This window comes from Psychrobacter piscatorii (assembly GCF_001444505.1).
GTDB lineage: Bacteria > Pseudomonadota > Gammaproteobacteria > Pseudomonadales > Moraxellaceae > Psychrobacter > Psychrobacter piscatorii_B.
Map to the genome: position 1 here is coordinate 1 of NZ_LNDJ01000056.1, position 47,940 is coordinate 47,940.

At 42.0% G+C, this 47,940-nt stretch carries 41 protein-coding genes; 32 read left to right on the forward strand and 9 right to left on the reverse strand.

Annotated features, from left to right (window positions below):
• Window positions 1–26 precede the first annotated feature (26 nt).
• On the reverse strand, window positions 27–1,112 hold the full coding sequence (locus AS194_RS04775; RefSeq protein WP_058024365.1) for a PhoH family protein: 1,086 nt from the start codon (window positions 1,110–1,112) through the stop codon (window positions 27–29).
• 603 nt (window positions 1,113–1,715) lie between these two features.
• Between AS194_RS04775 and AS194_RS04780 the strand changes: the two genes are divergently transcribed.
• From AS194_RS04780 to AS194_RS04795, 4 genes are all read left to right on the forward strand, one after another.
• A complete protein-coding gene (locus AS194_RS04780; protein WP_083499600.1) occupies window positions 1,716–3,023 on the forward strand; it encodes a UbiH/UbiF/VisC/COQ6 family ubiquinone biosynthesis hydroxylase in 1,308 nt (435 codons plus the stop codon).
• 108 nt (window positions 3,024–3,131) lie between these two features.
• Window positions 3,132–4,391 carry an FAD-dependent oxidoreductase gene (locus AS194_RS04785; protein ID WP_058024333.1) on the forward strand — a complete coding sequence of 420 codons (1,260 nt, stop codon included), beginning with the start codon at window positions 3,132–3,134 and terminating at the stop codon, window positions 4,389–4,391.
• Between the two features lie 173 nt (window positions 4,392–4,564).
• Window positions 4,565–5,104, forward strand: a complete 540-nt coding sequence (locus AS194_RS04790) for an OmpA family protein (RefSeq protein WP_161808412.1) — start codon at window positions 4,565–4,567, stop codon at window positions 5,102–5,104.
• Between the two features lie 12 nt (window positions 5,105–5,116).
• Window positions 5,117–5,710 (forward strand): OmpA family protein, encoded by a 594-nt coding sequence (locus tag AS194_RS04795; protein ID WP_058024335.1) that lies wholly within the window; start codon window positions 5,117–5,119, stop codon window positions 5,708–5,710.
• A 116-nt stretch (window positions 5,711–5,826) separates the two neighbouring features.
• Here the strand turns inward: AS194_RS04795 and AS194_RS04800 are convergent, their stop codons facing one another.
• The 3 genes from AS194_RS04800 to nadA form a co-directional block, all read right to left on the reverse strand.
• A complete protein-coding gene (locus AS194_RS04800; RefSeq protein WP_058024336.1) occupies window positions 5,827–6,738 on the reverse strand; it encodes a lysine exporter LysO family protein in 912 nt (303 codons plus the stop codon).
• Between the two features lie 207 nt (window positions 6,739–6,945).
• Entirely contained in the window at window positions 6,946–8,841 is a 1,896-nt protein-coding gene (gene nadB, locus AS194_RS04805; RefSeq protein WP_083499601.1) for an L-aspartate oxidase, read from the reverse strand.
• 82 nt (window positions 8,842–8,923) lie between these two features.
• On the reverse strand, window positions 8,924–10,063 hold the full coding sequence (nadA, locus tag AS194_RS04810; RefSeq protein ID WP_058024337.1) for a quinolinate synthase NadA: 1,140 nt from the start codon (window positions 10,061–10,063) through the stop codon (window positions 8,924–8,926).
• Window positions 10,064–10,431: 368 nt separating this feature from the next.
• Here nadA and AS194_RS04815 point away from each other — a divergent pair, with 368 nt between their 5' ends.
• The 3 genes from AS194_RS04815 (at window position 10,432) to AS194_RS04825 (ending at window position 13,355) form a co-directional block, all read left to right on the forward strand.
• On the forward strand, window positions 10,432–11,463 hold the full coding sequence (locus AS194_RS04815; protein WP_058024338.1) for an NUDIX hydrolase: 1,032 nt from the start codon (window positions 10,432–10,434) through the stop codon (window positions 11,461–11,463).
• A 170-nt stretch (window positions 11,464–11,633) separates the two neighbouring features.
• A complete protein-coding gene (gene nadC / locus AS194_RS04820; protein ID WP_058024339.1) occupies window positions 11,634–12,494 on the forward strand; it encodes a carboxylating nicotinate-nucleotide diphosphorylase in 861 nt (286 codons plus the stop codon).
• Window positions 12,495–12,713: 219 nt separating this feature from the next.
• Complete coding sequence (locus AS194_RS04825) at window positions 12,714–13,355, forward strand: MarC family protein (protein WP_083499602.1); 642 nt, start codon at window positions 12,714–12,716, stop codon at window positions 13,353–13,355.
• Window positions 13,356–13,430: 75 nt separating this feature from the next.
• On the opposite strand, the gene AS194_RS04830 is transcribed toward AS194_RS04825, so the two are convergent.
• Complete coding sequence (locus tag AS194_RS04830; RefSeq protein WP_058024340.1) at window positions 13,431–14,033, reverse strand: LysE/ArgO family amino acid transporter; 603 nt, start codon at window positions 14,031–14,033, stop codon at window positions 13,431–13,433.
• A 128-nt stretch (window positions 14,034–14,161) separates the two neighbouring features.
• On the opposite strand from AS194_RS04830, the gene AS194_RS04835 reads away from it, so the two are divergent.
• The 3 genes from AS194_RS04835 (at window position 14,162) to AS194_RS04845 (ending at window position 16,446) form a co-directional block, all read left to right on the forward strand.
• Entirely contained in the window at window positions 14,162–14,959 is a 798-nt protein-coding gene (locus AS194_RS04835) for a hypothetical protein (protein WP_227511578.1), read from the forward strand.
• Window positions 14,960–15,165: 206 nt separating this feature from the next.
• Window positions 15,166–15,834, forward strand: coding sequence for a hypothetical protein (locus AS194_RS04840; protein ID WP_058024342.1), 669 nt, complete (start codon window positions 15,166–15,168; stop codon window positions 15,832–15,834).
• A gap of 60 nt (window positions 15,835–15,894) precedes the next feature.
• Complete coding sequence (locus AS194_RS04845) at window positions 15,895–16,446, forward strand: hypothetical protein (RefSeq protein WP_058024343.1); 552 nt, start codon at window positions 15,895–15,897, stop codon at window positions 16,444–16,446.
• 140 nt (window positions 16,447–16,586) lie between these two features.
• On the opposite strand, the gene rluB is transcribed toward AS194_RS04845, so the two are convergent.
• Complete coding sequence (rluB, locus tag AS194_RS04850) at window positions 16,587–17,513, reverse strand: 23S rRNA pseudouridine(2605) synthase RluB (RefSeq protein ID WP_058024344.1); 927 nt, start codon at window positions 17,511–17,513, stop codon at window positions 16,587–16,589.
• Between the two features lie 552 nt (window positions 17,514–18,065).
• Between rluB and AS194_RS04855 the strand changes: the two genes are divergently transcribed.
• The 20 genes from AS194_RS04855 (at window position 18,066) to AS194_RS04950 (ending at window position 41,525) form a co-directional block, all read left to right on the forward strand.
• Window positions 18,066–19,151, forward strand: a complete 1,086-nt coding sequence (locus AS194_RS04855; RefSeq protein ID WP_058024345.1) for a polysaccharide biosynthesis/export family protein — start codon at window positions 18,066–18,068, stop codon at window positions 19,149–19,151.
• A 12-nt stretch (window positions 19,152–19,163) separates the two neighbouring features.
• The gene (locus AS194_RS04860; RefSeq protein WP_058024346.1) at window positions 19,164–19,595 is read left to right on the forward strand and encodes a low molecular weight protein-tyrosine-phosphatase; all 432 of its coding nucleotides are present in this window, start codon (window positions 19,164–19,166) and stop codon (window positions 19,593–19,595) included.
• A gap of 45 nt (window positions 19,596–19,640) precedes the next feature.
• Complete coding sequence (locus AS194_RS04865; RefSeq protein WP_058024347.1) at window positions 19,641–21,920, forward strand: GNVR domain-containing protein; 2,280 nt, start codon at window positions 19,641–19,643, stop codon at window positions 21,918–21,920.
• Window positions 21,921–21,976: 56 nt separating this feature from the next.
• On the forward strand, window positions 21,977–23,953 hold the full coding sequence (locus AS194_RS04870; protein ID WP_058024348.1) for a polysaccharide biosynthesis protein: 1,977 nt from the start codon (window positions 21,977–21,979) through the stop codon (window positions 23,951–23,953).
• A 40-nt stretch (window positions 23,954–23,993) separates the two neighbouring features.
• Entirely contained in the window at window positions 23,994–25,271 is a 1,278-nt protein-coding gene (gene tviB / locus AS194_RS04875; protein WP_058024349.1) for a Vi polysaccharide biosynthesis UDP-N-acetylglucosamine C-6 dehydrogenase TviB, read from the forward strand.
• Between the two features lie 23 nt (window positions 25,272–25,294).
• A complete protein-coding gene (locus tag AS194_RS04880; protein ID WP_058024350.1) occupies window positions 25,295–26,329 on the forward strand; it encodes an NAD-dependent epimerase/dehydratase family protein in 1,035 nt (344 codons plus the stop codon).
• Window positions 26,326–27,678: a lipopolysaccharide biosynthesis protein gene (locus AS194_RS04885; RefSeq protein ID WP_200960322.1), complete on the forward strand. Its 1,353-nt coding sequence runs from the start codon at window positions 26,326–26,328 to the stop codon at window positions 27,676–27,678. Before AS194_RS04880 ends, AS194_RS04885 begins: the two co-directional genes overlap by 4 nt.
• Window positions 27,679–27,705: 27 nt before the next feature.
• Entirely contained in the window at window positions 27,706–28,947 is a 1,242-nt protein-coding gene (locus tag AS194_RS04890; protein ID WP_058024369.1) for a UDP-N-acetylglucosamine 1-carboxyvinyltransferase, read from the forward strand.
• A 192-nt stretch (window positions 28,948–29,139) separates the two neighbouring features.
• Complete coding sequence (gene murB, locus AS194_RS04895; RefSeq protein WP_058024370.1) at window positions 29,140–30,000, forward strand: UDP-N-acetylmuramate dehydrogenase; 861 nt, start codon at window positions 29,140–29,142, stop codon at window positions 29,998–30,000.
• Window positions 30,000–31,169, forward strand: coding sequence for a hypothetical protein (locus AS194_RS04900; protein WP_058024351.1), 1,170 nt, complete (start codon window positions 30,000–30,002; stop codon window positions 31,167–31,169). The genes murB and AS194_RS04900 overlap by 1 nt, the downstream gene beginning before the upstream one ends.
• Before the next feature lie 45 nt (window positions 31,170–31,214).
• A complete protein-coding gene (locus AS194_RS04905) occupies window positions 31,215–32,192 on the forward strand; it encodes an ATP-grasp domain-containing protein (protein ID WP_058024352.1) in 978 nt (325 codons plus the stop codon).
• Entirely contained in the window at window positions 32,185–33,312 is a 1,128-nt protein-coding gene (locus AS194_RS04910; RefSeq protein ID WP_058024353.1) for a glycosyltransferase family 4 protein, read from the forward strand. The genes AS194_RS04905 and AS194_RS04910 overlap by 8 nt, the downstream gene beginning before the upstream one ends.
• Before the next feature lie 139 nt (window positions 33,313–33,451).
• Window positions 33,452–34,591 carry a hypothetical protein gene (locus AS194_RS04915; RefSeq protein WP_058024354.1) on the forward strand — a complete coding sequence of 380 codons (1,140 nt, stop codon included), beginning with the start codon at window positions 33,452–33,454 and terminating at the stop codon, window positions 34,589–34,591.
• Complete coding sequence (locus tag AS194_RS04920; RefSeq protein WP_058024355.1) at window positions 34,588–35,730, forward strand: glycosyltransferase family 4 protein; 1,143 nt, start codon at window positions 34,588–34,590, stop codon at window positions 35,728–35,730. The genes AS194_RS04915 and AS194_RS04920 overlap by 4 nt, the downstream gene beginning before the upstream one ends.
• Complete coding sequence (locus tag AS194_RS04925) at window positions 35,727–36,341, forward strand: sugar transferase (RefSeq protein WP_058024356.1); 615 nt, start codon at window positions 35,727–35,729, stop codon at window positions 36,339–36,341. The genes AS194_RS04920 and AS194_RS04925 overlap by 4 nt, the downstream gene beginning before the upstream one ends.
• Window positions 36,334–36,984 (forward strand): acetyltransferase, encoded by a 651-nt coding sequence (locus AS194_RS04930; RefSeq protein WP_058024357.1) that lies wholly within the window; start codon window positions 36,334–36,336, stop codon window positions 36,982–36,984. The genes AS194_RS04925 and AS194_RS04930 overlap by 8 nt, the downstream gene beginning before the upstream one ends.
• A 66-nt stretch (window positions 36,985–37,050) precedes the next feature.
• Window positions 37,051–38,259 (forward strand): DegT/DnrJ/EryC1/StrS family aminotransferase, encoded by a 1,209-nt coding sequence (locus AS194_RS04935; protein ID WP_058024358.1) that lies wholly within the window; start codon window positions 37,051–37,053, stop codon window positions 38,257–38,259.
• A gap of 61 nt (window positions 38,260–38,320) precedes the next feature.
• A complete protein-coding gene (locus AS194_RS04940) occupies window positions 38,321–39,799 on the forward strand; it encodes a capsule assembly Wzi family protein (RefSeq protein ID WP_058024359.1) in 1,479 nt (492 codons plus the stop codon).
• Between the two features lie 229 nt (window positions 39,800–40,028).
• On the forward strand, window positions 40,029–40,907 hold the full coding sequence (gene folD / locus AS194_RS04945) for a bifunctional methylenetetrahydrofolate dehydrogenase/methenyltetrahydrofolate cyclohydrolase FolD (protein WP_058024360.1): 879 nt from the start codon (window positions 40,029–40,031) through the stop codon (window positions 40,905–40,907).
• 99 nt (window positions 40,908–41,006) lie between these two features.
• The gene (locus AS194_RS04950; RefSeq protein WP_058024361.1) at window positions 41,007–41,525 is read left to right on the forward strand and encodes a phosphate-starvation-inducible protein PsiE; all 519 of its coding nucleotides are present in this window, start codon (window positions 41,007–41,009) and stop codon (window positions 41,523–41,525) included.
• 64 nt (window positions 41,526–41,589) lie between these two features.
• On the opposite strand, the gene corA is transcribed toward AS194_RS04950, so the two are convergent.
• Window positions 41,590–42,744, reverse strand: a complete 1,155-nt coding sequence (corA, locus tag AS194_RS04955) for a magnesium/cobalt transporter CorA (protein WP_413771705.1) — start codon at window positions 42,742–42,744, stop codon at window positions 41,590–41,592.
• Between the two features lie 154 nt (window positions 42,745–42,898).
• Window positions 42,899–43,288, reverse strand: coding sequence for a DUF2237 family protein (locus AS194_RS04960; RefSeq protein WP_058024362.1), 390 nt, complete (start codon window positions 43,286–43,288; stop codon window positions 42,899–42,901).
• 487 nt (window positions 43,289–43,775) lie between these two features.
• Here AS194_RS04960 and AS194_RS04965 point away from each other — a divergent pair, with 487 nt between their 5' ends.
• Both AS194_RS04965 and AS194_RS04970 read left to right on the forward strand, forming a co-directional pair.
• A complete protein-coding gene (locus AS194_RS04965) occupies window positions 43,776–45,071 on the forward strand; it encodes an ATP phosphoribosyltransferase regulatory subunit (RefSeq protein ID WP_058024363.1) in 1,296 nt (431 codons plus the stop codon).
• Between the two features lie 147 nt (window positions 45,072–45,218).
• On the forward strand, window positions 45,219–46,508 hold the full coding sequence (locus AS194_RS04970; protein ID WP_058024364.1) for an adenylosuccinate synthase: 1,290 nt from the start codon (window positions 45,219–45,221) through the stop codon (window positions 46,506–46,508).
• A gap of 228 nt (window positions 46,509–46,736) precedes the next feature.
• On the opposite strand, the gene AS194_RS04975 is transcribed toward AS194_RS04970, so the two are convergent.
• Window positions 46,737–47,940, reverse strand: a 1,204-nt coding sequence (locus tag AS194_RS04975; RefSeq protein ID WP_058024372.1) for an RNA-guided endonuclease InsQ/TnpB family protein, incomplete at its 5' end; no start/stop codon positions are given.

Here is a 47,940-nt window from a genome sequence, read left to right on the forward strand (position 1 = left end):
AACGCTTTTATAGTGGATTGACTATATTATAGTTTGGCAGCAGCATTAGCCACAGCTTGTCTACGTTCTTGTTCTTTGATACGTTCAAACTTACGTTTTTCTTCTAGAGCCATTTGCTCTTCATCGTATACGTCATACGCTTCAACGATTTGTTGTACCAACTGATGGCGTACCACGTCTTTTGAATCAAATTTGGTGATATGAATCTCTTCGATGTCTTTTAAGATCTCCATCGCCTGCGCGAGACCTGACTTATGACCGCGCGGCAAATCGACCTGCGTGATGTCACCAGTAATCACTGCACGTGAGCCAAAGCCCAAACGTGTCAAAAACATTTTCATCTGTTCAGGCGTGGTGTTCTGTGCTTCATCCAAAATGACAAATGAGTTATTGAGCGTACGACCACGCATATACGCAAGCGGGGCGATTTCGATGATTTGTTTTTCGATCATCTTGCCAACTTTCTCAAAACCTATCATCTCATAGAGCGCGTCATACAATGGACGCAAGTAAGGATCAATTTTTTGCGTCAAATCACCTGGCAAGAAGCCTAGTTTTTCGCCAGCTTCTACGGCTGGACGCACGAGCAAGATACGCTCAATCTCGTTACGCTCTAGCATATCGACTGCACAAGCCACCGCAAGATAGGTTTTACCAGTACCAGCAGGGCCAATACCGAACGACACATCAGAGCTTAAGACGTTTTTTACATAGCGCTGCTGGTTACCACCGCGCGGTATGATGCGACCTTTGCGCGTACGCAGACTGACGGGCGTAAACTCATTAGCCTCATCTGATTCTGCATCCTCGATATCATCATCCTGCTCGTCGTCGTCCATATCCTCATCACGCGAGATGCTAGATTGGATAATCAGATGCAGCTCTTCTGCGCTGATATCCTTGGTGTTTTGGGCTTCATCGACCATCTTATAGATGATACGTTCACCGCGCTCGACAGCGGTCACATCGCCACTTAAGCAAAAATCGCCTTGGCGCTGCATGATTTTGATATCGAGGCGTTCTTGGATGTATTTCATGTGATTGTTATATTCGCCAAGCACGGTTTTGAGCTGTGCTGGCGTTAGGGATTCAAACTTTATACGGCGGCTCATGGTATCAGTCAAGCGATTATCCTTGTATTGTGTGCCCGGCGCTGTGATTTCATTTTGATAGCGTCACGGGTTTCAGAGATAAAGTAGTTAGTAGCGTTATATGGGTGTTGAGTAGTTATAGTAAATACTAAAAATGACGGTAATATTATTGTTGGTTTTGTGGAAGATAATAAATAAAAGTCTTGCCTTCATTATGGTAGAGAATTTTTAAAATTCAAGCGATACATTGAGCAGATAGCGTTGTTTTTGTATGTCGATTGCAATCAACACACTACTCTAAATCGAGTCAGCAGCATGTCTATTAAGTTCATTTATCGGTTAGATAACATCATTAGTGAAAAGTAACGCTCGCATTGAAATATTGATAAGTTAAGTTTTTACTGATTTTACCAATATAAACCTTGCTTGCAATGAGAGTAGACGAACGATTTGTCTACGGTTAAGAGCGCAGCATGATAGGCAATTTGTGGTAATCTATGAGCGATATTACAGCACTTTACGATTGAGTCAGAAGCGGCCTTTACCAGATAAAGGCTATCCAATAAAACACCTATCAATCGCTAAAGACGTGTCTGCCCAACAATTATAATAGGAACAACAACGATGCAAGAGACAGGTTCACCTTTATCCAATTCTAAAAGCCTACCTGAAAGAAGAGAAGCAATCACCGACCAGCAAGTGCTTATCGTCGGTGGCGGTCATGTCGGTTTGTCTTTTGCCTTACTACTGGCGCATCACGGCATTGCTAGCACGTTATTAGAAAAAAACCGTTATCCAACCATCAGTCCGACCGATGACCGTACGCGCAGTCATTATTTGGACAGTCGTAATACGGCATTATCGCGGCGCACAGTACAGATCTATCAAGAGATTGGATTGTGGGATGAATTGCAAAGCCATGCGTGCCGTATCGATAGCGTGCAAATTAGTGAGCAAGGTAGCTTTGGGCGCGCGCAGCTGAATAAAGTCGAAGAGAAAGTAGAATCCTTTGGACAAGTCATTGAAAACGCGTGGCTAGGGCGTAAGCTCTTATTAGCCGCACAGCAGTCGCCACTCGTCACTTTGGTCGATAATGCCAGTGTCAACGCCGTTGCCCAACAAGCGGACGGCGTGACGCTGAGCTTTAGCAACGATGACGCAGCAGAAAACGAGCAACAGCTGCAAGCCAGCGTATTGGTTGCCTGTGATGGACGCGATTCTACGGTACGTCAGTTGTTAAATATCGGCACCACCACCTACGACTATCAGCAAACGGCTATCGTTGGCGTGGTAGAGACCAATAGACGGCATGAGCATGTGGCGATTGAGCGCTTTAGCCCAGCAGGTCCACTGGCGGTGCTACCGCTGACGGATCCAGAGGGCGATGGCAATGATGAATATCAACAAGGATATAGACGATCTGTGGTTTGGGTCTGTCCAACAGGTGAAGAAACCAAATACCTAGAAGACGACGCCCAGTTCTTGCAGACGCTACAGCAAGCATTTGGGCAGCGCGCGGGCACGTTTGTCGCTGCTGGTCGCCGCGGCGCGTATCCGTTGTCTCGTGTGCTGGCAGACAAGCAGGTCGAGGGTCGCTGCGTCATCATGGGCAATGCCGCTCATACGTTGCACCCTGTCGCGGGTCAAGGCTTTAATCTTTGTATGCGAGATGCTCATGTATTGGCGCAAATGATGAGCGCACAAGTGCTCAAAGGCGAAGACATCGGTAATGCACAATTACTAAAGCGCTATGAGAAAGCACGTCAAACGGATCAAAAACGGGTGATTCGCTTTTGTGATGCGGTGGTACATGGCTTTACCCATCCTAATCCCGCCATTAAGTTTGTACGTAATATGGCATTACTGGCCTTTGATAAATTGCCAAACATTAAGCCATTGGTGGCAACCTACGCGATGGGTCTAAAGTCATAACAGCGTATCAAAATACGATTTTCTCAAAATATACAATAAATAAGAGGGGAGTCGTCCGTGCATCATTTATAGGATGATGGATGGACAATGCTCCAAAAAGGATAGTTTATGAAAAACAATCATACGCTGATTATCGGTGGCGGTATCGTTGGCGCGACGCTCGCGCTAAAGCTTGCGCAGAACAAAATGCCCGTGACCTTAATCGATGCGCGTCCTGCGCGTGACGAGTCAGCGTGGCAAGCGGTGCTGGGCAAACGTGACGCGCGTGTTTATGCGCTCAGTTTGGCGAGTATTAACTTGCTTACAGAGGTTGGCGCGTGGCAACACATTACCGCATCCAAGCGTAAAGCCGACTACTCGCAAATGCAGGTTTGGCAGTTGAACGGCATGGGCGAGCTATTATTTGGTGATAGTCATGACCAGAGCGCTGCGCCTGAGATACTCGGTAGTATGGTGGAGCCAGCCGTTATTGAGCACGCCTTATGGCAGCGTCTGTCTGAGGATGATGTCAGCGACTATCTGACCGTTATCGCTGGGCATAAAGTGGTCAATATGGACTGGCTAGGTGCGCAGCAAGGCTACCGTGTGACCTTAGATAATGGAACAGCGATTGATGCGCGTCTGTTGGTTGGTGCTGATGGTCGTGGCTCGTTTGTCCGTCAACAAGCAGGGATTGGGGTCGATACGCTTGATTACAATCAAACCGCGATTTGCTGTGCGATTCAGACCGAGAAACCACATCAAGCGACTGCTCGTCAAGCCATGTTGCCAACGGGCACGCTAGCGCTCTTGCCGCTAGCGGATATTACTGATGACGATAAGGTAAATCCACAACATTGGCAATCTATCGTATGGACCTTGCCGCGCAATCAGGCATTGGCATTGATAGAGGAAGACGACCGCTTTATCGCAGATAAACTCGCAGCGGCGAGTCATTACGAGCTGGGTGCTATCAAGCAGATTGAGTCCATCGCCAGTTTTCCTTTAGCAGCACAACAAGCAAAAAACTACGTCGCTGATAACTTGGTACTCATCGGTGATGCCGCCCATGGCGTGCATCCGCTAGCAGGCCAAGGGTTGAACCTCGGTATGCTCGATGTAAAAGTGTTGTGTGAGCAGTTGATGCATGACTTTACCCGTAGTGGTGGCACAATGTGGGGCAGTAATCAAACGCTGCGTCATTATGAGCGTTCGCGTCGTCCGCATAATAGCATCATGATGCATAGCTTCTCGGCACTGAACTGGTTGTTTGCAGGATCGCTTGCCCAAGCGCGCCCCGTGCAGCAAATCCGTAATGAAGGCATGTACCGAGTCAGTAAAATCAAGCCACTCATGCGATTGTTTGCGAAGCAGGCGAGTGGGGTTTAGTTTGCTTGTTCTTAGTGACACAGAGTTAGTGACACAGAGTTAGGGACATAGCATGAGTATAAGTATGACCTATCATAACCAGTAAGGCATTCACTATGACAAAGTTTAAGACAACAAAATTCTCTACTGTCTTATGGATGATAGGAGCTGTGGTAATAGCAGGCTGCCAATCAGTGACTCCAGCCACAAATAACATGGCACAAGAGGTTTTAAAGCCCTCCACTTGCGTGGTTGAACCGCCACCTGTTGATGAAAATGGCAAACCTATGCCAGTGGATTTGGACGATAGATTGTCTATGGAGTTACGAGTGTTTTTCGATAAATATAGTGCCGAAATAAAGGAACAATATACTCCGGAATTGAATAAGATCATAGCGTTCGCGGATCGCTGTTCTAACCTGACTTTTTTTGTCCAAGGGCATACCTCCACAATTGAACAGCAAGCCATTGACGAGAAAGCTCTACATCTCAAAGGCTCGTCTCAGCCACTGGACTTTATCTCATTAGCGAGTGCTCGTGCACAAAGTATCAAAAACTACTTGGTTAATTTGGACCTGCCAGCGCATAGAATTCGCACCTTTGATTGTAGCGCTGATAATCCTATTGCTCCTAATGATACCGAGGAGGGAGCTATTATGAATCAGCGAGCGTTCGGTTGGATATCAGCGCGAGATAGGTATGATCAAATGCTACTAGAATGCAGAGAATTTTAAAGGCAAAATATTATGAAAACCAAATTGAGAAATACATTTTTAATTTTGGTAAGTGCTTTGGCGTTATCAGCCTGCCAAACATCTGTTTCACAAAATCAAGCAACTCAAAATATTAATGCCCCAGTTGCTAAAGTTATTTTAGATAGCGATGGGGATGGTGTGCCTGATGAGCTGGATCAATGCCCAAGCACTCCGTATAACGTGGTAATAGATGAAAGAGGCTGTCCTATTGCAGGTATTGGTGTCGGTCTCAAAATGGAGTATCGTGCTTTTTTTGCCAAGGGTAGTAGTGAGTTATCAAAGGAGTACCAGCTTGAGCTTGATAAAGTAGCAAAAAAATTGCAAGAGTACGACACAGCAACTATGCGTATTGAGGGGCACGCTTCAACAGATGAAGTATCAGCTGTTGATGCAGTTTTGCAACCAAATGCTCTATCAAGAAATAGGGCGCTTATTGTCAAAAACTATCTAATAATGCAGCATCAAATTGATCCTGATCGCTTGAGCATCGCTAGTTATGGTGCTGAACAACCTATCGCGCCCTCTGACACTGAAGAAGGTAAGTCTATGAACCGCCGTGTTTATGGGTTAGCTCAAGAGCCTTAAAGCAACTTGTTTTATATCTCGATAAACGATTTATGTACAGATTAATACGTTGAGTTTTAAGTAAATTTGCTATCGGTCTTAGCTATCAGCTGAATTAGCGACTATTAAATCTATACTTACCCCAAAGCCGAAAAGAACACCATTAGCACGGGTGAGACAATATTAATCAAAAAGCCAAAACTAATCGCCAGTGGCACAACTTTTAGACCACCTGACTGTTGAATAATCGGTAAGGTAAAATCGAGACTCGTCGCGCCGCCAAGGCCAACTGAGGCAGACGGATATTTACGCATAAATACAGGAATGAATAGCAGCGCAAAAAATTCCCGTATCAAGTCATTAAACAGCGCGACACTGCCCCAAATCGCGCCGTAAGCATCGGTCATGACAATCGCTGATAACGAATACCAACCAAACCCTGATGCCATTGCCAAGCCTTTCGTCCATGACACATCTGAGAACAGCAAAGCAAAAACAAGCCCACCAACCAACACCGACAGCGTAAAGATAACACTCATCTCAACGCCGCGCTTATTAAGCATGACTTCTTTTAAGGTAATGCCTGAGCCTTTGAGACCGATGCCTACGAGCAAAATCAAAATCATAAGCATGACGGTCATAGAGTTTTCAGGCGGCATATAATCAGCAGGCAAGAAGTAACCAATTACCATGCCAATCGCCACACAAACGACCTGTGCTAAGCTACCTCGAATACTGACACGATGCTCTTTGGATTTGACGCTTGGTTTTTTGGCATGCCATGGTCGGACACGGTCAAACACCATCAGTGCAAACAATCCTGTGCCAATCGTCAATATAGATAAGACAGTCACGTATAGGGCAATTTCGCCAACTTGATTACCCAGCCCTTCTACCTTTGATAGCTCAATCCCGATCAGTGCCAAGATAAGATAGACCAAATAAGACAAGCCCGTATCGGCAAGTTTAGTCATGGTTGGGTTAGACGGAATGGCAAAGCCAATAAACATTGGCATCAAGACCAAAACGAGGGTAATTAGGCTTTGCATGGTGGTCAGCTCGCAGCATTTTTAACAAGACATTTTAGGAAGCTTGCGATTGTACCATAACCCTGACCGAATACTAAAAACCCACTAGGTAGCCTGCATTGATTGATATTTTGTGAGCTGATAGGACTTGCGGCAAGTTAATCACTCTCTGCTATTGGCTGACTTTTGGCTGACTTTTTCTAGGACGTTGATGTGCACACTGCTCCGTCAAGCAATCAACGTTTTCCACATATTGTTTAGCGTTTTCGATATATTTATAGATTGAGCAGCAGAGATATGTTGCTGATATGGCTCACGCTGCGGCTCAATCACACTCGTCCGAGGAGTAGCCGCTAGATTTGGATAATCAAGGCGATAATGTCCGCCGCGACTCTCCATACGCTGATAAGCAGACTGAATAATTAAAGTCGCTAATTCAAGCTGTCTGGTTAATTGAAAGCATGCAAGTTCGCTAGCAGTAGTAGGGCTGCGTCTATTACTTGCATCGGATTGATCAGACTCAGCATCTGTGAACCAGTCTTGCCACTTTTGTATTTGGGTTAGTGCTTGCTCTAATTGACTGGCGCTACGGGTGATACCCATGTTGGCCGTCATGAGTGCTTTTAGTTCTGTGGCTATGGTTGCGACATCAGTTTTTGCGAGACTAGTATCAGTGCGGAATCTTTTAACGGCATGACCACATTGTTGTGTGACAAGCCCAGAGGTAGACAAGATCACATGCTGCGTATCTGTAAGAATTGGCGCTGACCAAAACTCAATGGTTGATTGATCGACCTCGCGATAAACGTCAGTATCGATTTCTTCTAAGCTTTCTAAGCGCTCTAAATACTGAGGCAAGTGGGCTGCAATATGGCGACCAACCACCACGCACTCCAACAGCGAGTTACTTGCTAAGCGGTTGGCACCGTGTAGCCCCGTATAAGCCACTTCACCAGCCGCATAAAGTCCTGGTACATCCGTCAATCCATTGGCATCAGTCACCACGCCGCCACAGCTATAATGCGCCGTCGGGGCAACTGGAATAGGATCTGTCGTGATATCAATCCCAAGCGTTAAGAGCGTTTGGTAAATCTGCGGGAAATGCGCTTTTACGAAGTCAGCAGGCAAGTGACTGACATCAAGATGCACGTAGCCAAGCCCATTGTTATCAATCTGCGCGGCTATCGCCCGAGCGACGATATCGCGCGGTGCCAATTCAGCACGTGCGTCCACGTCCAACATAAAGCGGACCCCAGTTTGCGGACAATATAATCGTCCCCCTTCACCGCGCAGTGCTTCAGATATCAAAAAGCTGCTGTCATCTAGCGCTAAGCCTGTTGGGTGAAACTGAATGAACTCCAAGTTTGCCAAGCGGCAGCCTGCTTGCCATGCCATCATCACGCCATCACCGACGCAGACGTTAGGCGCGCTGGCACGCTTGAATAATTGACCTAAGCCGCCACTAGCCAGTACCACTGCACGACTATGAAAGGTGAGCGGGCGCCCATTGATATGATCAAAAACAAGCGCCCCTCGGCAATGCTTAGCATCGCTATTATCTGTAAAAAAAGGCTTGTCGCTCGCTATAGGCAGTGTCAATAACTCAAGCGCTTCGTGATAGGGCAAGATAGTGATATTGGTTGCCGCTTGTGCTTTGATGATCAATGCATCCATCACGTGTCGACCTGTTGCATCGTCCGCATGAGCCACGCGTCTACAGCCGTGACCGCCTTCTTTTGTTAAATGCAAATCGCTGGTCTGTAACTGAGAGAAGTCCTGTGCGCTTGTATTATCCAAAGCGTTAGGTGAGTTCTGCGTAAAAGGGACACCTTGCGCACATAGCCACTGAACCGCTTGCTGTCCTGCACCCAAGATACGGGCAGTATTATCAGGTGTGCAAAGCCCTGCACCAGCCACTAAGGTATCAGCAACATGGTCTGACACAGAGTCATCTTTGTCTAGACTAGCGGCAATGCCGCCTTGAGCATAGTGACTTGAGCAAACATCAAGTGCCGCTTTACTCAAAACCGTGATATTTAGTGACTTCGGTAGCGATAACGCTGTACTCAAGCCTGCCAGTCCAGCACCAATGATAAGGACGTCAGTGTTGACAATATGGCTCATGTGACTACTCCTATAGTTATCAGGAATACAGTTATCAGGGATGGTGGTACGGGTTTGATTGGCTGAGTGCGGCTGACTCATGCTAGGCTGCCCCAACATTGGCAAACAATGCACGGTCTTGGACGATATCGCCACTGGCCGCCACGCGTTGCTTTTGTGATTCAGCAAAATCAAGCATACGTTGTAAGGGTTTTCTAGCGGCGGCGGCAAGCTCAGGCGTCATTAGTACCTCACCGCTGTTATTGGTCAAGCATTGCTCGATACCTTTTAGGCCATTCATTGCCATCCAAGGACAAAAGGCACAGCTCTTACAGCTCGCGCTTTCACCAGCGGTAGGCGCGGCTAAAAAGCGTTTGTTCGGTGAGTGTTTTTGCATTTCATGCAATATGCCTAGGTCAGTTGCAACGATAAAGGTGTCAGCATCCATCTCATACGTTGATTGCAACAGTTTACTGGTTGAGCCAACAACATCAGCAAGTGCCACCACGCTATCGGGCGACTCAGGATGTACCAAGACCTTGGCTTCTGGATGTTCGGCTTTTAATTGCAGCAATTCAGTGGCTTTAAACTCATTATGCACGAGGCAAGACCCTTGCCAAAGCAGCATATCTGCACCCGTCTCACGAGCGATGTATTTGCCCAAATGACGGTCAGGTCCCCAAATGATCGGCTCACCTTGCGCATGCAAATGACGGACGATATCGATACCGACCGATGATGTCACAACCCAGTCAGCGCGAGCTTTCACTGCGGCGCTGGTATTGGCATAAACGACCACGGTACGTTCAGGGTGGGCATCACAAAATGCGGAAAACTCATCAGCAGGACAACCCAAATCGAGCGAACATTCCGCCTCCAAATCTGGCATAAGCACGGTTTTTTCCATACTTAAAATCTTTGCTGATTCGCCCATAAATCGTACACCAGCGACAACTAGGGTCTGGGCGCTATGGGCTTGTCCAAACCGAGCCATTTCGAGTGAATCACCGACACAGCCACCTGTCACAAGTGCTAAGTCTTGAATAAAAGGATCAACGTAGTAATGTGCCACTAGTACGGCGTTATTATCTTTCAATAATTTTTTGATGTTTTCTTCAACCACGAGTCTTTCAGCACGAGGCAAGTCTGCTGGCATTTTTGCTCTGGCATAGTCGATGTTCATCTGAGTGGCGATGCGATTGTCGGTACTCATGATGGGTGCGTCGTAAGGATAACTTTTCATAATGGCAACCTCTGTTGGCGCTATAGTGATAAATGGGTGTGCTAAAACAAGATGTTTGGTTAAATAAAATTAATCCGTTGTTTTAATTATGCTCATTTTGAGCATAAATACAAGTGTTTTTTGTATATCTGTTGATTAAGTACATTTATTTTCATTACTTGTGAGTTAGCCAAATGGTCTTTATTTTTAGTTTACCTTTATGTAGAAGCTGACGTTTAGCAACTGATTTTGATGTTTTATGATTACAACGCCAGACTATGATATTTCAAGATTCACGTTATACTGTTTTAGATTTGAGGCGTACCATCACTATCAGCCTTGAGAACCCTTTTATGCCATTTTAAAGAGACAGGATAATCCCCAAAACTATGACGTTGTCTTATTCACATGCGCACCAGCAAGGTAGCGGCACAACTGAAGTGGTCGCTGTATTGGTCGCGATTACCGATCATATCGCTCGTGTCCTAACCGTTGACCAAGGCAAACTGTTGCCAAATGGGCCGCTTATGCCATTACATCGCTCGCTACAGGCAGGCGTGCGTCAATGGGTAGAAGAGCAGACGCAGCAGCCGCTCGGATATTTGGAGCAGCTATATACCTTTGTTGATACCAACAGACGTAACGTTGATGGTCATGCATTGGTGTACGTCAGCTACCTTGGTTTGGTACAAGAAACTCAAATGCAGGCATTGCAAAGCCAAGCGCTATGGCGAAATTGGTATGATTATTTCCCATGGGAGAACCATCTAGATGGTATGCCTAGTATCATTATGGACTTTATCATCCCTATGCTATTGGAGTGGGCGAGTAGCGCTGAAGACTCAGTTGCCCGGCAGCGCAGGCGTCAACGTATTGGTTTGTGCTGGGGACTTAGCGAAGGGTTTTTGGCAGATAGCGAGTTCATAAAAACTGAACCAGTTGGCGATAAGGCTGATGAAAGCAGAGAATGGATCGCAGAGCATGTATTGCTACGCTACGAGATGCTTTATGAGGCAGGACTGGTACCAGAAGCGCCCAATTATCCGCCCAATTACCAAACGGTTGAGCTGCCAAGCGACTGGTCTCAGCGTATCGGCATACCGATGTATTACGATCATCGCCGCGTGATTGCCACCGCTATCTCCAGACTACGCGCCAAGATTGAGTATCGACCGCTTATCTTTGGGTTGATGCCAGATGTGTTTACTTTATCCCAATTGCAGCAAAGTGTTGAGGCCTTATCAGGCATACGCTTGCACAAACAAAACTTTCGCCGTTTGCTGGAATCTCAGAATCTTGTGATGGAGACAGGAGAGAGTAGTAGTGCTCAGCGTGGTCGCCCCGCCAAACTCTATCGTTTTCGCCATGATATCGAGCTACAAAGCTTATTGATGGACAGCAAACTTCCTAAGCGTAAATAATTGCTACTAACAAATACAGCTAGGTCAATTTCATATAGAAATCGACTTGCTCAATAAAAACTTTTTCACCTTCCCTTGCAGGAGTGTTAACTTTACGCTATATTTATGCTCATTTTGAGTTTAAATATTTAGACGTTTTTATTCATATTACGCCTACATGAGGGTCAAACATGACAATTGAAAAAGAGCCAGCATTGGATGACGTATTGCTTAAACCCTTGGTAGAATATGCGCTAGCGGAAGATTTGGGCAGGCGTGGTGATGTCACCTCGCAAGCCACTATCCCAGCAGATATGCAAGCCCAGCTACAAATCAAGGCGCGACAATCAGGTGTGATATGCGGTATGGATTTGGCGCGGTTGTCTTTTGCCTTAGTTGATGCAAGCATTGAGTTTGGGGCTCAAGTGCAGGATGGCGAAGCAGTCGCCGCTGGTACCGTATTGGCTACTGTAAAAGGTAATGCACGCCATCTGCTAACAGCAGAACGTACAGCATTAAACTTCATGACGCATCTTAGCGGTATTGCGACTGCGACCCGCCAGATCGTCGATAGCGTGGCGCAATATCCAGCGCAGATTACTTGTACGCGTAAAACCATCCCAGGTCTGCGTATTGTACAAAAATACGCGGTACGCTGCGGTGGCGGTCGCAATCATCGTTTGGGACTGGATGATGCGATTTTAATCAAAGACAATCATATCGCCATTGCTGGTGACATAAAGACGGCTATCGAGCAAGCACAACATTTTGCTGGGCATCTGATTCCTATTGAGGTTGAAGTAGATACGCTAGAGCAATTAGAGCAGGCGCTAGAGGCGGGTGTGAGTTTGGTATTGCTAGACAATATGTCGCCAGAAACGCTATCGCAAGCGGTGGCTATGTGTAAAGGTCGCGCAAAGACTGAAGCATCCGGTGGTATTACGCCTGAAACGGTACGAGCCGCCGCCAGTACAGGGGTTGATTTTATCGCGATGGGCTACCTAACGCACAGTACTACCGCTTTGGATATTGGCTTAGATTTTAGTGCATAGGCCATCAATTATTTCAGCTTAACCTGAGTCATAGCTTTTATATTCGCTGGATTTCTCGCCAAGATGACATAGAAGGGTAACCGAGCAAAGTTAATGATTTAACTCGCTTATCTGCCTATGTTACAATGCTATTATGAATTGCCTATTGGGTCATCGTCGCACTCGCACGATGGCCTTATCTTTTTGCACCAGTGGTATCAATAGACAAGCGAGCGCTCAGTGAATACTGAAATTATCAAGATAATCCTAGCCTTTATGGTATTGATCAATCCATTTAGCGCATTGACGTTGTTCTTGGATTTGACTCGCGGCTATTCGATGAACAATCGACGCAAAGTTGCGCGTGTTGCTTGTCTGACCATTTTTATCACCATCAGTTTTTTTACGGTGGCGGGTGAGACCTTACTAAAAGCACTAGGTATTTCTATTGGCTCGTTTCAGCTGGCTGGTGGTATATTGGTGTTCTTGATTTCACTAAATATGATGAACGGTGAAGGCAACCCTGTTAAGCCTGATCAAGAGAACTTCGATGTCGACCACGTGCAAGATGCACTGCCGACGATGGCCTCAGCAGTGGTCCCCATTGCGATACCGATGATGATTGGACCAGGTGGTATTTCTACCGTTATTATTTATTCATCGCAAGTCTCAGGCATTTTGCAGGTATCTGCCATCATCATTGCTGGTCTCTTCATTAGTCTATTTTGCTACCTGGCATTGATGGCTGCTGGTCGTATCAGCCGCTTGCTCGGTGATACTGGTCTGAATATTATGAGCCGGATCATGGGTATGCTATTGGCTGCGGTCTCGATTGAGATTATCGTTAGCGGTCTGCGCACACTGTTTCCTGCTTTAATCTAAGCTATTTATTCTGTGTCTAATATTGAGCACTTAAAATCCTCTTAATTTATCTAGATTTAATGCCTAATGTTGTATTTAGCTTTGGTATAAATGCCAAGCCAGATATAACATCAGCAGTCCTACCAACGCATCCAGTATGTTCCACGCTTTTGGCTTTTCAAATAACGGCCTCAGTAAGCGTGCGCCATAACCGAGCGCAAAAAAGAAAAAGAATGAGGCGCTAATTGCCCCAACGGCAAAGGTAAGTTTGCTAGCCGCGCCAGTTGAAACCATCCCAACGAGTACCAATGTATCTAAGTAGACGTGCGGGTTTAGCCACGTAAAGCCAAAGCAGAGCAGCAGCGCTTTTTTTAAGCTGGTCACTACTTGTCCCTCGACCGTCAGCGCATGAGATACGCGCACACTGGCATACAAACTCTGTAAGCCATAACCCAACAAAAATAAAACCCCTGCTATTTTTGCAATATCGATCACATGCGGATAGCGTGCGGTGACCGCACCAAATCCACCAACGCCTGCTGATATCAACAGCGCGTCGCTCACCGCGCAAAACAGGCAAACAAAAAATATGTGCTCACGTTTGAGACCTTGTTTAAGTACAAAGGCATTTTGTGAGCCGATGGCGATGATGAGTGATAATCCAAGCAGGAAACCAGAAATATAATCGGGAGCATTCATAACAAGGCGCTTAGCATTTAGGAAGTGAGCGTAGAGAGTAGGAATGTTGACACTTTGCGTACTGGCAGGTCAGCGAAAACCTGTTAAGATACGCTATTGAATGAACGTATGCAATACGAGCACAATGTGTGTGTACTGGACGAGGGGCAGAGCAAGTCATGGTAGTCAGTTTGACAAGAATGCTAAAGTCATTTGGGCAAGCTCAAGATGACCTACCAACGTTAGCTGCCAACAATGCGCAGGAGATGGGTGTTAATCGTAATTTAAATGACAATAGTGATAATGTCGATATCCATCATAATAATGACGGCACTCAATCAAATCACGAGCGTGCTGCATTAACGCCACCTGAGCGGGTAGACCGTATACGTGATGCATTGGCGCAAGTGAACGATATTCACTCATCAACCCCGCTGACTGATCGCTATTTGTCCAATCGTGCGCACATGCGCCCGACCAATAGACCACCTTTTGATCCAGATACCTTGTGGTATCTCAAACATGGACGTTGTCCGATTATGACTGAGCTTGTTGATGTGGTCGATGAGGCCACCCTAAACGCTATGCCCATCGAAGCCGTTGCGATATTAGATCGTATCAATGGTAAGCTAAAACGCTATCGTGAGTGGAGTAGTGAGCTAAACGAGCAACAGCAGCAACATAATGAGCGACAGTTTGTCATTGATAAGCTGGTGTCCGAGAGCATCCCTGAAGCGCTACATCATTATGAGCAGCTACAGCGCTTTAGTCCGCATCGCACCAAAAACAATATGGTACAGGGTAAAATGACGGCAGGTGATATGTTGACCGATTTGTTTTTAGAAGTTGATTATGAGCTTGATGAGCTATTGGATGAGCTGCATCAAACCGTTCTAAATCGTCTTGCCTCAACCCATCGTTACGTCAAGAGCCGCACGCAAAGCTAGCGTATTTTATAAAATAAAAGATTATCCAAAAACAGTGCAGACTCAATGTATAACAATATAAGGCTTTAACAGAGCCTTATTTTTTTGTTTAATAAAAGCAGTGCTAAGCAATAAAGTTGATGACACTAAAACCGCCTAGCTTAAAATACTGATTAAAATAACAAGAAATTTGCCAAACTATTCTGTCAAATAATAAGGAAAACCCGATGACCCAAGTGACTGCTATGTTAGTGATGTTTGTATTATACGGAGTACTGCCGGCCGCTGGGTTATATCTGGGGTATCGTGGTATTAAGAAAGTTACCGCGCCCAAAATGCTGGAATATACTGCCATGCCGCAACTGGGCTATATACCAGAGAAAAGCCTACCTGTTGAAGTCAAAACAGCACTTGAGCAAATCAATCGAAAAGGCAAAAAACTCCGCTTGATTTATGGTGATACCAATAATGACGGTAAAATTGATGATAAAGACACCATCAATGAAACTTATATTATGATCCAAAATCTGATGGACCGACACATCCCGCAAGCAGTAGCCGATTATCGCCGCTTATATGACTTAGATGTGACAGATGGGGCGCGTGCCGATACCACCAAAATTAAGCATTCAGATGTCACTGGTAAACAAGCATTGTTAGAAGTGCTTAAGACGATCAATACCCAGTTTGACGATTTACTCAATGCCTCATACCATCAAGATGGGCAAAAGCTGCTCGCGACCAATCGCTATCTGCAAATGCGTTTTGATCAACCAAATATGGATTCAACAATGCAGCCGCTGAGTAATCTCAGTAAGGAAACAGAGGCTATTGAGTCACCTACTTTGAGTAGCACGGATGTGAAAAATCCAGTAGCAGAAGATATTAAACGCTAAATGCTAAGTGCCAACGATAAGTAGTCATACACAGAATTAAGCGATAAGTAGCGAGCAGTTATGAGTATATTAATAGGCATCGGTATTGTAACGACCGTCACGACTTTTTATCTAGGTAGAAAAGGCTGGCATGCATTGCACAAAGCGGTCGGTATTACTCCAGGTGTGCTTATATATCAAGATGATCATGCGCCATTGTCACTGGTTATGTTAAGTTGGGAACAGCTTAACTTGAATAAAAAGCACTTAAAAAGCTTGTCAGATCAACAGCTACGGCAATTAAAGCGTATCGATAACAAAGTGAGTAGCTATCAAGCTTATCAGGCAGCATTACAAGCTCAACATAAAACGCCTGCTATCACAGAAGCGCAGTTTGTTTTGAACAAAATGCTGCAAACTCGGTTACCCGAAATGCTAGCCACTCACTATCAATTAACAAATATGCATGTCACTAATGAGAATAGTGAAAAGAGGTTAGAGGCTAGTGCGTTATTGCAAAGTGTTTTAGATAGTATCGAACAGCGTTTGGATAGACTACTGGCACAAATGAACGAGGAGCAGCTAAAAGAGCTGCGAGTCATGACGCATTATATTAATAGCCACGACAGCTGAGCCGTTATTTTTATACTGAGTAACTGTGAGGCCTGTAAAAAAGACATAAAAAAAGCGGTCAATGATGCATAGTCATTGACCGCTTTTTTATGTTTATTCTAAATCTATCAAAAACTTAGAATAATGTTAAATAAACTGAATTAGCGCTTATCATTGCGGTCACGACTATTACGCGTGCCGCGGCTGGCAGGGCTAGCACTGCTTTTAGGCTTCGCGCTGCTGTTGCGATTGTCATTACGAGTGTCCGTGCGACGCGCTTTAAGCGGCTTGTTTCTGATACGCTCTTGCTTTTCTTTAGCCGCACCATGTAGACCTGTGCCATAACGTGGACGTAAGCTCACCAAATCGGTCAATGTATTGATCTCTTTTTTATCGAGCTCTAAGAAACGACCTGTACGTAACTCTTTTGGCAAGGCAATCGTACCGTAACGTGTACGCAATAGGCGGCTAACTTTCAGACCTTGTGACTCAAACAAGCGGCGTACTTCACGGTTACGACCTTCTTTGAGTTGGACGTGATACCATTTATTAACGCCTTCACCGCCGCCTTCTTTGATGTCGTCAAACTGCGCCATGCCGTCTTCTAACATGACACCAGCAGTCAAGGTGCGGGCGATATCAGGAGTGACTTCACCCAACACACGAACGGCATATTCACGCGTCACTTCGCTAGAGGGATGCATCAGGCGATGCGCCATCTCACCATCATTGGTAAATAATAGTAAGCCAGTTGAATTGATATCCAAACGTCCCACCATGACCCAACGATCATGAGTGAGCTTTGGCAAGCGCTCAAATACAGTCGGACGACCTTCTGGATCCTTGGCTGAGCAGACTTCGCCTTCTGGCTTGTAATAAGCGATCACTCGGCGACGCTTCTCATTTTCGGCGGTATATTTGACCTGACGACCATCCACACGAATCTCATCGCCTGGTGTGACACGGTCACCAATCGTTGCTGGACCGTTATTAACAGATACGCGACCTGCTTTAATCACTTCTTCCATTTGACGGCGTGAGCCAAGGCCCATACGGGCGAGCGCTTTTTGTAATTTTTCATCTTTCATCTTAATGTCCTTGAGTCGGTGGGTTTACATTTCTCAATGTATAATGGATCACAATTGTTTATACTAGATTATAAATGATAATAGGTAAGAAAATGCATTGTTTGCTGTGAGCAGCATTATACTAGTAAAAGACTGCTTATACTGTATTTTTTGACTTATTTCTTTGACTTATATACCTTGCAACTGTACTCAAGCCAATTTGAACAAAATCTTGCATATTTTTACTAAGAATGTTTAACAGCTTTTAGATAACCGTACATATGCAGCAACACAGAAGTGCAAGAATTTAGTATAAATTCAATCAATTATTAATATACGTAATATATTTAGTTGTAATTGATAAAAAGAATTTATATGCTACATGGAGTAATTAGTTTAAAGATAGCTTTTTGTATCAATCAATAAGAACATTACTGTATAACAGATAACTTATGTTATGATGCCGATTATTTTTGTGAAAGATGTAAAAAAATAACATCGATACAAATTTATTAATACAAAACTGTTTTTAGTCGTTTTATGTGATTGCAGTAATAGAAGAGGCTTTTTGATATGAGACAGACAACTAAGTTGTTGAGTGCAGCGTGTTTGTTAGCTAGTAGTATGCTCTATGGATGTGCTACTACAACCATCAATTCTGGGCTTCAAGCTGGTCAGTTACCGCCCAGTGGATCTTTTACTGCAGAGAATGGTATTAATTTCAATGTACTGCCATTGACTCTTGCCACATTGCCACCTAAACAAATCGCTCGCTCACAAATGAGTGCCAACCTATCTGACCTAGTACGATCGTCTAATAGGATGAATTACCGTATTGCATCCTCTGATGTATTAAGTATTATTTTGGTAGATTATCCTGATATTAATGCTGCAGGAGCATCTGGTTATCCTGTTGATCAGCAGGGGTTTATACAGTTTCCGTTGATAGGTCGTATACAAGCTGGCGGGCTAAGTGTTCCACAGTTCACTGCAAACCTAAGTTCAAGATTGCAACGCTACCTAAAGTATGCAGATCCGCAAGTGAAAGTTGCTGAGTATCGAGGCAATAAGTTTTTTATCGATGGTGAGGTTAACAAGCCTGGTCAATTCAATATTGCTGACGAACCTGTGTCATTATACAGTGCAATATCTATGGCTGGTGGTACGACGAGAGAAGGTAACTCAAACAGTATTGTATTGAGAAGAAATGGTATTGATTATCGTATGGGATTACAGTCTCTGCAGCAGGCGGGATTATCAGCCAATCAAATTTATGTACAAGATGGTGACTCTATTCGTGTCAGTAGCGAAGACATCAATAAAGTGTATGTTTTGGGAGAGTTTGGCAAAGTTGCACCTGTACCTATTATTGACCAGGGGTTGAGCTTAGCGCAGGTGATTGGGGAGTCAGCTGGTCTGAATTCTAATACGGCTAATGCGGCTAAGATCTACGTAGTACGTGATCAACCTGAATATCAGCGTACAAATATATACTATGTAGATATGCAGGCGCTCACTAGCTTTCCACTGACTAGCCGGTTTGAGATGTTGCCTAATGATATTGTCTATGTCGACCCAACTGGTCTGACGCGCTGGAACCGTGTTATCAGTGCTTTGTTACCATCAACTTCAGCAATCAGAAGTTTTTCAACTTTATAGGAAGTGATAAGCATGGCGTTTGATAATATTTTGGTTGTTTGTGTAGGTAATATTTGCCGTAGTCCAATGGCAGAAGCTTTATTAAAAGAGCGTTATCCTAACAAAGTAATTGACTCTGCAGGTGTTGGAGCTTTAATTGGACATCCCGCAGATTCATCTGCTCTCAAAATTATGTCTGAACAGCAGATAGATATTACAGACCATATAGCCAAACAAATCGACGAAAAATTAGCAAAAAAAGCTGACCTTATTTTTACCATGTCAGATAGTCAGACTAAATGGATTGAGGAACGTTGGCCATTTTGCCGTGGTAAAACCTTCAAGCTTGGTCACTGGCAAAATAAGGATATTGCTGACCCATATAAACATGAAATGAGCGCTTTTGAGACAGCATATCAAGATATTGTTGATGGTCTCGATCAGTGGGCCGATAAAATTAACTAAGTAATGCTTATCCGATGAACAAGCTGAAGTGGTAGACCTATAGTTATGAGTACAGATTCGAAAAATTTATCAAACCCTGTTTCGAAAGAAGATAATGATGACATTGATCTTATGGCGCTGCTATTTGCCATTTTGCGTGGCTGGAAAACTGTATTGTTTTTCGCATTAATTGGCTTATTGATTGGTGTGCTGTACGGGCGCTATGTGAACCCCACTTTCAAATCCGATGCTTTAATACAAATAGAGGAAAACTCTCAAGGTATATCAGCATTAGGTACAAATGCATCAGAGCTCATCGCTCCACAATCGAGCAAAGCTCAGACAGAGTCCGAGCTGATAAGATCTCGTATGATACTTGAGCCTGTAGTAGATAAGTTAAACTTGCGTATACGTCTAACGGATCCTTCTATCGGCTATATTGATCGGATCAAAAGTGATCGCGTCGCTACCCAAGTTAACACTCCTGATGGTGTATCGTTACAAACAGAAGACGGCGATGCTCAGATTAGCCAGTTCAATGTATCGCAAGCTTATCTTAATCAAACATTTACTCTGACCAAATCCGAAACAGGTTTTGTCCTGAGCAATGGGTTCGATGATTTTAAAGGCCAGTTGAATAAACCGCATTTATTTAAGGGTGTAGATGGTCAGATTCAGATTACTGTGACTGATTTACCTGACAACTCTCATCCTATCAACTTAGCCAAGCAATCTCTACAGATTACTACTGATTCAATAAACAGCAAGCTATCCGTAGTTGAGCAAGGGCAACAGACTGGTATTGTTGAACTGTCTATGACAGGGTCTAACCAACAGCAAGTCAGTTTGATATTGAAAGAAATAATTCTGTCTTATGTAGATCAGAACCAAACGCGGGGCTCTGAAGAAACAACCAGAACAATCAAGTTTATGGAAACACAGATCCCAGACTTGAAGAAAAAGTTAGAAGACTCTGAAGCAGTATTTAATAAATTCCGTAAAAAATACGGTACTATTGACGTTAGTAAAGAAGCTGAACTTTTATTATCAGAGAACTCTCAAATTGATACACAGATTAATGAGCTCAAGCTGAAAAAAGCTGATTTGACTACCTATTATACGGAAGAGCATCCATTAGTCATCCAGATCAACGAACAACTCGACGTACTTAATCGTAGAAAACAAAATATAGATGACACCATTGAAGGATTGCCGGAAATACAAAGGGAGTTCTTACAGTTGTCTGAAGATACAGCGATTAATAGAGAAATATACCTAACACTGCTAAAAAATTATGAACAGCTAAAAGTCGTGAGAGCTGGTCAGATCGGCTACGCTCGTATTATTGATTTGCCTATCAATACTTTCAATGCTATTGCGCCAAATAAGCCACAAATTTGGGTGTTAGCAACGCTACTAAGCACTATGGTAGGTGTATTGCTCGTACTCCTGAAAAACATGCTTAGAAATGTGGTTAAAGACCCTGAACGTATCGAAGCAAAAACGGGTGTACCTGTGGTCGCAACGATTCCTCGTTCACATCTACTCACCAGATTAAGTAAAGATAAGAAAGCGCCTAATCGTTTGCTGGCTTATGCTGATAGTAACAGCTTGAGTTATGAAGCCATCAAAAGCTTAAGAACGAGCCTGATGTTCGGTATGACGACACCAGAGCAAGCGGGCCAAAGGGCGAAAGTTATACTTATCACTGGTGAGAGTCCTGGCGTTGGTAAATCATTTATCTCGGCCAATCTAACGGAAGTTTTTGCTCAGTTAGACAAGAAGGTGCTGATTATGGACGCAGATATGCGCTTGGGTGAGCTGCATAAAATATTTGGTATGACCCAATATAACGGTTTGGCCGACTATCTATCGCAAGATAAATTATCACAAAATATGACTGATTTTGCGCAGAATAACGCTCAAGTCCCAGAAGCTATCACCACCCAAAAGATCAGTAATCTAGCGAGCTTTATCCATCCGACCAATATAGATAATATTGATTTTATCCCAAGGGGCGAGTATCCACGCAATCCTGCATCACTGTTGTCTGATAGCAGGCTCAATAACCTAATGACAGAGTTGAGTCTACATTATGACTATATCATTATTGATTCACCGCCGATCCTCGCAGCTTCCGATGCAATGATACTGGCGCAATATGCTAATAAAGTATTGATGGTAACTAGATACGATAACTCAATTGAGGGACAACTGGTCTATGCGGTCAATCAGATGAATAAGGCAAATATAGAAGTAGATGGTATTATCTTAAATGACGTACAGCAGGGTATCATGAGCAAATACAGCTATCATTATAGTTATGCCTATGGTAACAACCAGTAGTAAGCTTTTAAATAACTTAGTTCTTAAAAACGATGTGGGATGAATAGACAATCCATATGGTTGAAAAGTCTTTATATAGTGTCAAACGTAAGCCGAAGCTTATAGGTGGAAATGTGTTGCAATCTATCGCTCAGTACCTGTTGTCGCTGCCAAGATATGTCAAGCGTCTGATTTTGATTAGCGCAGACTTTATAATGGCTATTGCCTGTCTGTTTTTGTCACTATTATTGCGATATGGTTATATCGAGCTTCATATTAGTTTATGGACATTAAGTTTATATGCCTTAATTCCTGTCATTGGTTTATACCTTGTAGGCTTTTATCATGGCGTATCTAGAGGGTTTCTTGATACGGTTATGAGTGGTGTATTGCAGCTGTTTTTTGTGCTGATTGTTTTTTATGAACTGATTATCTACTTTGATGTACTGCCACAAATACCTCGATCGACCCCTATTTTGTTTCTGTTTTTGCTTTATATCTGGCTGTGGAACAGTCGTCTGACAATTAAAGAATTATTGAAGCGATGGCAAGGTAAGCGTTTTGAGGGTGAGCTTATAGATTACGATAATATTTTGATTTATGGTGCAGGTGAAGCAGGGCAGGAGTTGATGAAAGGTTTGAGCAATTCACATAAATATAGTGTGGTTGCTTTTGTTGACGATGATCGTCAGCTAACAGGTGCTCATATAATGGGGAAAAAGATTTACCATACTGATAACTTATTGGATATCGTAAATACCCTTGATATTGCCCAAGTGTTTTTGGCAGTACCCTCGATTAGCCGTGCTCGTAAGCGCAAAATTATTGAAAAGCTTTCACATATCTCTATCAAGATAAAAGAACTACCCAGTCTAAAAGAATTGGCTGACGAAAAAGTCACGGTTAGCCATATGCGCAAGATCGATATATTAGACGTATTAGACCGCCAAACTGTAGAGCCTGACGAAGAGTTGCTAAAGAAAAATATCGCTCATAAATCTGTCTTGGTAACAGGGGCTGGTGGTTCTATCGGTAGTGAGTTATGCCGACAAATTATCAAAAATGAACCAACTTGTCTGGTGCTATACGAGCTGTCAGAGTTTGCACTTTATAGTATTCACCAAGAGCTTTTGGCAAAACAGGCTAGTAGTAATGAATATCAGGACATTCAAATCGTATCCATTATTGGCAATGTGACTGATGAGCATAACCTTATGCGGATATTTCAGACTTATCATGTACAAACAGTCTATCATGCAGCAGCATATAAACATGTGCCTATGGTAGAGCACAATCCGTTTCAAGGGGTTATTAATAATAGTCGCGGTACTTACCATTGTGCGCGTGCTGCTATTCAAACAGATGTAGAAACCTTTGTTTTGATATCTACTGACAAAGCTGTCAGACCTACTAATGTCATGGGTGCCTCAAAACGTTTGGCAGAACTTGTGTGCCAGGCATTGAGTCATGAAGCTGCCTCAATAAAGCCAGATAGCAAAACCTGTATTAGTATGGTTAGATTCGGCAATGTATTAGGTTCATCAGGATCTGTAGTACCTGTTTTTACCAAACAAATCGAAAAAGGTCTTCCGATTACTGTTACCCACCCTGATGTAACACGCTATTTTATGACTATTCCAGAGGCTGCTAATCTAGTCATACAGGCAGGCGCTATGGCGCAAGGTGGTGAAGTTTTTGTCTTGAATATGGGAGAGCCAGTAAAGATTGTCGATTTGGCTCAGCGTATGATTCACCTAAGTGGGCATGAGGTCAAAGACGATAAGCATCCTAATGGTGATATCGAAATTGTCTTTACAGGCCTTCGTCCCGGTGAGAAGCTCTATGAAGAGCTCATAATCGGTGATGACAATGTTGAAGAAACTGCTCATCCTCTTATTATGCAAGCGATGGAGCATAGGTTTTCTCTAACAGATCTTGAACGGGTATTAGAGAAGTTACCAGAAAAATCTCAATTATACGACGTTGTATGGTTAAAGTTGCAGTTCAAACATTTTGTAGATGGATATAAAGAAGATACTACAGTTCACTCCTAATTTGGAAAACACTCATTGATAAGGTTGGTTGATAGATACTATGCTAAATATTGATAATATTAAAATTGCCGTTATTGGTCTTGGTTACGTGGGGCTACCATTAGCAGTAGAGTTCGGTAAAAATCACTCGGTTATAGGCTTTGATATCAATGCTGAACGTATTTCAGCACTCAATACAGGTATTGATCATACCTTAGAAGTCGGTGAAGAGGAGCTGGCAGAAGCTACACATTTAAGATATAGCTCAGATATCAATGAGTTAAAGGACTGTAACTTCTTTATCGTCACTGTACCGACGCCTATCGATGATTATAAACAGCCCGATCTTACGCCTTTAATTAAAGCCTCAGAAGCTATCGGTAGTCTACTTAAAAAAGACGATATTGTGGTTTATGAATCGACCGTTTACCCTGGGGCCACAGAAGAAGTTTGTATTCCGGTGTTAGAGAAAGTGTCAGGATTGAGCTTTAACCAAGACTTTTATGCAGGTTATAGCCCTGAGCGTATTAACCCAGGTGATAAAGAGCACCGTGTAACCAATATTTTAAAGGTTACTGCTGGCTCAACGCCAGAAGTGGCAGACTTGGTAGACGAGGTCTATAACCTTGTGATCACTGCGGGTACACATAAAGCTGCCTCTATTAAAGTGGCTGAAGCAGCAAAGGTGATTGAAAACACCCAAAGAGATGTCAATATTGCCTTAATTAATGAGTTAGCCGTTATCTTTAATAAGATGGGTATCGATACCCAAGCAGTCTTAGAAGCGGCTGGCACCAAGTGGAACTTTTTACCGTTTCGTCCAGGCCTCGTCGGTGGTCATTGCATCGGTGTAGACCCTTATTACTTGACACATAAAGCGCAAGCGATTGGCTATAACCCAGAGATTATATTGGCTGGTCGTCGCTTGAATGACAGCATGGGTGAGTATGTAGTCACGCAACTGGTTAAAACAATGATTAAAAAGCGTATTCAAGTTGAAGGGGCAAAAGTTCTGGTCTTAGGGCTGAGTTTCAAAGAAAACTGCCCTGATGTGCGTAATACCAAGGTCATCGACATTGTCCATGAGCTAGAAGAATATAATATCGACGTTGATGTCTATGACCCTTGGGTAGATAAAGCAGAAGCTGAGCGTGAGTATAATATTACGCCTATCAGCAAACCTACTGTAAATAACTATGATGGTATTATCTTAGCCGTCGCGCATAATGAGTTCGTCGATCTAGGTATCGAGCAGATTAGAGCGTTTGGAAAGAATGAACACGTGCTTTACGATTTAAAGTATGTTTTCACTAAAGAAGACACTGATATCCGCCTATAAATTTATAAAAAATACGGAAAGTAATGGTTATGACGTTAACTGCATATGAAAAAATTAAAGAGTCGCTAATTAACGAGCCAAAGACATGGTTAATTACTGGGGTAGCGGGGTTCATTGGTTCTAATTTACTTGAAACTTTACTATTACTAAATCAAAAAGTAGTCGGTTTAGATAATTTTGCGACGGGTTTTCAGCATAATTTAGATGAAGTACAGGGTTTGGTCAGCAAAGATCAGTGGCAGAGCTTTACCTTTATAGAAGGTGATATTCGTAATTTAAATGACTGTCAGACAGCATGTACAGGCGTGGATTATGTCCTGCATCAAGCGGCTTTAGGTTCTGTACCGCGTTCAATTGCTGATCCTATAAATACCAACGATACCAATATTTCTGGGTTTTTGAATATGCTGGTCGCTGCTCGTGATGCCAAGGTATTGAGCTTTACTTATGCGGCTAGTAGCTCAACATATGGAGATCATCCCGCCTTGCCAAAAGTGGAAGAGAACATTGGCAACCCATTATCTCCTTATGCAGTTACTAAGTACGTCAATGAGCTTTATGCTGATGTATTTGCTCGTACCTATGGTTTTAAAACTATTGGTCTGAGATACTTCAATATTTTTGGCAAAAGACAAACACCAGATGGTGCATATGCTGCTGTTATACCTAAATGGACCGCAGGTATGATTCAGGGTGATAGTGTTTTCATAAATGGCGACGGAGAGACCAGTCGTGATTTTAACTTTATCGAAAATGCAGTGCAGGCCAACCTTTTAGCAGCAACTGCTGATGAAGAGGCTAAGAACGAAATCTATAATGTGGCAGTCGGTGGCCGCACTACACTTAATGTATTATTTACTGCGTTAAAGCAAAATTTAGCTATTAATGGAGTTAGTTATACTCATGAACCAGTATTCCGTGACTTCAGAGAGGGTGATGTTCGTCATAGCCAAGCTGATATCAGCAAAATACAAAACGCTTTAGGCTATGCGCCGAATTTTGATGTAATGGCTGGGATACAGAAAGCTATGCCTTGGTATGTAGAGCTTTTAAGTTGAAAAGGGTTGAATTAGTTAGTAATTATTCTAAAAAAATACTGATGCGATTCTCTAAAAAATTAGGAAACCATGATTCAGTAACTGTTTTTAAAGGGATGTTCACTTTAGCGTTAGGTTCGAGTGCAGCGAGAATAATAGGTATATTGAGCATTCCAATTATTACACGTATATATACTCCTGCTGATTATGGATTATTGGCGTTGTATATATCTATTACTTCTATATTAGTTTCATTAACAACTCTAAAGTTTAGTACCGCATTGCCGTTACCTAAAGCAGATGCTCTGGCTATTAACCTTCTGGCTTTAAGTATATTCATACTCGTTGGCTTTTTGACACTGCTCTCTTTATGTTTATTTCTTTTTGGCGAAATAATTCTTAGCTGGTTTGACATGTCTGAGATTTTGAGTTTGAGATGGTTGATAGTTCTCGGCGTTGGAGGTTCTGCTTTTTATGAGATACTAAGCCTGTGGGCTACAAGAAAAAGAAAATATAAAGTTATAGCTAAAACTCAATTTGTTCAATCTTTACTAGGTAATGGAGCTAAAATAATATTAGGACTATTGTCATTCAAAGCAGTAGGGCTAATAACTGGTCAGTTTCTTGCACAGAGTACAGGATTATTCAGACTTATTAGAGAGTTTATAGATGATTTTAAAAAATTAATTCCTTTTATTACTAAGAAAAGGATGATGTTAGTAGCAGGATATTATAGAGAGTTTCCGTATTTCCGATTACCTTCACAGACATTGTTGCAACTTTCTAGCAATGCACCTGTATTGATGATGGCTACTTTATATGGCAAAGAAGTAACTGGTCAACTTAGTTTGGCTATTTTAGCAGTATCACTACCTACAGGTTTGATTGGTCAAGCCATGGCTAAAGCTTTTTATGCAGAAATAGCGGTCATTGGAAAGCGAAATTTAAATAGAATAAAAACACTAACCATAGATGTGCAAAAAAGGCTATTTATCTTAGGCCTCCCACTAACAGTTTTAGTTATGATACTTGCTCAACCTATATTTTACCTAGTGTTTGGTCCAGAATGGGCTATAGCTGGAAAGTATACTACAATTTTGGCACCTTTTGTGCTGTTACAGTTTACTTCAAACCCTTTGATGCAGGTCTTAAATATAGTAGGCTCTCAAATAACTTTTCTAATAATAAATATTATTAGAATATTGGGTTTAGGGGCGTTGTTCTTTTTTTTTAAAGGTTATACTTTGTCGCCTCAAAGTTTTGTGATCGTGCTTAGCTTTTATTTGTGTATCTATTACTTAGGTACAACAGCTTTTATTTTTTTTACGGTACATAAATCTGCTGCTCAGCAAGAGCAAAGAGCGGTATAAGTTTTCAATATGACTATGGGGTTCGTGATGTCTAATAATATTTTAAAAGTATCAAAAGGTATTTTGAGAGGTAAAGTGAGAGTAAGTGGAGCAAAAAATGCTGCTTTAAAATTGCTTACTGCTTCGGTATTAACTGATGGTAAAGTTGAATTATTTGATTCTCCTAATGGATTGTTGGATATGAAAATCCATATTGGTATGCTTGAAAAAATGGGTAAAAGCTGCTTTCAGAAGGATGGTTATTTATGCATTGAGGAAGATAAAGAGCTGTTAAATGAGCTGCTATGGGATGAACGTTCTATTAGAAACTCTTTGCTAATACTTGGGTCGTTAACTACACGTTTTGGTGAAGGCAAAGTTCCACTTCCAGGTGGATGTCCATTAGGTGATAGAAAATATGATCTACACGTAAAAATACTTGAAAGTATGGGAGCTAAAGTTTGGGAAGAAGAGGGATACTTATGTACGAAAGCTAGTAAGAGACTGATAGGCTGCGATATACATTTGCCTATCCGATCAACAGGGGCTACAGAAAATGCAATACTTTGTGGAGTACTTGCTGAAGGAAATACCAGAATATGGAATCCACATATTCGCCCAGAAGTTTTAGATTTAATAGAAATGTTAAATAAGATGGGTGGAAAGATTAAGGTGTTCGGTCAAAGATCAATTGAGATAAGTGGCGTAAAGAAACTAAATGGTGTTAGGCATCGTGTTGTACCTGATAATATGGAAGCAGTTACATGGGCTATAGCATCGGCAATAACAGGTGGAGATGTAGAAATATTAAACTTTCCTTTTGAACATCTAGAGGTTCCTTTAATATTTTTGCGTGAAAGTGGAATGAAGTTGTATAAGGGTGAAGACTCTTTGATTGTAAGAGGAAGTACTCCTTATCCTATAGAAATAAGTACAGGTCCATATCCGGGCATCAATTCAGATATGCAGCCTCTTTTTGCTGTTTATGGTGCTTGCTCTGAAGGAGATTCTAAGATTGTGGATTTGCGATTTCCTGGCAGATATGGCTATGTAGAAGAATTAGCAAAAATGGGTGTTAAATACAAAATTGAAGGAGATCTACTGAAGATTTCCGGTGGCAATAAACTAAATGGAGCTAAAGTGAAGGCTGTCGACTTGAGAGCTGGTATGGCGTTACTGCTAGCTGGCTTGATAGCAGAAGGTGAAACAGTAATTGAAGATGCTTGGCAAATATATAGAGGTTATGAAAACCTAGATGAAAAATTAAAAGTTTTGCTTTCTAGTAATTAATAAAGAAAGTTAATTTATGAGTAGTACTAGATATCATATCTAGTACTACTCATATAAAAATATTTTCCAAGAACGGTATTCTATTAACTGTATATGTATGAAAAAGCACTAAGTAATTGATTTGGTAAAGAGTATATTTTGGAGAAATTATATTATTTATATATTAATATTTAGTAAATGAGAGGAAGTATTTTGAATATTGAAAAAAATAAAGATTTAACTGAATTCAGTGCATATAAGATAAAAAGCTTTTGTGAAGTAGCATATTTTCCTGAGTGTGAAAATGATTTAGTAGAGCTTTATCGAAACAATCCTGACTTAGATTTTACTATTATTGGTAACGGAAACAATATTCTTTTTGCGAAAGAATATTATGATCGACCGTTCATTATTATGAATGGAAATATGAATAAATTTTCTATAGAAGAAAATCATATCTGTGCAGAAGCAGGTGTAACCCTGCTTGAGTTAAGCGAAGCCGCTCTTAAGAGTAACTTAACAGGATTAGAAGCTTTTTATGACATACCAAGCTCTGTAGGTGGAGCTATTGTTATGAACGCTGGAAATAAAAATACAGAAATAAAAGATGTTTTAACGAAAGTTAGATACTTGAGTTTAGAAGATTTTGAAATTAAAGAGATGTCTAATTCTGAAATTAAATTTTGTTATAGAAGTAGCTTTTTTCAAAACAACAGTAATAATATTGTATTGAAAGCTTGGTTCACACTCAAGCATGGTAATTCTAGTGACATATATAATTTGATGGAAAAAGAAAAAAAAATCAGATGGGAAAAGCAGCCGCGAGAGTATCCTAATTGTGGAAGTGTTTTTAAAAGACCAAAGAATAAATTTGTCGGTCCAATGCTCGATGAATTGAATCTAAAGGGTTTTACAATCGGGGGCGCGCAAGTTTCACAGAAACATAGCGGGTTTATTGTAAATACGGGAAGTGCGACTGGTGAAGATATTATTTTATTAATTAATGAGATTCAAAGAAGAGTTAAATTAAAATTTAATATTGAGTTAGAAGTAGAGCAGAGGATAATTTTATAATGAAAATATTATTTTTTATCTCGTTACTTACACATGGAAGAGGCGGTCATTTATATAGCTTATTCCATATAGCTAATCAAATTGCATCAAAGCATGAGGTTGAAATAGTATCGATTGGTCCAGGCGATAATACCACAATTTCAAATCATCCAAACTATTTATGTCATGTTGATCTTGACGGCAAAAATTTAATTCAATTCAAAAGAAAAATGGATCATATTATTGAAGATTTTTCACCTAATATTGTTCATTGTTTTGATGTAACGTCTTTTAATATTATAAAGCCTTTATACATATCGAAAAATTTTAATATAGTTCTTACCAAATGTGGAGGATCTAATCCTAAGTTTTTTCCTTACGTGAAAAATCTTATTTTATTTAGTGTTGAAAATAAGCGTTGGTTTGAAAGTAATAACAGATATAAAAAATCAAATATAGCATTGATACCTAATAGAGTTTCTAAAATAACTACTGAATTTTCTGACATAAAAAGGTCTGAAGAATTTTTTACATTTGTTAAAATTGCTAGAATAGGTATAACGTATAAGCAAAGTATTTTACATTGTATAAATCTCATAGATGAGTTATATCGGAAAGACAAAAGTTTAAAAATCAGACTTTTTATAATCGGTGTTGTAGAGTCTGAAGAAATATTACTTGAAATATCAAATAGTAAGTATGTTCTTGATGGGACAGTAGTGATTTTAACGGATGATAAATACACTAGAAATGCTTCTAAAATGCTTTATTTGGCAGATGCAGCGATTGCTACAGGTAGAGGCGTTATGGAATCTGCATCATTAGGAATACCTACATTAACTGGAAACTCTTTGAGTAGTATACCTATGCTTATAACAATGGATACATTCGAAGATGGGTTTAAAACAAACTTTTCTGGAAGAAATGTATTCTCTGAAAAGGGTAACAAGGATAATTTACTAAATATACAAAGAGTAATAGTTGATCCTGCGTATCGCACAGAAATTTCAGAGTATATGAAATCAATATTTGAAGAGAATTTTAATGTAGAGAATTCATTAGCTAAATATGAAGATTTTTATATTTCTTTAGTAGGTGAAAATAATGGAAAGAGAAAATTTTTTCAGGATTCTCTTTTTGGACTAAAGAGCTTACGCAACTTTCATAAAAACTCTATAATGAAAAAGTAGTTTTCTTCCTACTTAATAGGAATAACGTAAAAAAAGGATATGGTTGTGAGTGTTTTTTTATTTACTCTCCCAGATGGTTCATTTGGTAGTGCAGGTCAAAGTTGGAAGATTTTAGACTTAAAGAAGCTAGTGTCTAAATTAGAATTTGAAGTTGTGATAAAAAATATTAATGAGATAGGAACTACCTCTTTCAATGATAATGATATCTTGATTTATACTTCTTCTGAAAATAAAGAAATAAGAACATTCCTAAAAAATAACCTTTTCTATTTAAAAGATAAAATTCGTCTTATTCCAAGCTACGATATATTAATGGCTCATGAGGATAAAAGCTTTCAAGAAGTATGGAAAAAGAAAGAAGGGTTTGGAAATATAATAGGTAAAAGTCTATTTGATATAAATGATCATATTCTCCCTTTTCCAAAAGTAGTGAAAAGTGCTCAGGGTGCTGGTAGCTCTGGTGTTTTTTTAGTCAGAAAAAATTCTGACCTGAAAAAAGTTGAAAAAGCATTTTTCAGCAAAACTCCAAAAAATAAATTAATAAGCATTCAAAGGAAAATTAAACTAAATCGTGAAGAATACGAAAAATATCAATATAGAAGAAAAGCTTTCAATTTATTTATAGAGCAAGAATTCATACCAAAATTAAAGCATGATTTTAAAGTGCTAGTATTTGGGGATCGTTATTTTACTTTAAAAAGATCTATAAGAAAAAATGATTTTAGGGCAAGCGGGAGTGGGAAATTCGAATTTATTGTTCCACCTCAAGAAGTTTTGGATTATGCAAAGAACATAGCCAGTATTTTAGACAATCCTTATTTGTCATTAGATATCGCACAATCAGAGTCTGGGTGTCACCTAATTGAATTTCAAGGTACCAATTTTGGCCCTTATACGTTGTTAAATGCTCCATATTTTTACAAATGTGTGAGTGGAGATTGGCAAAAGACAGATAACTCCAAGGATTTAGAAGACAATTATGCACATGCACTCAACCAATATATGAGTAATATATATGACTAAGAAAGTTGTCCATGTAATTATTGGATTAAACATTGGTGGTGCAGAGTTGATGCTAAAGCGTTTGGTACTAAATAGCCACCGCAAAGGGCTTTTTCAACATGAAGTGATATCTCTAATGGATATGGGACCCATTGGCAGAGATCTAGAGGAGCAGGGCATCACTGTGCATGCACTAAATATGTCTTCTATAATTTCTAGCCCGATCGTATCGTTACGCCTATATAGACTATTAAAAAAAATAAATCCCGATGTTGTTCAGACGTGGATGTATCATTCAGATTTAATAGGTGGGCTTGCTGCTAAAAAGTTAGGCATTAAAAACATTGTTTGGGGGATACGTACTACCGACGTTTCGCAAGGTAGCTCTAAACTAACAGTTTATTTAAGTAGAGTATGTGCAAAATTGTCTTACTATATTCCAGATAAAGTAATTTGTGCTGCTCACGTATCAAATGATTATCACATATCTATAGGTTATGATAAAACGAAAATGTTAGTTATTCCTAATGGTTTTGAGATAAATAAAATGTTAGCTTCGCAACAAGATGGGTTGTATATACGAAATAACAACAATTTATCTTCTAACGATATTGTTATTGGTTCTGTCGGTCGGTTTAATTCGGTTAAAAACCAAAAATTGTTTGTAGAAGTTGCTTCAATTCTAGTAAAAAAACTACCTAATTTAAAATTTATGATCGTAGGTCGCGGTAATGATATTGAAAATAAAGAATTAGTATCTTGGATAAAAAATTATAATTTAGAATGTAAATTCAGATTGCTTGGTCAAAGAGATGATGTACCGAAATGCCTAAAAGCAATGGATGTTTTTTGTTTACATTCTAAGACTGAAGGTTTTCCAAATGTACTTGTAGAGGCAATGGCTGCAGGTTTACCATGTGTTTCTACAAATGTTGGTGATGCGAAACATATTTTACAGAGTTATGGAGCTATTGTACCAACGAATGATGCAAATGCATTAGCGAATAGTTTGATTTCAAGTATAAATAATATACAAGGAAAGAGTGCTAATGACGTTAAAGTGCTTTTGGAAAATTACATAAAAGATAATTATAGTATGACCAGGATAGAAAAGCTATATTCAGATGTTTGGAGTAGTTAGCGCGTACCTGTTTTTTGTAGTTTTGTATTGAACTGATATAAAATAAATTCTAATATTTTTTAAAAATATATTGAACAAAATCTTAAAAGGTTAAGATTATGATATGCATTTATAAGAAATAGTATCTTGGATGTTTTTAATGAATGAATTCACAATAGACTTTTATCAAAATATATTAACATTGTTGATAATTATAATTAGCTTTTCGATTGTGTTCTTAGTCGGTGTTAAAGACAAACATGATATAAATAAAGTAGTGGCAATTTTTATTTGGCACACTTTTTTTTCTATAGTCTATTTTGTTTATACTTTATCGAATCAGGCCGATGCGAGAAAATATTATAGAGTATCTTTAACCAATGGATTTGATTTTTCTCCAGGAACTAAATTCATTTATTATATAACATCTTTCCCAACTCAGATCTTAGATGCTAGTTACATAAATACCGCTTTATTCTATAATTTCATAGGTGTGCTAGGTTTAGTTTTCTTATATAAGTCATTGAAATACTCTTTGGTAAGACTGCCTTGGTATTGGGTTTTTGTATTATTTATACCATCCATGAGCTTTTGGAGTGGAGGTTTAGGTAAAGATGCTATCTCATTCTGTGCTACTTGTTTGTTTTTATATGCTATCACTACAAGTAAAAAGACTACTTTATTAGCTTTTATTTCTTTTGTAATGATGTTTATGGTAAGACCACATATTGCCGCTTTAATGCTCGTATCGTATGTTATCTATTTTGTAATTCAGTCTAAGACTCATTTAGTGATTAAGGCTCTAATTTTACCTTTTATTGGTATTGGAGTTTTCTTGTCAATTGGCTTTGTACAACAATACATCGGTCTGGAAGATGCGTCATTAGATAACGTGACTGGTTATATAGACGAAAGACAAGTCTCAAATTTGGGTGGTGGATCATCTTTAGATATTGCTTCGATGAGTTATCCAATGCAAATGTTCACCTACGTTTTTAGGCCACTACCTTTCGAAGCTCACAATATTGTTTCTCTAGTTACTGCTATCGAAAATACAGCAATATTATTTTTGTTTTTATACATTTTACTTAAAATTAAATTTGATTTGAAAATATTTGTCCAAGGCAAACTTCTGTGGTTATTCATGTATGCATTTTTAACTTGTACAATATTAGCAGTGACAACAGCAAATTTAGGTATTGCAACGCGTCAAAAATGGATGTTCATGCCTGTTCTTCTTTATCTACTTATTTTTGCTTTCTATCAGTATCGAACAAATAATAACCGAGTAAATCCATGAAGTTTCTAATAATAGCCAGTTACCCTGCATCCATTTTACAATTTCGTGGCGCTCTCATTGCTGCTATCAAAGAGGCAGGGTTCGAAGTACATATCGCCGCGCCTGACTTTGGCGACTATCCTGACGAGTACCAAGCGTTAAAAGATTTGGGCTATTACGTGCATGACATTGCTATGCAGCGTACGGGTACCAATCCTAAAAAAGACTTAAAAACCATTGTTGCGCTGTATCGCTTGATGACGAAAGTTAAGCCTGATTATGTGCTTGGCTATACCATCAAACCGGTTATTTATGGTTCGCTCGCTGCTAAGCTTGCCCGTGTGCCGCATATTTTTGCGCTGATCACAGGGCTTGGCTATGCCTTTAGTGGGGCAGATGAGGTAGGGTACAAAAAGTCCAATCTACAAAAAGTGATGCATCAGTTGTATGCCGCAGCATTGATGACAGCTGATAAAGTCTTTTTCCAAAATCCTGATGATCAAGCGCTATTTAAAAAAATGGGTATTTTAAAACCATCAACACCTAGCACGGTGGTCAATGGCTCAGGTGTCAATGTGTCAGAATATAGCGTTGCGCCACTGCCGACAGAAAACGACGTGCCTGTACCGCGCTTTTTGCTCATTGCGCGTTTGCTTGGCGCAAAAGGGGTACGTGAGTATGCTCAGGCCGCAGCCATTATCAAATCGCGTCATCCTAACGTGCAGTTTGACTTGGTAGGCTGGGTCGATGACAATCCTGATGCGATTGAGCAGCGTGAGCTGGATGCGTGGATTGAGAATGGTCTGTTTAACTTTTTGGGCAAGCTCTCTGACGTTAAACCCGCGATTGCTAATAGCTCTATCTATGTGTTGCCCTCTTATCGTGAGGGAACGCCGCGTACGGTGCTAGAGGCAATGGCCATGGGTCGCGCGGTCATCACAACCGACGCGCCAGGTTGCCGCGAGACAGTCGTAGACGGTCATAATGGTTATCTTGTGCCAGTCAAAGACGTCGATGCGCTAGCCGCAGCAATGGAGAGATTTATAACTGACCCTCAATTAATTGCCAGCATGGGCAGTGCAGCACGTCAGGTGGCTATGGATAAGTTTGATGTCAATGCGGTCAATCAAATGATGCTAACGGAGATGGGAATACAATGATAAAACGACTGTTTGATATTGCAGCGGCGTCCAGCGCGCTCGTGGTCTTAGCCCCTGTCTATGCAGTGACCGCTTATAAAGTAAAAAAGAATTTAGGCTCGCCTGTCTTATTTCGTCAAGTTCGTCCTGGTTTGCATGGTAAGCCGTTTGAGATGCTCAAGTTTCGCTCGATGAAAGATGCTGTTAATGCTGATGGCAATGTGCTCCCTGATAGCGAGCGCTTGACCGATTTTGGTAAGCGCTTACGTGACAGCAGCTTGGATGAGCTGCCTGAGCTTTGGAATGTGATTAAAGGCGATATGAGCTTGGTAGGGCCGCGTCCCTTATTGATGGAATATCTGCCGCTATATAATGATGAGCAAAAACGTCGCCATCACGTGCGTCCTGGTATTACAGGTTATGCGCAGGTTAATGGGCGCAATGCGATTGGCTGGGATGAAAAATTCGCGCTTGATGCATGGTATGTAGAGAATCAGTCACTGTGGTTGGATATCAAGATTTTGGCTGAAACGGTTAAAAAAGTCGTCATTAAAGACGGTATCTCTGCTGAAGGTGAAGCAACGATGCCAAAGTTTACTGGCAGTATGGCAGCTGAGCCAAGCCATGCGTAAGGTATATGCGGTCTATGGCGCATCGGGCTGTGGTCGCAGCTTGATGCCTGTAGCCAAAATGACAGTGATGCGGGCAGATAGCGCAGCAGATTTGGTATTTATTGACGATGGTTTAGAGCACCCTGCTACAGTTAATTGCTATCCAGCGATGAACTATCAAGATTTCGTCGCCCTAAGCGCTGACAAGTCAGTAATGATAGCCATTGCCAATAGCCAAGTACGCGAGCGCATCGCCGCCAAACTTGCTGCTGATGCTATCGCGCCCTGGTCAGTACAAGCAGATAGCACCGTTATAATGGATGACGTGAGCATAGCAGCAGGTGCAGCGCTCAGCCCGTTTGTGACTATTGGTGCAAATGTGCGTATTGGCAAATGCTTTCATGCCAATTTATACAGCTATGCTGAGCATGACTGCGTCATTGGCGACTATGTGACCTTTGCCCCGCGTGTCAGCTGCAATGGCAACATTCATATCCATGACCATGCCTATATCGGTGCAGGCGCTGTCATTAAACAAGGTACCCCTGACCAGCCTTTGGTTATCGGTAAGGGCGCAGTCATAGGCATGGGCGCTGTCGTCACCAAGAGCGTGCCCGCAGGTGCTGTCATGATAGGCAACCCCGCCATACCGATGGTGCGCTAAGGCACGCCCAGTTTTTTCTTAACCTATCGCCCTTATAGTTTCAACGTCTTATTTATTGAGGATATTATGCTAAATTCATTTTTTTCACCGTGGCCGAGCTTTACTCAAGAAGAGGCGGACAAGGTCAGTGCTGTTTTGTTGTCTAATAAAGTCAACTACTGGACAGGGCAAGAAGGGCGCGAGTTTGAAAAAGAATTTGCATCATGGGCAGACAGCAAATATGCAGTAGCCGTTGCTAATGGCACCTTAGCATTGGATGTAGCATTAAAAGCGCTAGATATCGGCGCAGGTGACGAAGTGATTGTCACGCCGCGCACTTTTATTGCCAGTATCTCTTGTGTGGTCAATGCAGGTGCGACGCCTGTATTTGCAGATGTGGATGCCGAGACTGGTAATATCTCGCCTGAGACCATCAAAGCCGTATTGACCGATAAGACCAAAGCCGTCATTTGCGTGCATTTGGCTGGCTGGCCGTGCGATATGGATGGCATCATGGCATTGGCGGATGCGCATGATTTATATGTCATCGAAGACTGCGCGCAGGCGCATGGCGCAACCTACAAAGGACGCAGTGTCGGCAGCATCGGTCACGTAGGCGCATGGAGCTTTTGCCAAGACAAAATCATGACCACAGGCGGTGAAGGCGGTATGGTCACCACCAATGATGAAAACTTGTGGCGCAAAATGTGGGCGTACAAAGACCATGGCAAGAGCTACGCCGCTGTCTATGAAACCGAGCACCCACCTGGTTACCGCTGGCTGCATGAAAGCTTTGGTACCAACTGGCGCATGCCTGAGATGCAATCGGCAATCGGGCGTATTCAGCTGACGCGAATGAGCGATTGGACACAAAAGCGCACGCAAAACGCGCAGGCAATTTTGGATACGTGTACACGCTGGGCAGAAAAAGGCTATCTGTCTGTACCCCGCTTAGAAGAGCGCGCCGACTTTGCTGATGCCAAACACGCTTACTATAAGCTTTATGTTTATGTAAAGCCTGAAAATCTCCCCGAAGGCTGGACACGAGATGCTATTATTGCAGCGATTAATGAGCAAAGCGTCCCGTGTTTTTCAGGCTCGGCGTCGGAAGTGTATTTAGAAAAAGCCTTTGATGATACAGGTCTGCGTCCAGAAATCAGGCTGCCAATAGCCAAGCAATTGGGTGAAACCAGTTTGATGTTTTTGGTGCATCCAACTTTGACAGAAGCAGAGATTACGCAAACGGTTCAGGCTTTAGACAAAGTTCTTGTCCTTATCGATGCGGATGCTAAATAAATAATGATTCATTAAAACTTATCTATTCTGGATAAGTACACTTTATAAAGAGTAGATAATTATGTCTAAACAAAGAAAGTACAAGCAGCTGAGTGTGTTAGTAGGGCTGGGTATGATATCCATGCTGGCCTCAGCACAGAATTTGTATATGAATGATATGAAGCTCAAGTCAGAGCTAGAATGGTTAAATGCGCAAGGCGTCACTCACATTAGTACCAGTACATGGCCTTTAACTGCTAATGAAATTACAAAAGCAATCACCACGGCTCAGGTGAGTACTGACGCACAGCAAAAAGTATTACAGTCAGTTCGTGCAACACTTGCTAAAAACCCCAACTCCTTGGTGAAGGCTGAAGTAGACGCTTATGTACAGACCGATCGTCAGCAGCTACCGCAAACTTTTGCTGATGACCATTTAGCAGGGCAAGAGGTTTCAGCAGCACTCAGTTTGAGTGAAGAAAATTGGGAGATGAAACTTCAAGCCAATCTAAAAAACGACAGTTTGCTCGAAGACAGTAATGACTTGAGTTTTGAAGGCTCATATATTGCTGGCTCTGCTGCCAATCAATGGTTGATTGCCGGTCAGATCCCGACATGGTGGGGCCCTGGTACTGACGGCAGTTTGATTCGTGGCGATGCCAGTCGTCCTGTTGCAGGTATCACCATGCAACGTGATGAACAAAATGCACCAACCTCGCCTTATCTTTCATGGGTTGGTCCATGGCAGTATCAATTATTTGCAGGTCAACTTGAAGATTATGATGCCGTACCAGATGCCAAGCTATTTGGTGCTCGTCTGACGGCCAGTCCTTTACCATGGCTAGAAGTTGGTGCGTCTCGAACCTTTATGTGGGGCGGGGAAGGTCGTCCAGAGAGTTTTAGCTCCTTTGGTGATGCTATTTTAGGCACTAAAGATAATGGTGACAATGGTGCGACGATTGGTGAAGACCCTGCTAACCAATTAGGTGGTTTTGATGCGCGTATGAATCTTGCGCCTTTGGTAAATATCCCAGCCACAGTATACGCGCAATATGTGGGTGAAGATGAAGCAGGGGGTCTACCTGCTAAAAATATGTATTTGGCGGGTGCAGACTACGCTTCTGAAGTTTATGGTATGCCATATCAATTGTATACAGAATATGCAGACACACGTACTAGTGGTAAAGTCCGAGGCGTATCCTATGATCATGGTACATATACGGATGGGTACTACCAGCAAGGCTATCCACTCGGGCATTCTTTGGGCGGCGATGCAGAGAGCATATCAGTAGGTGGCAAGTTATGGCTAGATAGTCGAAACTTTGTCAATACAAAACTGCAATATGCTAAGGTTAATCAGTCAGGAGAGTTAGATCGTCGTACTGGAAAGTTTGATAACCAAGCATTTCCAATGAAGGATAAACTGACCGCTATTGACATATCATGGGCGCATCAGTTGAATCCAAAAACTTTAGTGACATCTCGCTTATGGGGCGTAGACTCTGATACTCAGTCAAGTGATATTGGAGCAGGCGTTGGGCTAGAGTTTCAGACTTATTAGCCTTAGTCTATAGCCACTAATAAATAACGTGAATACATGAGAGTAAAATGGTCTACTAAATGATAGTAGGCCATTTTTTTATTGTATCCCAATACACGCTAGGATTTTGCAGCGTACACAGGTACAATATTATTATCAGTCAAAGGTTGACGAAGCAAAAGACAGGCATGCAAAGTACTTGCACGCGCTGTCTTTATTTTTTTATATCGTATCCTCTATTGGAGTTACTATGTCTATTGCCCACGAGTCCGCCACCGTTTTGGACGGCAAAGCACTTGCCAAACAAATAGAACAGGATCTACGCACGCGCGTGGATGCGATCAAAGATAAAACGGGGCGCACCCCAAGCTTAGCGACGATATTGGTTGGTGACGATCCAGCCTCTGCCACTTATGTCCGTATGAAAGGCAACGCTTGCAAGCGTGTTGGTATGGACTCTATACGTGTTGAGATGCCGAGTGCCACGACCACTGAGCAGCTCATGGCAAAGATTGATGAGCTAAACAGCAATCCAGACGTACACGGTATTTTGCTACAGCATCCTGTCCCTGAACATATCGATGAGCGCGCTTGCTTTGAGCAAATAGACTTGGCAAAAGACGTCGATGGCGTGACTTGTCTTGGTTTTGGTCGTATGGCGATGCAGCAGTCCGCTTATGGCTCTTGTACACCGCAGGGCATTATGCATTTACTCGCGCATCATAATATTGAGCTTGCGGGTTTGGAGGCTGTGGTCGTAGGGCGTAGTGCTATTTTGGGTAAACCAATGGCGATGATGCTATTGAACGCTAACTGTACGGTAACTATCTGTCATTCAAGAACGCAAGACTTGGCGGCTCATATCAAACGCGCTGATATCGTCGTGGGCGCAGTGGGCGTGCCTGAGCTGATCAAAGCAGAATGGATCAAAAAAGGCGCAGTAGTAATTGATGCGGGTTTCCATCCAACGGATAACGGCGGTGTTGGCGATATCGAAATGCAAGGTATGGAAAACATTGCCAGCGCGTATACACCAGTGCCAGGTGGTGTTGGCCCAATGACCATCAACACGCTTATTCGCCAGACGGTCGATGCGGCTGAAAAATCAGCAGGTTTGGGTATTAACTAAAAAGCTAGTCATGTGAGTGCTGATCGCCGATAGATAAGGGGCCCAAGGCAAAGTAGCCTCAGGCCAAATCAACCACCTCTTAGTTGATAGGACCTAAAAATGGCTAAAAAAGATGTAGGTATTCATGAGCGACTACAAGGTATTGGTAGAGAGTTTGTCGATGTCTGTCATTACGTTATCTTATTTTTAATCAGTGTGGTGGTGGTCTGGACGGCAGGTAAAGAGTTTATTTATATTGTCCAAAAAGGCTCAGCGGATTTAAAAGATATTTTGATGTTATTCATTTATCTTGAGCTGCTGGCTATGATAGGAATTTACTTTAAAACCCATCGTCTGCCCGTACAGTTTTTGATATTTATTGCCATAACGGCTTTATCACGACATCTAGTGGTCGATGTGCAGGCAGTGTCAGATTATTTTCATCTATGGTTGCTGGCCACCATTTCTGTGGCAATCATGCTGTTGAGTGGGGCTATTGTCATACTGACTTGGACGGCAAAAACATTTGGTCGCCCAGAGGACAATCTTGATAGACAGTATGCAAATTTAACGGTCAAAGCTATGCTGCCTGATAATGCACAAGCACCAGACAGCCATACCAAGCACCGCCGTGAATAATGATTGATCATCAGCATAAAAAAGGGCTACCAGTGGTAGCCTTTTTTTATGCATGAATGAGTTATCACAACCATTTGAGTCGCTTAAAGTTGTAATACAAGAAGCTACAAAGAGCGATGATGATTATCATAATGATGAAGTAAGCGTACTTCCAATGGAGCTCGGGCATAAAGTCAAAGTTCATACCGTATATACCAGCGATGGCGGTTGGTACGGCAAGGATACCTGCCCACGCCGCAAGCTTCCGTACGACTTCGTTCTGTCCCATATTGACCATGGCCATATAAGTGTTCATGACCACGCTTAGCATCTCATTAAGACCATTAATGGCATCCAATGAGTGCAGGAGATGGTCATTCACATCGCGAAAATATGGCTTGGCTGCTTGAGAAAACCCTGAGACTATCTCGCTTTTTTTATGATTGATAAAAAAGCTACAGATGTCTTGCACGGGTAGGATGATAGCGCGCATATGTACCAGCTGTGATTTGAGCTGATACAGATTTTTTAATGTGCCTTTATCAAATTCATAGGTGAAGACATAACGCTCTTGCTCACGCAAATATCGTCCCAATCGATCGGTGATCGGCATATAGTTATCAACGATAAAATCGAGTATGGCATGGAGTACAAATATGGGCCCCATGCGTAGCTTTTCTGGGCGACGATGACAGTGCTCGCGTACAGGCGCATAGGAGTTTGACGGACCATTACGAATCGTAATCAGGTAGTTTTTGCCCATAAATATCGCAGTCGTACCATAACGAATGACATTGTCTTCGAGTTTGGCGGTACGTATCACGACAAAGACCATATCGTTGTCGTAGTTCTCTACCTTGGCTCGCTGGTGATCGGCAAACGCATCTTCAATCGCCAATTCGTGTAGATCAAAGGCGTCTTTCACCTTGACCATGGTCTCTAGGCTGGGGTCGTAAAGACCGAGCCAAATAAACTGACCGTTATTACTCAGCGCACGGCTCACATCGGTAAGTGCCACTTTATCTAGATTTTCGCCTGTTTTTCGCGAATACGCATAGCAATTAACCACTTCATCCTTACTTGATGAATCAATATCTTCATAGCGCTCAGAGTCAGGATCGTAGACCGTCATAGTCTCGATGGTATCCTGAGTCGTGGCTTCAGCATCGCCGTAGATATAGCTGTCATCGTCATCTAGGTAGAGATGCCTGTCATTCATATTGGCATAAATGTGGCTCATATTAGAGTCAGGTGCAATGTGAGCCGTTTTTTTGATTAATTGGTTATTGTCGTTTTCCACACACCCTCCTGTCATATAATAAACAGCTGCAAGAATCAAAACTTGTCTTAAGCAAAGCCATTATCATTTGATCGCACTATCTATGAACAACCTTTTACAATGCATAGCTTTTTAGCGTGTCGATATCTACCAATGCCAGTAGGCTCTCGTGGCAAGCTTCTAGTTTTATCTGCGGAGCAATGTCAAAATCTAGTGCTTCGACCCAACGCAGGGCGCAGATACACCAGTAATCACCAGGCTTGAGACCGGCAAAGTTATATTCAGGTAGCGGGGTGATAAGGTCATTGCCACGACTGGCTGAGAAGTTTAAAAACTCGCTGGTCATCTTGGCACAGACGGTATGTTGACCAACATCATGGTTTCCCGTATGACAAAAGCCATTGCGATAATAGCCAGTGATAGGGTCGAAGCAACAGCTGGCAAGCGCTGTACCTAAGACATTGGTTTGGTTGATGGCAGGGTTTGGATGGTAATCAGATGACATAAGGCTTCCGAGATAAAAATATGTGTTAGTGTACCATGAGTCTGTATTGATGACGCTGCCGTAATCATGCTCATCAGTGTATGTATAACAAAAAATAAACGCTGTTGTGGTCTGTCAATGCCGAGCTAAATATATGAGTGTCAACGGCTACCTCTACCGTACTAATGAGAAGCACTTAGACGGTAATTAGATGCGGATTGTGGCTAATTGTCACTAGGCGAACCTTGAGTGCTATGCTAAACTAAAGCATAAAGTGCCTTGATTATTTGTCGCAATTTTTTAGCGCATAAAGATACTCGTCTTATCATTCCAAATTATACTTATTACTCACCCTCTTAAAGTCACCTGGTTTGTTTATAAATAATTGGGCCAATGATGTTGCGCGTTAAAAATAAAAACACTCGGCGTCAATACTTGGTAAAACAACCTTTGAGTACCGCATCAGTACCGCGTTTTTGGTAAGCGATACGCCAAACAAGGATTTATTGTGTCTGTTAGTTCTGATTCTGCAAAATCTGCCCAGCAAAACCCTCCAAATGAAACAGTGACTCAGTCTGCCAAAAGCAGTACTGCATCTAATAGCATGCCGTACTTGAGTAACTTTGTCAGCGACGTTGCCAATAGCTGGCTGTTGCCTGATGGGGTGGTCGATGTCCTGTTTGAAGATGCCCATAAGCAAGAAGTGCTTAGGCATCAACTGATTGAGCAGCTTATCACTCATGGTTATCAGCTGGTTTGTCCGCCGATGATTGAGTTTACTGAATCTTTGCTGAGTGATGCATCAGAAGATTTGAAGCGTCAAACCTTTAAGATTATCGACCAGTTGACGGGCCGTCTAATGGGCGTGCGTGCTGATATTACTCCGCAGATCTTGCGTATCGATGCGCATCATGGCGGTACGGGTATCGCTCGTTATTGCTACGTCGGTGATGTGATTCATACCTTGCCATCAGGATTGTTTGGCTCACGCACACCATTGCAGCTAGGTGCTGAGATATTTGGCTGTGCATCACTGGCAGCAGATATTGAGTTGATCGATGTGTTGTTTACCATGGTAAATAAACTCAATATGAGTGCTGCACTCCATATCGATTTGGGTCATGTGGCGATATTTAAGCGTTTAGCTGAATTGGCTGAGTTGCCAGACAGCGCCACTGAGCAATTGATGTACTTATACGCCAATAAAAACCTACCAGAGTTGAAGCGTCTCTGCCGAGACTTGCCGATGGGCGATGATTTTTATGTGTTGGCACGCTTTGGTCATGACATTGCAAACTTATTATCTAAATTGTCAGACACAGCTCAGCAAGACGGTCAAGTCGCGACTGCTGTCGATGAGCTACAACGCCTGAAATCTTATTTAGAAAATCACTGGCAGTGTCCAGTCAGTATCGATGTGACAGAGTTGTCAGGCTATCACTATCATACAGGTATCGTGTTCAACGGTTATATTAATAGTGAGACACAGCCACTAGTACGCGGCGGACGTTTCGACGGTATGCAAAGCCAGACGCAAACACTACGCGCTGCCACAGGCTTTAGTATGGATGTCAGTCGCTTGTTGGCGCATACGCAGCTTGATGCACCAACCACAGTACTAGTTGATTTTGCTGCTATAAACAATGCCAACGAAAATGAGATGCAGACACTCTTACAACAAGTTGAGAGTCTACGTCAGCAAGGCTATCGCGTCACCATGCCACTAGACGCACAGGACAGCCCAAATGACGTTACTCATCGCTTAAGTTTTGCTGACAATCAGTGGCAGCTACAAACGGTTTAATGAGTCATTTGTGAAACACACGTGCATCAAGCACCAGTTATTAAAACGCTATGTTGTTCGTTAGATAAAAAGATACAGTCAATAAAGTCACTTTAATTTTTTAGCTTTTATTGCACACACCTCAATACATAAAGGTAAGGATTGATCATGGGTAAGAATGTTGTAGTCTTGGGTAGCCAATGGGGCGACGAAGGTAAGGGTAAAATCGTTGATTTACTTACCGAAAAAGCCTCAGCAGTAGCTCGCTTCCAAGGCGGTCATAATGCTGGTCACACGTTGGTTGTCGATGGCAAAACCACGGTCTTGCATTTGATTCCATCAGGTATCTTGCGTGAAGGCGTTACTTGCTTTATCGGTAATGGCGTAGTGTTAGCGCCTGATGCATTGCTCAAAGAGATGAAAGAGTTGGAAGACAACAACGTACCAGTACGTGAGCGTCTACGTATCTCTCCCAACTGCCCACTTATCATGCCTTATCATGTGGCCCTTGACCAAGCTCGTGAAGCCAAGCGCGGTAGCGGCAAAATTGGTACAACAGGTCGCGGTATCGGCCCTGCCTACGAAGACAAAGTCGCACGCCGTGCTATCAAGCTTGCTGACTTGTTCCGTGAAGATCTAGAAGAAAAACTACGTAACTTAATCGAATACCACAACTTCCAGCTGACTGAGTATTATAAAGTTGACGCGATTGACTTTGATGAGACGTACAAGCTTTGCCAAGAGTGGCGCGATGAGATTAATGGCATGGTTACTGATGTCACCGAAGACCTTAACCAATTGCGTCTGGCTGGCAAAAACCTCATGTTTGAAGGTGCGCAAGGCACACTACTTGATATCGATCATGGTACTTATCCGTTTGTGACCAGCTCAAGCGTAACCGCTGGTGGCGTATCAACGGGGACAGGTATCGGTCCATTGTACTTAGATTATGTATTGGGCATCACCAAGGCTTATACCACGCGTGTTGGTAGTGGTCCATTCCCAACCGAATTGTTCGATGATGTTGGTGCTCACTTAGCCAAAGTCGGTCACGAGTTTGGTGCAACAACTGGTCGTGCGCGTCGCTGTGGCTGGTTTGATGCTGAGGCATTACGCCGTGCAGTGGTACTGAACTCTATGTCAGGTATCTGCCTGACCAAGCTTGACGTACTAGATGGTCTTGAAGAGTTGCTCATTGGTGTGGGCTACAACCTGCCTGAGACTGAGTGTGCCGGCGCACATGATGCTGAATTCTATGAGTCAGTCACGCCTAAGTACGAAACCCTACAAGGCTGGAGCGAGTCAACCGTTGGTATCACAAGCTATGATGACCTACCAGAAAACGCTAAAATTTACATCAAACGTATCGAAGAATTGATTGGTTGCCCAGTTGATATCATCTCGACCGGTCCTGACCGTGAAGAAACGATTGTATTACGCGATCCGTATGATGCTTAATTGGTTATAAAGATATTGTCTGTTTTATTTACAAAACCCTGATGCCAAACATTGGGGTTTTATTTTTGGTAAATAAGAAGATTGATGAGCGGTAAAACCTTGCTCAATTTATCTTTGTGTAAGTTATCGCCATAAATTAATCCTATCATTTATACGCTTAATCATTATATTGACATACTTCCACCACTTTCGCCAAGCTCAAGTGGGGAATTCTAAAAGCATAAGCTCTTAGGTGGCTTTCTCACGAAGGTCACAAGTTTTCTGTTTCAAAGGGCGACCTTTAAAGCATCCTCCCTCCGCAGACAAAACGGCATGTCCTGCCGCTAATATATTACGAGCCGCATTAACATCTGCGTTCGTAACATACCTGCATTCGACGCACTCAAAGTTTGCTTGAGTGCGTCTATTTTCCTTGGCAATATGCTTGCATTCAAAGCAGGTTTGGCTGGTGTAACGTGGGTTTACCTGAATGAGCAACCCGCCTTGCCATTGTTGCTTGTACTCAAACATATTAACCATCATGCCCCAGCCTTGATCTAAGATTGATTTGTTTAATGCTGATTTGGCTTTGACATGCCGACCTTTTTTCTCCATCGTACCGCTAGCTGATCTCGACATATTGGCGACTTTTAAATCTTCACAGGCAATCATGGCGTGGTTTTTGCTGATCGCGGTAGTGATTTTATGCAAGTAGTCATGGCGAATATTGGCGATGTGATTGTGTAATTTTTGAATCTTACGGTTTTGCCTTTTCCAGTTTTCACTGAACTTTACTTTCTTACTTAATTGACGCTGCAATTTGGCAAGTTTAATTTGATTGGCTTTAAAGCTGTTTTTGGGTTTGATGTATTGACCGTCTGAGGTGGTAATGAGTTTAGTGATACCTAAATCAATACCTATGGCGCTTTTGGAGGGGTGAGTTGGGTTCTCAGATAATGCTCGCTCAGTGCCAAACGACACGTACCAGTGACCTGATTTCTTGCTGATGGTGACGTTTTTAATGGTGCCGATGATATCTTGTGATTTTTTAAATTTTACAAAGCCCACGCCATTAGGTAGTTTGACGCGATTACCTTCAACACGGCAATATTTATCAAACTGAACAAGCCTGATTGAGTCGCAGCCATCGGATTTACGTTTAAATCTTGGCATCAGTTGTCGTAGTTGAATCTCTGTGCCATCACTTAGCTTAAAAAACTTGGGTTTTCGGAACTTCTTTTTGTTTTCTTTGAGCCTAGCATGAACTTTAGGGTCGAAAAATCGTGACCAAGCAGAGGCAAGATCACGTACTTTTTGTTGTAAAGACACAGCATTGGCATGGGTTCTTAAGAAGTCAAAATCAGGATTGTTCTTTAGAACCATGATTTTATTAACCAAGTTGGTGGCATTAATAAATTCATTTTTGGCAAACATCTCAAATGAGATCGCTAGC

Excerpts from the sequence above, each read along its gene's own strand:
- AS194_RS04780 (WP_083499600.1), top strand. The coding sequence starts at position 1,716 with ATGCAAGAGACAGGTTCACCTTTATCCAATTCTAAAAGCCTACCTGAA.
- AS194_RS04785 (WP_058024333.1), top strand. The coding sequence starts at position 3,132 with ATGAAAAACAATCATACGCTGATTATCGGTGGCGGTATCGTTGGCGCG.
- rluB (WP_058024344.1), bottom strand. The coding sequence starts at position 17,513 with ATGAAAGATGAAAAATTACAAAAAGCGCTCGCCCGTATGGGCCTTGGC.
- AS194_RS04910 (WP_058024353.1), top strand. The coding sequence starts at position 32,185 with ATGACTAAGAAAGTTGTCCATGTAATTATTGGATTAAACATTGGTGGT.
- AS194_RS04815 (WP_058024338.1), top strand. The coding sequence starts at position 10,432 with ATGACGTTGTCTTATTCACATGCGCACCAGCAAGGTAGCGGCACAACT.
- tviB (WP_058024349.1), top strand. The coding sequence starts at position 23,994 with ATGCTAAATATTGATAATATTAAAATTGCCGTTATTGGTCTTGGTTAC.
- AS194_RS04775 (WP_058024365.1), bottom strand. The coding sequence starts at position 1,112 with ATGAGCCGCCGTATAAAGTTTGAATCCCTAACGCCAGCACAGCTCAAA.
- AS194_RS04935 (WP_058024358.1), top strand. The coding sequence starts at position 37,051 with ATGCTAAATTCATTTTTTTCACCGTGGCCGAGCTTTACTCAAGAAGAG.
- nadC (WP_058024339.1), top strand. The coding sequence starts at position 11,634 with ATGACAATTGAAAAAGAGCCAGCATTGGATGACGTATTGCTTAAACCC.
- AS194_RS04870 (WP_058024348.1), top strand. The coding sequence starts at position 21,977 with ATGGTTGAAAAGTCTTTATATAGTGTCAAACGTAAGCCGAAGCTTATA.
- AS194_RS04940 (WP_058024359.1), top strand. The coding sequence starts at position 38,321 with ATGTCTAAACAAAGAAAGTACAAGCAGCTGAGTGTGTTAGTAGGGCTG.
- AS194_RS04840 (WP_058024342.1), top strand. The coding sequence starts at position 15,166 with ATGACCCAAGTGACTGCTATGTTAGTGATGTTTGTATTATACGGAGTA.
- AS194_RS04920 (WP_058024355.1), top strand. The coding sequence starts at position 34,588 with ATGAAGTTTCTAATAATAGCCAGTTACCCTGCATCCATTTTACAATTT.
- AS194_RS04925 (WP_058024356.1), top strand. The coding sequence starts at position 35,727 with ATGATAAAACGACTGTTTGATATTGCAGCGGCGTCCAGCGCGCTCGTG.
- AS194_RS04830 (WP_058024340.1), bottom strand. The coding sequence starts at position 14,033 with ATGAATGCTCCCGATTATATTTCTGGTTTCCTGCTTGGATTATCACTC.
- AS194_RS04855 (WP_058024345.1), top strand. The coding sequence starts at position 18,066 with ATGAGACAGACAACTAAGTTGTTGAGTGCAGCGTGTTTGTTAGCTAGT.
- AS194_RS04795 (WP_058024335.1), top strand. The coding sequence starts at position 5,117 with ATGAAAACCAAATTGAGAAATACATTTTTAATTTTGGTAAGTGCTTTG.
- AS194_RS04845 (WP_058024343.1), top strand. The coding sequence starts at position 15,895 with ATGAGTATATTAATAGGCATCGGTATTGTAACGACCGTCACGACTTTT.
- AS194_RS04950 (WP_058024361.1), top strand. The coding sequence starts at position 41,007 with ATGGCTAAAAAAGATGTAGGTATTCATGAGCGACTACAAGGTATTGGT.
- AS194_RS04890 (WP_058024369.1), top strand. The coding sequence starts at position 27,706 with ATGTCTAATAATATTTTAAAAGTATCAAAAGGTATTTTGAGAGGTAAA.
- AS194_RS04800 (WP_058024336.1), bottom strand. The coding sequence starts at position 6,738 with ATGCAAAGCCTAATTACCCTCGTTTTGGTCTTGATGCCAATGTTTATT.
- nadA (WP_058024337.1), bottom strand. The coding sequence starts at position 10,063 with ATGAAAAGTTATCCTTACGACGCACCCATCATGAGTACCGACAATCGC.
- corA (WP_413771705.1), bottom strand. The coding sequence starts at position 42,744 with ATGAGCCACATTTATGCCAATATGAATGACAGGCATCTCTACCTAGAT.
- AS194_RS04880 (WP_058024350.1), top strand. The coding sequence starts at position 25,295 with ATGGTTATGACGTTAACTGCATATGAAAAAATTAAAGAGTCGCTAATT.
- AS194_RS04900 (WP_058024351.1), top strand. The coding sequence starts at position 30,000 with ATGAAAATATTATTTTTTATCTCGTTACTTACACATGGAAGAGGCGGT.
- AS194_RS04930 (WP_058024357.1), top strand. The coding sequence starts at position 36,334 with ATGCGTAAGGTATATGCGGTCTATGGCGCATCGGGCTGTGGTCGCAGC.
- AS194_RS04860 (WP_058024346.1), top strand. The coding sequence starts at position 19,164 with ATGGCGTTTGATAATATTTTGGTTGTTTGTGTAGGTAATATTTGCCGT.
- folD (WP_058024360.1), top strand. The coding sequence starts at position 40,029 with ATGTCTATTGCCCACGAGTCCGCCACCGTTTTGGACGGCAAAGCACTT.
- AS194_RS04960 (WP_058024362.1), bottom strand. The coding sequence starts at position 43,288 with ATGTCATCTGATTACCATCCAAACCCTGCCATCAACCAAACCAATGTC.
- AS194_RS04915 (WP_058024354.1), top strand. The coding sequence starts at position 33,452 with ATGAATGAATTCACAATAGACTTTTATCAAAATATATTAACATTGTTG.
- AS194_RS04865 (WP_058024347.1), top strand. The coding sequence starts at position 19,641 with ATGAGTACAGATTCGAAAAATTTATCAAACCCTGTTTCGAAAGAAGAT.
- nadB (WP_083499601.1), bottom strand. The coding sequence starts at position 8,841 with ATGAGCCATATTGTCAACACTGACGTCCTTATCATTGGTGCTGGACTG.
- AS194_RS04970 (WP_058024364.1), top strand. The coding sequence starts at position 45,219 with ATGGGTAAGAATGTTGTAGTCTTGGGTAGCCAATGGGGCGACGAAGGT.